57 protein-coding genes and 2 tRNA genes (2 of these 59 running past the window's edge) are annotated in these 56,691 nt (G+C 59.0%); 31 read left to right on the forward strand and 28 right to left on the reverse strand.

Annotated features, from left to right (window positions below):
* On the reverse strand, positions 1 to 664 hold the beginning of the coding sequence (locus K0B93_RS17410; protein WP_219868529.1) for an ATP-binding protein. The gene continues 917 nt to the left of window position 1, outside the view; only the first 664 of its 1,581 coding nucleotides appear in the window; its start codon is at positions 662 to 664; its stop codon lies beyond the left edge, outside the window.
* A gap of 68 nt (positions 665 to 732) precedes the next feature.
* Entirely contained in the window at positions 733 to 1,470 is a 738-nt protein-coding gene (locus K0B93_RS17415) for a response regulator (protein ID WP_219868683.1), read from the reverse strand.
* Positions 1,471 to 1,717: 247 nt separating this feature from the next.
* Between K0B93_RS17415 and K0B93_RS17420 the strand changes: the two genes are divergently transcribed.
* Both K0B93_RS17420 and K0B93_RS17425 read left to right on the forward strand, forming a co-directional pair.
* Positions 1,718 to 2,479, forward strand: coding sequence for a GNAT family N-acetyltransferase (locus tag K0B93_RS17420; protein ID WP_219868530.1), 762 nt, complete (start codon positions 1,718 to 1,720; stop codon positions 2,477 to 2,479).
* Between the two features lie 24 nt (positions 2,480 to 2,503).
* Positions 2,504 to 3,322 (forward strand): lysophospholipid acyltransferase family protein, encoded by an 819-nt coding sequence (locus tag K0B93_RS17425; protein WP_219868531.1) that lies wholly within the window; start codon positions 2,504 to 2,506, stop codon positions 3,320 to 3,322.
* Here the strand turns inward: K0B93_RS17425 and K0B93_RS17430 are convergent.
* The 4 genes from K0B93_RS17430 to K0B93_RS17445 all read right to left on the reverse strand — a co-directional run bounded on the left by K0B93_RS17430 (position 3,282) and on the right by K0B93_RS17445 (position 7,688).
* Positions 3,282 to 3,752 (reverse strand): FKBP-type peptidyl-prolyl cis-trans isomerase, encoded by a 471-nt coding sequence (locus tag K0B93_RS17430; RefSeq protein WP_219868532.1) that lies wholly within the window; start codon positions 3,750 to 3,752, stop codon positions 3,282 to 3,284. The two genes, K0B93_RS17425 and K0B93_RS17430, sit on opposite strands and share 41 nt — an antisense overlap.
* Entirely contained in the window at positions 3,752 to 5,962 is a 2,211-nt protein-coding gene (locus K0B93_RS17435) for an acetyl-CoA hydrolase/transferase C-terminal domain-containing protein (RefSeq protein ID WP_219868533.1), read from the reverse strand. Before K0B93_RS17435 ends, K0B93_RS17430 begins: the two co-directional genes overlap by 1 nt.
* Before the next feature lie 145 nt (positions 5,963 to 6,107).
* Complete coding sequence (locus tag K0B93_RS17440; protein ID WP_219868534.1) at positions 6,108 to 6,431, reverse strand: hypothetical protein; 324 nt, start codon at positions 6,429 to 6,431, stop codon at positions 6,108 to 6,110.
* A gap of 219 nt (positions 6,432 to 6,650) precedes the next feature.
* Positions 6,651 to 7,688 carry an NADP(H)-dependent aldo-keto reductase gene (locus tag K0B93_RS17445; RefSeq protein WP_219868535.1) on the reverse strand — a complete coding sequence of 346 codons (1,038 nt, stop codon included), beginning with the start codon at positions 7,686 to 7,688 and terminating at the stop codon, positions 6,651 to 6,653.
* A 114-nt stretch (positions 7,689 to 7,802) separates the two neighbouring features.
* Between K0B93_RS17445 and K0B93_RS17450 the strand changes: the two genes are divergently transcribed.
* Together K0B93_RS17450 and K0B93_RS17455 are read left to right on the forward strand one after the other, a co-directional pair.
* On the forward strand, positions 7,803 to 9,023 hold the full coding sequence (locus tag K0B93_RS17450; RefSeq protein WP_219868536.1) for a glycosyltransferase family 4 protein: 1,221 nt from the start codon (positions 7,803 to 7,805) through the stop codon (positions 9,021 to 9,023).
* Complete coding sequence (locus tag K0B93_RS17455; RefSeq protein ID WP_219868537.1) at positions 8,989 to 9,561, forward strand: phosphatase PAP2 family protein; 573 nt, start codon at positions 8,989 to 8,991, stop codon at positions 9,559 to 9,561. Before K0B93_RS17450 ends, K0B93_RS17455 begins: the two co-directional genes overlap by 35 nt.
* A gap of 2 nt (positions 9,562 to 9,563) precedes the next feature.
* On the opposite strand, the gene dinB is transcribed toward K0B93_RS17455, so the two are convergent.
* The gene (gene dinB / locus K0B93_RS17460; protein ID WP_219868538.1) at positions 9,564 to 10,628 is read right to left on the reverse strand and encodes a DNA polymerase IV; all 1,065 of its coding nucleotides are present in this window, start codon (positions 10,626 to 10,628) and stop codon (positions 9,564 to 9,566) included.
* A gap of 116 nt (positions 10,629 to 10,744) precedes the next feature.
* Here dinB and K0B93_RS17465 point away from each other — a divergent pair, with 116 nt between their 5' ends.
* From K0B93_RS17465 to minE, 5 genes are all read left to right on the forward strand, one after another.
* The gene (locus tag K0B93_RS17465; RefSeq protein ID WP_219868539.1) at positions 10,745 to 11,023 is read left to right on the forward strand and encodes a DUF1244 domain-containing protein; all 279 of its coding nucleotides are present in this window, start codon (positions 10,745 to 10,747) and stop codon (positions 11,021 to 11,023) included.
* Positions 11,023 to 11,403, forward strand: coding sequence for a HopJ type III effector protein (locus K0B93_RS17470; protein WP_219868540.1), 381 nt, complete (start codon positions 11,023 to 11,025; stop codon positions 11,401 to 11,403). Before K0B93_RS17465 ends, K0B93_RS17470 begins: the two co-directional genes overlap by 1 nt.
* The gene (minC, locus tag K0B93_RS17475) at positions 11,400 to 12,170 is read left to right on the forward strand and encodes a septum site-determining protein MinC (protein WP_219868541.1); all 771 of its coding nucleotides are present in this window, start codon (positions 11,400 to 11,402) and stop codon (positions 12,168 to 12,170) included. Before K0B93_RS17470 ends, minC begins: the two co-directional genes overlap by 4 nt.
* Before the next feature lie 76 nt (positions 12,171 to 12,246).
* Positions 12,247 to 13,059, forward strand: coding sequence for a septum site-determining protein MinD (gene minD, locus K0B93_RS17480; protein WP_219868542.1), 813 nt, complete (start codon positions 12,247 to 12,249; stop codon positions 13,057 to 13,059).
* Positions 13,060 to 13,062: 3 nt separating this feature from the next.
* On the forward strand, positions 13,063 to 13,314 hold the full coding sequence (gene minE, locus K0B93_RS17485; protein ID WP_219868543.1) for a cell division topological specificity factor MinE: 252 nt from the start codon (positions 13,063 to 13,065) through the stop codon (positions 13,312 to 13,314).
* 32 nt (positions 13,315 to 13,346) lie between these two features.
* Here the strand turns inward: minE and K0B93_RS17490 are convergent, their stop codons facing one another.
* On the reverse strand, positions 13,347 to 14,354 hold the full coding sequence (locus K0B93_RS17490) for a DUF2804 domain-containing protein (protein ID WP_219868544.1): 1,008 nt from the start codon (positions 14,352 to 14,354) through the stop codon (positions 13,347 to 13,349).
* A gap of 137 nt (positions 14,355 to 14,491) precedes the next feature.
* Between K0B93_RS17490 and K0B93_RS17495 the strand changes: the two genes are divergently transcribed.
* From K0B93_RS17495 to K0B93_RS17505, 3 genes are all read left to right on the forward strand, one after another.
* Positions 14,492 to 15,229, forward strand: coding sequence for an START domain-containing protein (locus K0B93_RS17495; RefSeq protein WP_219868545.1), 738 nt, complete (start codon positions 14,492 to 14,494; stop codon positions 15,227 to 15,229).
* Between the two features lie 69 nt (positions 15,230 to 15,298).
* A complete protein-coding gene (locus K0B93_RS17500) occupies positions 15,299 to 15,790 on the forward strand; it encodes an HPP family protein (protein WP_219868546.1) in 492 nt (163 codons plus the stop codon).
* 24 nt (positions 15,791 to 15,814) lie between these two features.
* Positions 15,815 to 17,200, forward strand: coding sequence for a PhoH family protein (locus K0B93_RS17505; protein ID WP_416383217.1), 1,386 nt, complete (start codon positions 15,815 to 15,817; stop codon positions 17,198 to 17,200).
* Between the two features lie 48 nt (positions 17,201 to 17,248).
* Here the strand turns inward: K0B93_RS17505 and K0B93_RS17510 are convergent, their stop codons facing one another.
* From K0B93_RS17510 to K0B93_RS17555, 10 genes are all read right to left on the reverse strand, one after another.
* Entirely contained in the window at positions 17,249 to 18,601 is a 1,353-nt protein-coding gene (locus K0B93_RS17510; RefSeq protein ID WP_219868547.1) for a sigma-54-dependent transcriptional regulator, read from the reverse strand.
* A complete protein-coding gene (locus K0B93_RS17515; protein WP_219868548.1) occupies positions 18,598 to 20,412 on the reverse strand; it encodes a sensor histidine kinase in 1,815 nt (604 codons plus the stop codon). Before K0B93_RS17515 ends, K0B93_RS17510 begins: the two co-directional genes overlap by 4 nt.
* Positions 20,413 to 20,508: 96 nt before the next feature.
* Positions 20,509 to 22,704: a TRAP transporter permease gene (locus tag K0B93_RS17520; protein ID WP_228743579.1), complete on the reverse strand. Its 2,196-nt coding sequence runs from the start codon at positions 22,702 to 22,704 to the stop codon at positions 20,509 to 20,511.
* Between the two features lie 92 nt (positions 22,705 to 22,796).
* A complete protein-coding gene (locus tag K0B93_RS17525) occupies positions 22,797 to 23,774 on the reverse strand; it encodes a TAXI family TRAP transporter solute-binding subunit (RefSeq protein ID WP_219868549.1) in 978 nt (325 codons plus the stop codon).
* A gap of 256 nt (positions 23,775 to 24,030) precedes the next feature.
* Positions 24,031 to 24,453 carry a secondary thiamine-phosphate synthase enzyme YjbQ gene (locus tag K0B93_RS17530; RefSeq protein WP_219868550.1) on the reverse strand — a complete coding sequence of 141 codons (423 nt, stop codon included), beginning with the start codon at positions 24,451 to 24,453 and terminating at the stop codon, positions 24,031 to 24,033.
* Between the two features lie 14 nt (positions 24,454 to 24,467).
* Entirely contained in the window at positions 24,468 to 25,532 is a 1,065-nt protein-coding gene (locus K0B93_RS17535; protein ID WP_219868551.1) for a succinylglutamate desuccinylase/aspartoacylase family protein, read from the reverse strand.
* A 3-nt stretch (positions 25,533 to 25,535) separates the two neighbouring features.
* Positions 25,536 to 26,441: a 30S ribosomal protein S6--L-glutamate ligase gene (rimK, locus tag K0B93_RS17540; protein ID WP_219868552.1), complete on the reverse strand. Its 906-nt coding sequence runs from the start codon at positions 26,439 to 26,441 to the stop codon at positions 25,536 to 25,538.
* Positions 26,438 to 26,935, reverse strand: a complete 498-nt coding sequence (locus tag K0B93_RS17545) for an ATP-dependent zinc protease (RefSeq protein ID WP_219868553.1) — start codon at positions 26,933 to 26,935, stop codon at positions 26,438 to 26,440. The genes rimK and K0B93_RS17545 overlap by 4 nt, the downstream gene beginning before the upstream one ends.
* Positions 26,916 to 27,776, reverse strand: a complete 861-nt coding sequence (locus K0B93_RS17550; protein ID WP_219868686.1) for a mechanosensitive ion channel family protein — start codon at positions 27,774 to 27,776, stop codon at positions 26,916 to 26,918. Before K0B93_RS17550 ends, K0B93_RS17545 begins: the two co-directional genes overlap by 20 nt.
* Before the next feature lie 47 nt (positions 27,777 to 27,823).
* Positions 27,824 to 28,633 (reverse strand): hypothetical protein, encoded by an 810-nt coding sequence (locus K0B93_RS17555; RefSeq protein WP_219868554.1) that lies wholly within the window; start codon positions 28,631 to 28,633, stop codon positions 27,824 to 27,826.
* A 155-nt stretch (positions 28,634 to 28,788) separates the two neighbouring features.
* On the opposite strand from K0B93_RS17555, the gene phrB reads away from it, so the two are divergent.
* A complete protein-coding gene (gene phrB, locus K0B93_RS17560) occupies positions 28,789 to 30,189 on the forward strand; it encodes a deoxyribodipyrimidine photo-lyase (protein WP_219868555.1) in 1,401 nt (466 codons plus the stop codon).
* A gap of 132 nt (positions 30,190 to 30,321) precedes the next feature.
* Here the strand turns inward: phrB and K0B93_RS17565 are convergent, their stop codons facing one another.
* Genes K0B93_RS17565 through hemA form a run of 4 tightly spaced genes read right to left on the reverse strand, consistent with a single transcriptional unit; the run spans position 30,322 to position 34,315 of the window.
* Complete coding sequence (locus tag K0B93_RS17565) at positions 30,322 to 31,071, reverse strand: HesA/MoeB/ThiF family protein (protein ID WP_219868556.1); 750 nt, start codon at positions 31,069 to 31,071, stop codon at positions 30,322 to 30,324.
* Positions 31,061 to 31,951 carry a peptide chain release factor N(5)-glutamine methyltransferase gene (gene prmC, locus K0B93_RS17570; RefSeq protein ID WP_219868557.1) on the reverse strand — a complete coding sequence of 297 codons (891 nt, stop codon included), beginning with the start codon at positions 31,949 to 31,951 and terminating at the stop codon, positions 31,061 to 31,063. The genes K0B93_RS17565 and prmC overlap by 11 nt, the downstream gene beginning before the upstream one ends.
* Positions 31,941 to 33,029 (reverse strand): peptide chain release factor 1, encoded by a 1,089-nt coding sequence (prfA, locus tag K0B93_RS17575; RefSeq protein ID WP_219868558.1) that lies wholly within the window; start codon positions 33,027 to 33,029, stop codon positions 31,941 to 31,943. The genes prmC and prfA overlap by 11 nt, the downstream gene beginning before the upstream one ends.
* Positions 33,026 to 34,315, reverse strand: a complete 1,290-nt coding sequence (gene hemA, locus K0B93_RS17580) for a glutamyl-tRNA reductase (protein WP_219868559.1) — start codon at positions 34,313 to 34,315, stop codon at positions 33,026 to 33,028. The genes prfA and hemA overlap by 4 nt, the downstream gene beginning before the upstream one ends.
* A gap of 236 nt (positions 34,316 to 34,551) precedes the next feature.
* Between hemA and K0B93_RS17585 the strand changes: the two genes are divergently transcribed.
* The 10 genes from K0B93_RS17585 (at position 34,552) to K0B93_RS17630 (ending at position 42,653) form a co-directional block, all read left to right on the forward strand.
* The gene (locus K0B93_RS17585; protein WP_219868560.1) at positions 34,552 to 36,297 is read left to right on the forward strand and encodes a tetratricopeptide repeat protein; all 1,746 of its coding nucleotides are present in this window, start codon (positions 34,552 to 34,554) and stop codon (positions 36,295 to 36,297) included.
* Positions 36,297 to 36,938, forward strand: a complete 642-nt coding sequence (lolB, locus tag K0B93_RS17590; RefSeq protein ID WP_219868561.1) for a lipoprotein insertase outer membrane protein LolB — start codon at positions 36,297 to 36,299, stop codon at positions 36,936 to 36,938. The genes K0B93_RS17585 and lolB overlap by 1 nt, the downstream gene beginning before the upstream one ends.
* Positions 36,911 to 37,798 carry a 4-(cytidine 5'-diphospho)-2-C-methyl-D-erythritol kinase gene (gene ispE, locus K0B93_RS17595; RefSeq protein WP_219868562.1) on the forward strand — a complete coding sequence of 296 codons (888 nt, stop codon included), beginning with the start codon at positions 36,911 to 36,913 and terminating at the stop codon, positions 37,796 to 37,798. The genes lolB and ispE overlap by 28 nt, the downstream gene beginning before the upstream one ends.
* A 19-nt stretch (positions 37,799 to 37,817) precedes the next feature.
* Positions 37,818 to 37,892: transfer RNA gene (locus tag K0B93_RS17600), tRNA-Gln, on the forward strand.
* A 52-nt stretch (positions 37,893 to 37,944) separates the two neighbouring features.
* Positions 37,945 to 38,895, forward strand: a complete 951-nt coding sequence (locus K0B93_RS17605; protein WP_219868563.1) for a ribose-phosphate pyrophosphokinase — start codon at positions 37,945 to 37,947, stop codon at positions 38,893 to 38,895.
* A gap of 166 nt (positions 38,896 to 39,061) precedes the next feature.
* Entirely contained in the window at positions 39,062 to 39,712 is a 651-nt protein-coding gene (locus K0B93_RS17610; RefSeq protein ID WP_219868564.1) for a 50S ribosomal protein L25/general stress protein Ctc, read from the forward strand.
* 21 nt (positions 39,713 to 39,733) lie between these two features.
* Positions 39,734 to 40,324, forward strand: a complete 591-nt coding sequence (gene pth, locus K0B93_RS17615) for an aminoacyl-tRNA hydrolase (protein WP_219868565.1) — start codon at positions 39,734 to 39,736, stop codon at positions 40,322 to 40,324.
* A gap of 81 nt (positions 40,325 to 40,405) precedes the next feature.
* A complete protein-coding gene (gene ychF / locus K0B93_RS17620; RefSeq protein WP_219868566.1) occupies positions 40,406 to 41,497 on the forward strand; it encodes a redox-regulated ATPase YchF in 1,092 nt (363 codons plus the stop codon).
* Between the two features lie 92 nt (positions 41,498 to 41,589).
* Positions 41,590 to 41,666, forward strand: a tRNA-Met gene (locus K0B93_RS17625).
* 582 nt (positions 41,667 to 42,248) lie between these two features.
* Positions 42,249 to 42,653 (forward strand): hypothetical protein, encoded by a 405-nt coding sequence (locus K0B93_RS17630; RefSeq protein ID WP_219868567.1) that lies wholly within the window; start codon positions 42,249 to 42,251, stop codon positions 42,651 to 42,653.
* A 12-nt stretch (positions 42,654 to 42,665) separates the two neighbouring features.
* Here the strand turns inward: K0B93_RS17630 and K0B93_RS17635 are convergent, their stop codons facing one another.
* A complete protein-coding gene (locus tag K0B93_RS17635; protein ID WP_219868568.1) occupies positions 42,666 to 42,998 on the reverse strand; it encodes a DMT family transporter in 333 nt (110 codons plus the stop codon).
* 149 nt (positions 42,999 to 43,147) lie between these two features.
* Between K0B93_RS17635 and K0B93_RS17640 the strand changes: the two genes are divergently transcribed.
* The 4 genes from K0B93_RS17640 to K0B93_RS17655 all read left to right on the forward strand — a co-directional run bounded on the left by K0B93_RS17640 (position 43,148) and on the right by K0B93_RS17655 (position 49,504).
* Entirely contained in the window at positions 43,148 to 44,362 is a 1,215-nt protein-coding gene (locus K0B93_RS17640; protein ID WP_219868569.1) for a serine hydrolase domain-containing protein, read from the forward strand.
* An 89-nt stretch (positions 44,363 to 44,451) separates the two neighbouring features.
* A complete protein-coding gene (locus tag K0B93_RS17645; RefSeq protein WP_218636940.1) occupies positions 44,452 to 45,729 on the forward strand; it encodes an O-acetylhomoserine aminocarboxypropyltransferase/cysteine synthase family protein in 1,278 nt (425 codons plus the stop codon).
* Between the two features lie 130 nt (positions 45,730 to 45,859).
* The gene (lipA, locus tag K0B93_RS17650) at positions 45,860 to 46,909 is read left to right on the forward strand and encodes a lipoyl synthase (RefSeq protein WP_218636939.1); all 1,050 of its coding nucleotides are present in this window, start codon (positions 45,860 to 45,862) and stop codon (positions 46,907 to 46,909) included.
* 99 nt (positions 46,910 to 47,008) lie between these two features.
* Positions 47,009 to 49,504 (forward strand): efflux RND transporter permease subunit, encoded by a 2,496-nt coding sequence (locus K0B93_RS17655; protein WP_219868570.1) that lies wholly within the window; start codon positions 47,009 to 47,011, stop codon positions 49,502 to 49,504.
* A 65-nt stretch (positions 49,505 to 49,569) separates the two neighbouring features.
* Here K0B93_RS17655 and K0B93_RS17660 read toward each other — a convergent pair whose 3' ends face one another.
* Entirely contained in the window at positions 49,570 to 50,028 is a 459-nt protein-coding gene (locus tag K0B93_RS17660) for a Spy/CpxP family protein refolding chaperone (RefSeq protein ID WP_219868571.1), read from the reverse strand.
* A gap of 242 nt (positions 50,029 to 50,270) precedes the next feature.
* On the opposite strand from K0B93_RS17660, the gene ylqF reads away from it, so the two are divergent.
* Complete coding sequence (ylqF, locus tag K0B93_RS17665; protein WP_219868572.1) at positions 50,271 to 51,203, forward strand: ribosome biogenesis GTPase YlqF; 933 nt, start codon at positions 50,271 to 50,273, stop codon at positions 51,201 to 51,203.
* Here ylqF and K0B93_RS17670 read toward each other — a convergent pair.
* Together K0B93_RS17670 and K0B93_RS17675 are read right to left on the reverse strand one after the other, a co-directional pair.
* Positions 51,160 to 52,035 (reverse strand): helix-turn-helix domain-containing protein, encoded by an 876-nt coding sequence (locus K0B93_RS17670; protein WP_285368967.1) that lies wholly within the window; start codon positions 52,033 to 52,035, stop codon positions 51,160 to 51,162. The genes ylqF and K0B93_RS17670 overlap by 44 nt on opposite strands.
* A complete protein-coding gene (locus tag K0B93_RS17675) occupies positions 52,013 to 52,546 on the reverse strand; it encodes a DUF962 domain-containing protein (RefSeq protein WP_219868573.1) in 534 nt (177 codons plus the stop codon). Before K0B93_RS17675 ends, K0B93_RS17670 begins: the two co-directional genes overlap by 23 nt.
* A 217-nt stretch (positions 52,547 to 52,763) precedes the next feature.
* Here K0B93_RS17675 and fabB point away from each other — a divergent pair, with 217 nt between their 5' ends.
* A complete protein-coding gene (fabB, locus tag K0B93_RS17680) occupies positions 52,764 to 53,972 on the forward strand; it encodes a beta-ketoacyl-ACP synthase I (RefSeq protein WP_219868574.1) in 1,209 nt (402 codons plus the stop codon).
* A gap of 140 nt (positions 53,973 to 54,112) precedes the next feature.
* Positions 54,113 to 54,865: a fumarate/nitrate reduction transcriptional regulator Fnr gene (fnr, locus tag K0B93_RS17685; RefSeq protein WP_219868575.1), complete on the forward strand. Its 753-nt coding sequence runs from the start codon at positions 54,113 to 54,115 to the stop codon at positions 54,863 to 54,865.
* Positions 54,866 to 54,882: 17 nt separating this feature from the next.
* Here fnr and K0B93_RS17690 read toward each other — a convergent pair whose 3' ends face one another.
* Positions 54,883 to 55,758, reverse strand: coding sequence for an SDR family oxidoreductase (locus K0B93_RS17690; RefSeq protein WP_219868576.1), 876 nt, complete (start codon positions 55,756 to 55,758; stop codon positions 54,883 to 54,885).
* 160 nt (positions 55,759 to 55,918) lie between these two features.
* Here K0B93_RS17690 and K0B93_RS17695 point away from each other — a divergent pair, with 160 nt between their 5' ends.
* Positions 55,919 to 56,275, forward strand: a complete 357-nt coding sequence (locus tag K0B93_RS17695; RefSeq protein WP_219868577.1) for a hypothetical protein — start codon at positions 55,919 to 55,921, stop codon at positions 56,273 to 56,275.
* Positions 56,276 to 56,298: 23 nt separating this feature from the next.
* On the opposite strand, the gene alr is transcribed toward K0B93_RS17695, so the two are convergent.
* On the reverse strand, positions 56,299 to 56,691 hold the end of the coding sequence (gene alr, locus K0B93_RS17700; RefSeq protein WP_219868578.1) for an alanine racemase. The gene runs 684 nt beyond the window's last position; only the last 393 of its 1,077 coding nucleotides appear in the window; the start codon falls outside the window, past its right edge — the gene reads right to left on this strand; its stop codon occupies positions 56,299 to 56,301.

Genomic DNA, 56,691 nt, shown 5'->3' on the forward strand with positions numbered 1-56,691 from the left:
GCCACGCCCAGGGGTCAAAGGGGCCCGCCATATCCATCCGCAACAACTCCCCGTCTTCAAGCCTGATCAACACTTGCCCCTGCCCGGAGGCATCATCACGAAAGAACACCATGCCCTGTCTGGCAACCTGATCAAGCACCTCAGCGGAAGGCAGAAGCGCAACGTCATCAACCGGCCGCACCCGGACATTCAGCTCCTCCGACATCCGCGCTGCCATTTCCGAGCGCTCGTCGGAACCGGATGAATCCAGGTGCCACCGAACGATCAGGGCCACCGCTTCAGCGACCTGCTTATAGGTATCGTCCAGCCGCACCTGCAGGACCCGGCCTTCTTCCGGTGCGCCCACCAGAATTCGGTAACCGGTCGAGCCTTCCACAGCGACGACCTGATGGTAGCCGAGACGTTCAAGGGTGATCGCGGACAAGGATTCGAGCTCTGCCGAACCGAGGACGGAAAAGTTGTAGAGCGATCCAAGCCAGTGATAGCGATCGGAGGCCGCTGGATCGGACTGCAGCCAGCGCATCAGAGGCTCGGGGAAACGCTCATGCCAGAACTGTGATCTGACCGAATTGACACCGACAAACAACGCTACACAGAGCAGCACCACCAGTGCTGTCAGGCCGGCAACTCGGGCATAAAGCTTGAGGAAGAACATCAGGGGCATGTCACAAACCCTGGCACGGAACGCCGGCGTAACCAACGCGGTTCACACCGGCTCCAGAGGCTGAATCGTCAGGCTTCCTTAACGAACAGGTAGCCTTTGCTGCGAACGGTCTTGATTCGCCGTGGGTGGATGGGATCGTCACCAATTTTCGGCCGTATCCGGGAAACCCGGACATCGATGGAGCGATCCTGGCCGTCGTACTCGATGCCACGCAATGCCGTGAAGATTTCTTCCCGGCTGAGCACGCGACCGGCATTGCTGGCGAGCAGCCAGAGCAGATCGAATTCCGCGCTGGTCAGATCGATGCTTTCGTCGCTCAACCAGGCTTCGCGCATAGAGCGGTCGACCACAAGGTCATTGAACTGCAACCGTACCGGTTCCTCCCCGCTCTTTTCTTCACCACCATTCTGGCCGGTCTCGGTAACCCGGCGCAACATAGCCCGGATCCGGGCCAGCAGGACACGGGGCTTGACCGGCTTGCCGACGTAGTCGTCTGCGCCCATTTCCAGACCCAACACCTGATCCAGGTCGTCGGTGCGGGCAGTCAGCATGATGATTGGACCGGAGTAGTAAGGGCGCACCCGACGACAGATAGACAAACCATCCTCGCCCGGCAGCATCAGGTCCAGAACCACCAGATCAGGCTGTTCGTTCCGGATGCGCTCCACAGCCGGGCCCCCATGGGTTTCGAGGGACACCTGTAGCCCGTTACTTTCCAGATACTCACGGGTCAGTTCTGCCAGCCGCTCGTCATCCTCGACAATGAGAATTCGCCAACTTTCGTTTGTCTGTTCCACGCCATCCATCTCTGGTTTTGTTATTTCGGTTGTGAGTAACATTGCTTGCCCGACGATACAGGCAACCTGCCGTAACAGCAATTATACATGCTATTCAGAAATATACATGGAAGGACGCCTCTGTTACACCCCGTGACAATAGGCACAACTGGCCCAGATCCAAGGGCAATGTCACGAAGACGTCACTCCCCGGTCACCCATGTGTCACACCGGCTTCATAACCTTGTCGGCAAATGGACACAGAAGAGACCATGCCATGACCGCACAATCCCTGAGACCCCGCCGCAGTGCCCGTCGGCTGAAAACCGATACCACCCGCACCCCTGACATGATCGAAGAGGCACAGCGTTTACGCTATCGGGTGTTCTCGGAAGAATACGGCAGCGATCTCGGCGCGGAAATTCCAGGCCTCGACGCAGACACTTTCGATACCGTCTGCGACCACCTGGTTGTGACCGATAGCGACAACGGTCAATTGGTGGCCACCACCAGAATCCTGCACCAGGCAGACACCGGCCCTGTCGGCGGCTTCTACTCGGCCGGGGAGTTTGAGCTTTCTGCCCTCAAGAACCTGCCCGGCGCCGTTGCCGAACTAGGACGCACCTGCGTGCATCCCGACTACCGGAATGGCGCGACCATCAGCCTGCTCTGGTCTGCGGTGGCAGAATACCTGGTGTCCCACAACGTCGACTACCTGATCGGCTGCGCGAGCATCAGCATGTCCGATGGCGGACTCAAGGCCTGGCGGATTGCTCGTCACCTGCAACGGGAATACCTGGCGGACGACACCTTCCGAGTCTACCCCCTGCGCGCCCTTCCGCACCTGACCCACACTGCCAACGAGGAGCGCCCGGTAGAGGTACCACCGCTCCTGAAGGCCTATATGCGACTCGGCGCACGAGTCTGCGGCGAGCCGTGCTGGGACCCCGACTTCCGGTGCGCTGACCTGCTCGTGCTCCTTGAGGTCAACAACCTGGCCTCCCGTTACAGCCGGCACTTTCTGGGCAAGGCTTCCTGAAGCAGAAACGGCCAGGAGGCCCCCATGGAATGGCTCAGACTGACCTTCCGGCTCACAAACTTCAGCCTGTTCCTGGCGGCCACCGGCTTGCTGGCGACGTCTCTTCTGATAGCCGAAATCCTGGCGCGGCGGCCCATTGACCGCACGCGCTGGGCCCGGCGCTGTTTCCGCGGTGCATGCTGGTGCCTCGGCCTCGACATTCATGTCCACGGCACGCCCCCCGTTCGAAACGCCCTCGTTGCCAGCAACCATATCAGTTGGTCAGACATTCCGATTCTGGGCAGCCTCACCCCGGTCCTGTTCCTGTCCAAGGCCGAGGTCGGGCAATGGCCGGTGATTGGCTGGCTGGCACGAGAGGCGGGTACACTTTTCATCAAGCGTGGCGGCGGCAAGGCCCGGCGAATCCGGCGAGCAATTGCCGAAAAGCTCGCAGCAGGCGAATCCATTCTCATCTTTCCGGAAGCAACGACCAGTTGCGGCCTGACCGTTCTACCCTTCCACGGCTTGCTCCTAGGCGCTGCCGCAGATTCCGGCGTCCCGATTCAGCCGGTGACCATCAGTTACCGGCGCAACGGGCGCCCGGACCACCTGGCCCCCTTTGTGGGGGAGGACACCTTCCACGGTCACATCGTGACGATGCTGAGACATCGACCCGCTCAGGTCGATGTGCTTTTTCACCGCCCGATCGAAGTGGGCCCGGAGACGGGCACAGCGGGCCTCGCGGAACAGCTCCGGAACATTGTGCGGGCGGGCTTGGCCGGAATCCAGCAGGGAGAACTGGACGTTCAGACTGAGCAGGGGATCAGAACAGCGGGCGACCCTGGGTTATCTCGTCCTCAGTAGCTTCCCGCCGACCGACGATTTCCAGGTCAAAGTAGAGCGTGAAGCCCGCCAGCGGATGATTGGCGTCAACCTTCACCAGGTTTCCGTCAATGCCGACGACCTGGACGATCTTGGCCTCGTCGCCGGTGTTGGTCTGAAACTTCATGCCGATCTGAAGATCTTCCACGCCCTCAAACATGGACCGTGGCACCTTGCGGATCAGCTCCGGATTGTGTTCACCATAAGCCATCGCAGGCGGGACCGTGACTTCCAGGCAATCGCCCACGTTGCGATCTTTCACCGCTTTCTGAATACCCTCAATGATGTCGGGGCTGCCATAGATAAAGTGGAGCGGCTCGCTACCTTCGGAGGTGTCAACGAGTTCGCCAATCTTGTTCTTCAGAACGTAGTGGACGGTGAAAACTTCGGGTTTGGCTTGTGAAACATCCATCAGGCTTCTGGCTTTCCTGTATCGGTTGGTGTGTCAATCAGTTGCAGACCGTGAATAACCAGACGCTGGTCCAGCTTCTCCCGTACCCCGGAGGGGCTACCCAGGCCCATGCGTTCCAGCAATGAACCATAGCGACCCTTATCATCCCGGGCCCGGAAGGCCTGCCACAATGTTGACAGTTTACCACGGCGGGTTGCCGTTGCGGCCTTCAGGGTTTTAAGGGCTTTCCCTAACGTCAGCTCCTCGTCGGTAAAATCTCGGCCGAACGGAAAGGCTGGGAACCAGTCTTGATCGCCACCCACTGAAACCGCGTTGCGAACCGCTTCCGGTGTGTTGTTGCACCAGTCAGCCGGCAGCCGGAAGGCCGAATCCACCTTGCCCGCCTTTTGCGCCTGATTCAGCAGGTCCTGCTGGAAGCGGGAATCGGCAATACGGATGAGCCGCAGATAAACCTGCTCGTCCGATTGACCTCGCAGGTCGGCGATACCGTACTCGGTAACCACGATATCCCGGAGATGGCGGGGAATTGTGCAATGGCCATAATTGAAAACGATGTTGGAGAGCGTCTTACCGGCGGAGTGGCGGGTGGCACGCAAGGTGAGGATGGACCGCGCGCCTGGTAACTCGTGGGCCATGGCCACGAAGTTATACTGACCACCTACACCGCTGACAACCCGACCGTCGTCCAGACCATCAGACACCGCGGCGCCATTGAGCGTGTGCATCATGGTTGAATTGATGAACCGACTGTGAACCCGCTGTGCCGCTTTGAGTCGCTGGTTCCCGAAACGATGATCGTATAGCTGGTTGATGTAATTCACGCTGGTCATGCAGATCTGGTTACGCTGCTCATCGCTCAGTTCCCTCAGCGCCTGGTAGAAGCGCTCTGGCCCGACGTAAAAGCCGCCATGCATGGCAATACCGCCCTTGAGACAATTCCCCAGCGCCAGGGTTTCGATGGCCTCACGGGCCTCCTGGCTGTCGAGATCGCCCTCAACGGACTGCTCACCGATCAGCAGACGCCCACCCTTGAACTCCACCGAGTCCTTCAGGACCCCCAACTGCACCAGCCAGCTGACGTCTCTCGCCCGCATGGGTGAATCAATCAGCCGTTCCCGGCGGAGCACGTCCAGCGACGCCATGGACACGTCCCGGGTCAGTTCCCCCTGGTTGATGAGGGTCTGGAGGTCGGCATGATCAAACACCTCGCGCCGGAGAATGCCCGCCTGCATGAGGTAGAGGAAGCCATCCACCATCATTTCACTGCACCCGTACAGGCCCTTCTCGAACGGCCCGGTGCCGCCGTCGGTTTCGACGACCGGGAAACGCTCCGCGACCTTGAGGTGGTCGAACACAGCCCGCCAGGCGTCGTTATGCTGGTGCCGGAGAATGGCGCTGTGAACCAGGGCGGCGCCCAGGGATCCGATGCCCACCTGCAGAGTCCCTCCGTCCCGGAGCAGAGCACTGGCATAGAAACCGATGAGATGGTCCTCGGGGCTCACCGCCATTTCCGGAGCTGAGAACAGCGGGTGGTCGGTGTCCGGTTGATCGAGGACCACATCGAATTCCGCCTCCTCCACCGCCGCATGATGATCCATCCACGGCAGATTACGATTCATTTCCGCCACCAGCGCTACCGGTGTGCCATTGGCTTCACGCTCACGCATCAGGGGTAACAGATCAAGCGTCAGATCCGGGTTGCAGCTGAGGCTGACCATGCCGGGACGGTCCGAAGCCTCGCCCGGGGAAACCATCTGTGCCACGACATTGATCCCCTGAGCCATCAGGTCGCGCACCGCATGGGTGTAATTACTGCACACGTAATGCCGCTGCTGCGACCGGTTGTTGAGGTAACTGCCCGCTTTGAAGAAGAATTCGGAGACCTGCACGTTCGCCGGCAGACGATTGGCAGAGACCGCCCGCGCGTAGGCCAATTCCGGAATCTGGCCGTAGAGGCGCTCGGCGAAAGGACCCAGAAAGCGCTTCTCCAGGGAAGAGGCGCCTCGAGGAGCCAGAAGCGAGAGGGCCGTGACGATGCGCAGTTGAATCTCGGGATCGTCGACGGCGCGCTGGTACATTGCATTAACGAACCGGACCGGCTTCCCCAGACCCAGCGGCAATCCCAGCGTAATGTTTTTGCCTACCCGACGAATCACTTCATCGACACAGGCGTTCACATCGTTTGCACGACGATCATTTTCGTCCGCCATCTACCAAGCTCCTTGTGGGTCAATCAGGCTGTTGGGCGATGATCACACGACGCAAAGGCACTGGCAATGCGCCAGATCATGATTCAGGAGAAGTTTCGGGAGAGGCTGACTGACAGAACGTTGACGAAATGAGAGGGGAAAGGCGTCAGAAGTTCCACTTCAGGTTAAGGCAGGCGCCCTCGTTGAGCAGGGCGATGCCGTGGTCGGGTCTAGCCGGCTCGGAAGCGTAGCGCTTACCGCTGTTGTCGGACCGGGAAAGCGTCAGGGTCAGGAGGCGGGAACCAAGCTCACTGAAAGCCTCCACCGAGTCCTCTTCGAAATCGCCTGACATCTGCTCCTGAAGCTCATAAACGTCTTCAATGACAACGGCTTCGCCCATCTCATCGAATACGCGCTCGCCTGCTTCGGCGCGCACGACGAAAGCAACCAGATTGAGAACGAGTAATGCGACAAAAATGCGAATAATCATGACACTTCAAAGACCTTTGACAGAGCCGGAATTTTACGGATACGTAAGGCTAAAGTCTAATGATTAAACGCCGGAAAGATGTGAATTTGCACACATATGCGTCGATTATTTGTCAACAAACGACCATCTTTTTGTCAAAATATAATCCAGAATATTTCAGGTTGTAACCGTGGCAGCGGCAGACCCCGGCAACCTTGGCTCCGGGGTCTGCTTGCAAAATTACGGGCAGGGATATGTGAACTCCCCGTGAATTGACTCGATGGCCTCAAGCACCTCCGCATTCAATTCCAGTGTTGCCGAGCCGAGGTTTTCCCGAAGTTGCTCCATGGTCGTGGCACCAATGATATTGCTGGTTACAAAGCTCCGGCTGTTGACGTAGGCCAGTGCCATCTGAACCGGCGACAGGCCGTGTTTGCGGGCCAGCTCCACGTAAGCACGGGTAGCGTCCATACCGCGGCCACTGGTGTAGCGGCTAAATCGCTCGTACAGGGTCAGCCTTCCTTTCTCCGGCCATGCCTCGCCCAGGTATTTGCCGGACAGCATACCGAAGGCAAGCGGTGAATAGGCCAGCAGCCCGACCTGTTCCCGGTGCGCGATTTCCGCCATTCCCACTTCGAACGTACGGTTCAGCAGATTGTAGGGATTCTGGATACTGACCGGGCACGGCCACCCTTTCTCTTTGGCAAGGCGCAGATACTCCATTGTTCCCCAGGGGGTTTCGTTCGACAGCCCGACATGGCGGATCTTGCCTTCACGGACCAACTCGTCCAGGGCACCCAGTGTCTCTTCAATTGGGGTAAAACTCTCGTCCGGATTGTGCTCATACCCGAGCCGGCCAAAGAAATTGGCATTACGATCCGGCCAATGCACCTGGTACAGATCAATGTAGTCCGTTTTCAGGCGCTGCAGACTCGCATCACAGGCCTCCCGGATGTGCGCCCGGGTCAGCCGAGGCCCGTTCCGGAGGTAGGTCAAGCCGTTACCCGGCCCTGCCACTTTGGAGGCGATCACGAGGTCATCCCGACGCCCGCGCTTCGCCAGCCAATTGCCCAGACAGGTCTCAGTCTCCCCCTGGGTCTCGGCACGGGGCGGCACCGGGTACATTTCTGCCGCGTCGATGAAATTCACCCCCTGCGACGTGGCGTAGTCCAGCTGCTCAAAAGCGTCCTGCTCGGTATTCTGCTCACCCCAGGTCATGGTGCCGAGGCAGATCAGGCTGACATCAATGTCCGTATTTCCAAGCTTTCGCGTTTGCATAGTATCTCCGCATCAGTTTGCTCAACGGGTAAAGGGAATGTCACGGGACTGTCGTTTAACTGTCATGCCCGCTTCCCACACTGGGGACATGTCAGAGGAACCACAGGAAACATCGTGACCGAGACCATCCAGGCCAAGCGACGTGAACAACACATTACCATTGTTTCCGAGACCTTTCCGCCGGAAATCAATGGGGTGGCGAATACTCTGAGGCATCTTTGCCAGGGTCTGATGCAACACGGACATCGCGTCACCGTGATACGCCCCCGACAGCGTCACGAAAGCAGGGGCACGGTGGCCGGTGCTGGCCGCGCCCTGTTCAGTCACGAGCATGTGGTTACCGGCGTGCCGCTGCCGGGCTATGCAGATCTCCGGTTCGGCCTGGTTCGCAGTCGCCACCTCAGGAAGCTCTGGCAAAAAGACCGACCAGACGCCATTTACGTCGCGACCCAGGGTCCACTGGGCGTAGCCGCCGTGACGGCCGCGCGGGGATTGGGCGTACCCGTCAGCTCTGGTTTCCACACCAATTTTCACAGTTACAGCCGCTATTATGGCGTCGGCATCCTGGAACGCCTCCTGTGCGCCTATGGCCGCTGGTTTCACAACCGCACCGCGGTCACCCTGGTGCCAACGCGAAAGATGGAGCAGACCACGGCAACCATGGGCATCAGAGCCACCGGACTCTGGAGCCGTGGTGTCGATTGCGGCCGCTTCAGCCCATACAAACGGGACAACGCATTGCGTGCATCCTGGGGCCTGAAGACCAATGACCGCGCGGTGATCTATGTCGGCCGCCTGGCGCCGGAGAAAAACTTGCGCATGGCCGTGGCCTGCTACGAGCGGATCCGAAGCCTGCACCTCCAGACCCGTTTCATACTAGTTGGCGACGGCCCCCTGCGGCGGCAACTGGCGGAACGGCACCCAGATTACATTTTTTGCGGTACCCAGCGCGGAGAAGACCTTGCACGCCACTATGCCTCCGCTGACCTGTTCCTGTTTCCGAGCAAAACCGACACGTTCGGGAACGTCGTCCTGGAAGCCATGGCCAGCGGACTTGCGGTGGTGGCCTTTGACGACGGCGCCGCCAGCGAACACTTGCGACATGAAGGGAATGGTATGAAAGCGGCCCTGGCCCAGGACGAAGACTTTGTCGACAGCGCCCTGCGCCTGGCCGACCAGCCTACCCTGCTCAATCGAATTCGCGCCCAGGCTCGCCTCGACGCCCTCGAACTGGACTGGAACTCGCAGATTGACCAGTTCGAACACCTGGTTTTCAACCAACAAGTCAGGATCGGATACCGTGGCATCAGCAAGCAAAGCATCTCGATTCTTTAACCTGGCAGACCAGCGGGAATACGCCTTCTGCCAGGCCATCAACCGCGTGGCACGATTCCCGGGCGTGCTCGGCTACTTCCAACTGGTCAGCCGACTCGGCGACGGCGGGTTCTGGTATGCACTGATTCTCGCCATCCCGCTGCTGGTCCCGGATCAGGGACCGGCGCTGGCCCTGCTGATGACATTGACCGGGCTGGCCTGCACGCTGACCTATAAGGTGCTGAAACGCAGACTGGTTCGTGAGCGGCCCTTCATTTCTTTTCCATCCATCAACTGCGGCACGCCGCCCCTCGACCGTTACAGCTTCCCGTCCGGCCACACCCTGCACGCCGTCTGCTTCCAGGCCATGCTGCTAAACGCTGCGCCTGCCCTGGCGCTGGCGATCCTGCCGTTTACCATCAGCGTGGCTGCATCCCGTGTGGTATTGGGCCTGCACTACCCCACTGACGTTGCCGCCGGCGCCGTGATTGGGGGTCTGATGGGCTATGCCTCTACCCAGTACGTGCTTTTCGAAATGCGGGTGTTGTTGTCAGCCTGAGGTCAATCGAACAGTCGAAGCTGGGTGACCGGTGCGTCATCGTTCCGGAACCGCACTCCAAGCCCCAGCAGGCGCACCGGCCGGTCCTTGTCACCAACCAGTTCCTTGAAAAGCGGCAGGTAATCCTCGAAAACAGGTTCTTTGACATGCTCACGTACCCGCTCCAGCGTATGGGTTGAAAAATCGCTGTAGCGGATCTTGATGAATAGCTTGTGAATTGGTTTCCGCCGTGCCTTGCGAGTAAGACGGAGGTTCAGGTCTGCCACCAGTGAGGCCATGACAGTCTCACACGCGGATCGGTCCGGAAGGTCCTGGGAAAAGGTACGCTCGACGCTGATCGACTTGGCGATGCGGGAGACGACCACTGGGCGCTCATCACGGCCGTGCGCCATTTCGTGCAGACGGTATCCCTGCTTGCCAAACCGGTCCACCAGCACCTCCGGACCCACGGCCTGGAGATCTCCGCAATTTTCGACACCGAGTGCATGCAATTTCGCCGCCGTAACCTGGCCGACGCCAAACAGCTTTTCCACCGGCAGCCCGCGCACGAAGTCATCGACGTCTTCGGGCCGGATCACGAACAGGCCATCGGGCTTCTCCCAATCGCTGGCAATCTTGGCCAGAAACTTGTTGGGGGCGACGCCTGCCGAGACGGTAATACCGACTTCCCGCCGAATGCGCTCCCTCAGGTAGCGGGCCATCAACGTGGCGCTGCCCTTGTGATCGGTTATTTCGGAAACATCAAGGAAGGCTTCATCCAGCGACAGCGGTTCGACCAGGTCCGTCATCTCCCGGAGAATGGCCATCACCTGTTGCGATGCTGCCCGGTAGCGGGCCATATCGGTCGGAACGGTCACCAGGCCGGGACATAGCCTCCGGGCCTCGCTGCCCGGCATTGCGGAGCGCACCCCGAACGCCCGCGCCCGGTAGTTGCAGGTGGTCACCACACCGCGGCCGCCGTCACCGCCCACCGCCAAGGGTACATCCCGAAGGCTGGGATCATCCCGCATCTCCACCGCCGCATAGAAGCAGTCGCAATCCACATGGATAATCTTGCGCTGGTGCATGGTAAAGGGGCTGCTCGCGTTTACATTCTGTACATTTATACAGCCTTGTATCTTAAGCTATCATGCTGAGAATGTCAGGAACCCCTTATAACGAGTGAGAATCATCGCGAGGCCCCATGAGCAACCCAATTCCAGAGTCCAACCGCACTGAAATCGAGGCAGCCGCCTTCCGGCGCCTGGTAAAGCATCTGCAAAGCAACACCGACGTGCAGAATATTGATCTGATGAACCTGGCCGGTTTCTGCCGAAACTGCCTGTCGAAATGGTATCGCGCCGAAGCGGAAGAGCGCGGGTTCGAGATTTCGGATCCGGACGCCCGGGAAGAAATCTACGGCATGCCGTATGAAGACTGGAAATCCCGCTACCAGACCGGTCCCAAACAGGATCACAAATAATGAACGTCAATGACGCGGTACGCATTCATCTTGCGTCTCTTGCGGCAGGCCATGCCGATTTCGACGATACCCTGGCGCTGATCGACCGTCACTTCGAATACCAGCCGACCGGCTTTCACAACGGCCCGCTTCACAACCCCGCGGGCGAAAATGCCGGTTCGTGCCGGGTGTTTGCCCTGGGCCGCTACTGCACCCTGCCCGAGGCGGAAACCCTGCAACTGTTCGCACAGCACTACCAGCAGGTCATGGGCGATCCCGTCGGTGATAGCCATGGCAACATTCGTCAGTTCATCAGTACCGGTTGGTCCGGCATTCGCTTTGAAGACGAGCCCCTGCGACTGCGCCCAACGCCAAACACCATGGAAGAGACCCGTTCATGACCGATACCGCCACCTCCGGGGTTAACCAGGTTTTTCAACTGAAAAGCGCCAGCGTGTCCATGACGGCACTGGAACTTCATTACTTCGACAACGATGATTTTGAAGCAACATTGCGGGACAAGATCAGCCAGGCACCGGGCTTCTTCAAGGACATTCCGATCATTGTCAGCCTGGACAAATACGAGGGGCTCGACAGCGAGCTGGATTTTTTCAAGATTATCGGCACCTGCCGCCGCCACAACATCCATGTTGTCGGGGTTCGCGGTGGCAATGATGACCAGCGTCGACTGGCCAGAGGCGCGGCACTGGCGTTACTGCCCGGCAACAGTCAGCGCGACCGCGCCCACGAGCAGACTCGTGAACCGGAGTCGACAGCCACCGGAGAGACGCCGGAAGCCACCGAACCCGCGGCTACCAACACCACGGAACCCAGCCCTGCCCGGGTGATCAATCAGCCGGTTCGATCAGGCCAGCAAGTGTACGCCCCTGACGGGGACCTCATCATACTGGCACCGGTTCAGGCCGGCGCCGAAGTACTCGCTGCCGGCAACATTCATGTGTACGGCCCCTTGCGGGGTCGAGCCCTGGCGGGCATTCACGGGGCCGAATCGGCCCGGGTTTTCTGCCAATCTCTTGAGGCGGAGCTTGTGTCCATCGCCGGACACTATAAAATCTCCGAAGATCTTCAGGACAATGGCTGGAAAAGCGCTGTACAGATCCAGCTCAGGGACGACCTGCTGGTGGTAACGCCACTGGACAAGGCCTGATATCAAGAGGACAACAACAACTTGACCGGATAATTCGGCAGACACGACGAATCCACCGCGAAACAGGAATCTAACCTTGGCTAGAATCATTGTCGTTACTTCAGGAAAGGGCGGCGTTGGTAAGACCACCACCAGCGCCTCAATCAGCACCGGCCTTGCTAAACGCGGCCACAAAACCGTCGTCATCGATTTTGACGTGGGACTGCGCAATCTTGACCTGATCATGAATTGCGAACGACGGGTCGTGTACGACTTCGTCAACGTTATTCAGGGTGAAGCCAGCCTGAACCAGGCGCTGATCCGCGACAAGCGCGTCGATACCCTTTACATCCTGCCAGCCTCCCAGACCCGCGAGAAGGAAGCGCTGACCAAGGATGGCGTCGAGAAGGTCATCAACGAGCTGTCAGAAACCTTCGATTACATCGTCTGCGATTCACCGGCCGGGATCGAGCATGGGGCCCTGATGGCCCTGTACTACGCCGATGAAGCAGTTGTGGTCACAAACCCTGAGGTCTCCTCGGTTCGGGATTCCGACCGCATTCTGGGTATTCTGCAAAGCAAATCCCGCCGGGCAGAGATGGGGCAGGATCCTGTCAAGGAACACTTGCTGCTCACCCGCTACAACCCGGACCGGGTCGAGAAAGGCGAAATGCTGTCGGTGGGTGACGTCGAGGAAATCCTTGCGATCCCCCTGCTGGGCCTGATTCCGGAAAGCCAGGTGGTGCTGAACGCCTCCAACCAGGGTCTCCCCGTGATTCTCGAGGAAGAGAGCGACGCCGGCCAGGCCTACGAAGACGCCGTGGCCCGCCTTCTGGGCGAAGACCGGGAACACCGGTTCATGACTGCCCAGAAGAAGGGTTTTTTCTCACGGATGTTCAAGGGAGGCTAACGGATGAGTTTCCTCGATTACTTCAAGGGTAAGAAAACCAACACCGCGCACGTGGCCAAAGAGCGATTGCAGATCATCGTTGCCCACGAACGCGGCCAGCGAGACCTACCGGATTACCTGCCCAAACTGCAGCAGGAGCTGTTGGCGGTGATCCGAAAATACGTCCAGATCAGCGACGACATGGTACAGGTCGAGGTGGATCGCAACGAAAGCTGCTCCGTTCTCGAACTGAACGTGACCCTGCCCGAACGATGATCGATCCCGCCGGAGCCCCGGCATAGCGGGGGCTACCAGCGGGCGAAATGATCTTCCATTAATCCCCGTAGGCCGTCTACGGGGATTTTTGTTCCCGCCTCATCAACAACATGACCTGTGAAAGTGCCAATGAACTGGCGGAAGTTGGACGCCAGTACCAAAGCATTCAGCTTTTCCTTGCGCACCCCTGCCGGCACGAACTTGAGATCCACCCGGCCATCGTCCGTACTCACCCCCCAGTCACTGCCCGGCCGATAACGGTCAAACTCGAACCGGGCAGCGCCCAGCTTGATGCACCGACCATCCAGCCACAGGGCGTTTTCGGTCATCCCGGTTTCATTGACACCGGCTGCGAGGTTGAGGCCAAGGGAGCGACCGTCCGCCAGTTTGCCCGCAAGGCACGCCCAGTTCCAGGCGGTCTCCCGACGCATGAAACCACAACTCCAGTCGATGGAGGCGCGGGTGTCGGCATCACATCGCCAGATGCGATGATCCCAGCGTACCTCCCCTTCCACCGGCAAGCCGGCGGATTTCCGGGTAAACACCCAGCCATTGTAGCCGGCCGGACACACCAGCCTGAGCGGGTCGTGGTCCTCCTGGATCTCAAGGTCGACCCGGATACCCCCCGGGGCAATGACCGTGATGTTGCGACCACCCGGTGCGGCAACGATCCGGAGCGCAACCTCGCCCTTGATGAACGTTGCCATGCCATGCTCGGGATTCGGTTCGATCCGTGCGCCACGGCCGAAGGGCTGGAGAAAGGACTTTTCATACAGGGTGCCGGTTTCAAAGTCGTACAGGTAGAAGAACCCGTTCGCCACCAGCTTCAGATCCACCAGAGCCATTCCGAAGACCCAGCCGGGGCCCATGGCGCTGACAAACTGGAACTGGTTGAAGCGCCACTGGCGGGCAAGGCGGGAGCGCGGCCGGTCCATGACCGTCCGCAGATCATAATCGAGGTAATTGATCTCATCCACCGGACCGTCGAGGATGCCGGCAGTGATTTTCCCGTTTTCATCAATCAGCTTTCGTGTGCTCATGGTCATCGTCACTTCGGGCCATTTGACGGGAGCAGCGGTCCAGGGAGTTACCTGGTTCACAATCCCTTGTTTCCGTGGCCTTATCCATTAAAGCGTCATGCTAGACTCGGGCCACCATCGTTAAGGAAGTTTACCCTATGAGAAAGACCGGAGCCCACCGATTTACGGGCCTGGCCTCAGCCATCAGCGGCGGCCTCTGTGCCCTGCTGGTTACCGCCCTCGCAGCAGCCCATGCCCGGGCGGAACTGCCGGCCGAGGATGCGGATGGCTGGAGCCTGCGCAAGGAAGCCGACAGTATTCGCGTCTACACGATTGACCGGAACGATTCCAGCTTCAAGGCCTTCAAGGCGGAGGCCGTTCTGGACGCGCCCATCGAGAACCTGATGGCCGTGATGATGAACCCGCAGTCCTGTATCGAGTGGGTCCACAACTGCACCGAGTCCTACGCTTTCGGTAAGGGCAACTTTCATGACCGGTACGCCTATTCGGTCAACGACATGCCCTGGCCAGTAACCGACCGGGACTACGTTCTGCGCATACGGACCCGAGGCAACCAGGCGTCCGGCGAGATCATCATGGATCTGAATGCCACCCCGAACCAGCGCGCCGAATTCAACACCCGGGTTCGGGTAGACCGCTCGGACACCCTGTACCGGTTTATCCCGGAAGGTGACAAGACCCGCATGATCTGGTTGCAGCACACCGATCCCAACGGGGCCCTTCCGGGCTGGCTGGTCAATTCCCTGCTGGTGGACATCCCGGTCCGCTCGCTGCAGGCTCTCGAGCAGGTTGCCGGAAAAGATCGTTACCAGGGCTTTGAACTGGTCTATGATGAAACCGGACAGCTTGTGGATGTGCGCCGTTCCGGAAACTGAAGGGATGACGCACACCCACTGAAAGGCTAAGCTTGAGCCAAAGGACATTTCAGAGGCAGGCGCTATTCGATGACCGTTCTCGCTTACGAGATCATGACCCCGAGTATCAAGGCAGTACCCCAATCCTGGACCATGAACCGTCTGGCACGCTTCCTCACCGACAACGAAATTACCGGCAGCCCGGTTACCGACGAGAACGGTGACATTGTCGGCATCGCCACCCTCAAGGACATCACCGAATTCCGGTGGAACGCCAACCGTTCCGATAACGATGCCCGCCTCACGCCCGAGGAAGAGGAAGAAGCCCGTCGCCTGCGGATGGTCATTTTCGAGGAGATGGGCAAGGTTCCGGTCGAAGTCCGGGACATTATGACCCCCAGCGTTTTATCGGTTGACGAGCAGACGCCCGTGCGCGACATTGCGGATATCATGATGCGCGAGCACCTGCACCGGATCTTTGTCACGAGGGACTCAAAAATTACCGGTATCATAACGACTTACGATATGCTGAAGCTGATCTCGGACACGGAACTTACCCAACGCTGTACCCGTAACGACTGAGCCACCAGAGAGGTAGCGCCACCTATGCCCAGAGCACCGCAAGCTCGCAAAAAGATGTACGTCCTCGACACCAACGTCCTGATTCACGATCCCAACGCCCTCCTCAACTTTGAAGAACACGATGTCATCATTCCGATGACCGTCCTCGAAGAACTCGACAGTCTGAAATCCGGCAAGCAGGCGGTGGCTGCGGACTGCCGGCAGGCCATACGGAACATCGACAAGCTGCTTGGCGATGCCAGCCCGAAAGAGATAGAGAAAGGCGTTCCGATCGTACGGGGCAAGAAAGCGGATCCCCTGGGAAAACTGCTCATCCTGATGAGCACCGAGCATGTAGAATCCCACTCCCTGCCGGAACACCTGAACGACAACAAGATCATCAACACCCTGGCGGCCCTGCAGAACAAGCACAAGGCCCGGGACATTATCCTGGTGAGCAAAGACATCAACATGCGCCTGAAAGCGCGTGGCTTTGGTGTTGAAGCCCAAGACTATCATAATGATCAACTGCTCGATGACATCGACCTGTTGCCCAAGGGCTACCGGGAATTCCCCAACTCTTTCTGGGACACCATCGAGAAGGTTGAAACCATCCAGCGGGAAGGAATCACCGAGCACATCCTCAGGCGTGAAGGGGATCTGGCGCGGCTCAACATCAACGAGTTCGTCATTGATCAGCAGGGCTTTGTCGGCAAGGTTTCCGATCTCTCAGACACCCAGATAGTGATCCGGGATCTGCATCAGCACGACCTGATGAATGAAGAGGTGTGGGGACTGGTGCCAAGGGATGTGTATCAGGCCCTGGCCCTGAACCTGTTGCTGGATCCGGACGTTCACCTGGTGAACCTCACCGGTTCCGCCGGCTCGGGTAAAACCATCCTTGCCCTGGCCGCCTGCATCGAAATGACAGTCGCCTCCAAGCTTTACAAACGCATCATCGCCACGCGCTCCACCCAGGGACTGGACGAGGATATCGGTTTCCTGCCCGGCACCGAAGCCGAGAAGATGGAACCCTGGCTGGGCGCCATCGTCGATAACCTTGAGGCCCTGCACGAGGACGATGAGAACATGACCGCCAGTGTGGACTACATCCTCAGCAAGGTTCCGCTGCACTTCAAATCCATGAACTACATCCGTGGTCGCAGCTTCCAGCACAGTCTGATTATCATTGACGAGTCCCAGAACCTGACGCCACATCAGATCAAGACCATCATTACCCGGGCCGGCAACGGGTCCAAGGTGATCTGCCTGGGCAACCTGGCACAGATCGACACGCCTTACCTGAGCGCCCTGAGTTCGGGCCTGACCTACATGACGGAACGTTTCAAGAGCTTCCGACACGGCGCGCACATACACCTGCAGGGGGTGCCCCGCTCCGTGCTCGCGGAATTTGCCGAAGCCAATCTCTGAGGCAGAAACGAAAAACGGGGCCCAGGCCCCGTTTTTTTTGTATCGTTTTCAGTCTTTGAACTCGGCCTTGTCCAGGCCATGTTTTTTCATTTTGTCGTAGAGGGTCTTGCGGGCAATGCCGAGCTGGACCATGGTGTCCTTGATACTGCCATGGCAGGCATTCAGGGCACTGATGATGGCCGAGCGTTCGAAGCCATCCATCATCTCGGTGAGGGTTTGCCGGCCCGCAACATTGGCGGTGCCATCCCCGGCATTGCCATCAAGGGCTGCCGGACCCAGCAATACATAGCGTTCAGCCAGGTTACGCAACTCCCTCACATTACCGGGCCAGGAGTGTTGCATCAGCCGCGCTGCCTGACCGGCGTCCAGAGGCACGCTTTCCCGATCATAGCGTGCGGCGGCGATCAGCACGAAGTGGTGGAATAGCAGCGGAATATCTTCTTTGCGCTCCCGCAGTGGCGGGATATCCACCTTGACCACGTTCAGCCGGTAATAGAGATCCGAGCGGAACTCACCCTGATCGCTGAGCGCCTTCAGGTCGGCCTTCGTGGCGGCGATGATGCGGACGTCCACATCCTGCACCTGATTACTGCCCAGTCGCTCGACTTTTTGCTCCTCCAGTACCCGCAGCAGTTTGACCTGCAACGGCATCGGCATGCTCTCGAGCTCATCCAGGAAAAGGGTACCCTGATGGGCGTGTTCGATCTTTCCAATCCGGCGCTTGTCGGCACCGGTAAAGGCTCCGGCCTCGTGGCCAAAGAGCTCGCTTTCAATCAGGTTTTCCGGCACCGCACCGCAATTAATGGCCACAAAATTGTGGGCACTCCGGCGGCTGTTCTCATGAATGTAGCGGGCCAATGCATCCTTGCCCGCTCCGGTTTCGCCATGGAGCAGGATGTTGGCCGAGATATCCAGAACCGGATCGACCATTGCCATCACCTTCTGCATGGTTGGCGAATCCCCCAATATTCGGGGACCGGGCCGCGCCAGATGGCGTAACTGGGCCTTCAGGCGACGATTTTCCAGTGCCAGGTGGCGCTTCTCCAGGGCATGGCGCAGCAGCTCGATCAGCTCCTCGTGATCAAAGGGCTTCTCGATGAAATCGTAAGCCCCCTGCTGCATGGCGGAAACCGCCGTGCTGATGTCACCCTGCCCCGTAAGGATGATGACCGGAATGGCCTCGTCCACATCCCGAATCCGGTCCAGCATCTCAAGACCGTCCATCCCCGGCATGTTGTAATCACACAGCACCACACCTTCGTACTCCGGGGAAATCAGTTCCAGTGCCGAAGGCGCGTCCTCGAAACAGGCGACGGGCAACTCCTCCAGGGCGAAGGTCTGACTGATGGCCTGACGAATGTGCGGGTCGTCGTCAACAAAAATTACCGAAGGATCTGTCATTCCATGGCCTCCCGTTTTTTCAGGGTTAACACGAATTCCGCGCCCGGCCCGCCGGACCGGTTGTGGCCCGTCAATCGACCGCCGAGGGCGTCGACAATCTGCCGGGAAATGGACAGCCCGAGGCCAAGCCCCTGTTTCACCGATTTTGTGGTGAAGAAAGGCTCGAATATCTGCTCGGTGTTACCCGGCAAGCCAGAGCCATTGTCCCGGACAATGCACTGCCAGCTATCGCCATGATCCCTGATTTGAATGCTGACGCGGGGGTCTTCCCGCCCCTCTACGGCCTGCACCGCGTTGGCCATCAGGTTCACCATGACCTGTTCGATACGGATCAGGTCACCGTGACACATGACCGCCTGGTCCGGACGTTGCCAGTCTATATCAATACCCGTGCTGTTTTTCTGGGCGGTGATGATCTTCAGCGCCGCATCCACCGGCAAGCGCAGATCCACCACCGACGGTGGCCCCTCCGATTTCCGGGCAAACACTTTAAATTGCCGGGTCAGCTCCGCCATCTTGTCGCACAGGGTGACGATTTCCTGCAAGTTGGCATCCACCATCTCCGCGGCGCCCTTCTCAAGGAACTTGCGACTGTTCCGGGCGTAAGTCTGGATCGCAGTAAGCGGCTGGTTCATTTCATGGTTCAGACCCGCCGACATCTGGCCCAGGACCGCCAGCTTGGCTGCCTGAATCAGTTCCTGCTGGGTTTCCCTCAGCTCCGTCTGGGTGCGTTCCCGCTCCCGGATTTCCTCAAGCAACTGCTCGTTGGAACGCTCCAGATCGGCGGTTCGCTCCGCCACGCTGCGCTCCAGCTGCTCCCCCCTGAGTGCCAGCTCCGCTTCCCGACGGTAACGCTCCCGCAGGTAAAGCCAGGTGAGGAAGCCGCCACAGAAAATGGCAAGACCGCCCAGTACGAACCCAAGCCGGGTCCAGACTACCGGGCGGGTGCTCACCATGACCTGAAGGGTCCAGTCCAAGCGAGGCAGAGCGGTGCGAACACTGAGGTAGTCCCCGCCCCGGATCTCTTCCTGGATGCGGATTTTTTCAGACTGTTCGGAAAGACCCCAGGGCCGGCCAAGCAGCTCAATCTGAATCGGCGCAAGGTCGCGGTCGGGGTAGCGTTGTCGGGCTTCCTCATTCGCCTCCGGGCCGGTTTGAGGTTCGAAGTCCCGATACAGCCAGTTGGGTTTACTGGCCAGGAAGCTGACCCCTGACGGGTCCAGAACCACCATTTCCGCTTCGCTCAGGGAGGCGGGGCGGTGCCATTGGGATTCCAGTTCATGGACCAGTACCTTGACCGCAATGACGCCCAGTGTCGCTCCACGCGCATCCCGGATCGGGTGCGAAAAATACAGCCCCCGCACCCCCGACATCATGCCGAGCGCAAAATAGATTGCCGAATCACCTGAGTTCACCGCCTCAAAGAAATAGGGCCTGAAGGCATAGTTACTGCCCACAAAGCTGTCTTTCTGCTGGTAGTTGCTCGATGCGATCGTCAGGCCGGTTATGTCCATCAGGTAAACGTCAGAGCTACCAACGATGGTGGCCATGCGTTGCATTTCTTCGTTGGCCTGAAGAATGACCGTTCTGTCGTCCGGGTTTTCAAGCGCTTCGCCCAGCAACGGGTGCTCGGCCATCAGTTCTGGAATAGGCAGATAACGATTCAGCTCGTTGGCCACAAGCTGGCGGTAGCGGAAGGATTCCTCGAGGCTTTCCTGTTCAACCTGGCGATAGCCAACCCAGCCGCCCAACGTCCAGGACGCGACCAGGGTGATGACAAACAGTGCCAAAGCGCCAATCCGGTAGGGCATGGAAACCGGTTCCTGCAAAAGCCGCTAGAGTAGCGCCCGGAACCGGGCGGGACAACCACAAGGGATGCGATTGCCCCGCCCGACCCAGGCTCGGGGTCAGGCTATCGCCATTCCCAGCGCCCGCTGACGCTGCATGAAGAATGCGAGGACCGCCAGCCCGATGCCACCGAGATCGGTCCATCCACCCCCCTCGATCATCATCAGGGCGGCGACGATCAGCAGGATGCGGGTGGACCAGGGCGCCGAAACCCGGGCAAACCAGCCCAGGACTCCGCCAGACAGGATGTACACCCCGAAGGTGGCGGTAACCAGCGCCCGCGCAATCTCCAGCCACTCGGCTTCCATCAGCAGCGCCCCATTGTAGAAAAACATGAAGGGCACGATGAAGGCAGCGATGCCGATGCGGAAAGAGGCGACCGACGTCTCCATGGCGTTGGCGCCGGAAATGCCCGCGGCTGCATAGGAGGCCAGGGCTACCGGTGGGGTAATGGCGGACACAACCGCGAAGTAGAACACGAAGAAATGCGCCGTCAGTGGCTCAATGCCCAACTGGACGAGGCCCGGCGCAACGACGGATGCAGCCACCGCGTACGCGGCAGTGGTTGGCATGCCCATGCCCAGCAGAATGGAAATGAACATGGCGAACACCAGCGCCAGCAGGTTACTGGCGGCGGCGACATCCAGAAGCAGAACCGAGAAGCGCGCGCCAACGCCAGTCAGGGAAATCACCCCGACAATCACCCCGGCGGCGGCACAGACCACGATGATCTGAATGGCCATGTAGGAAGCAATTTCCAGGGCCCTCAAAATGGAAGCGATGCCCATCTTGTGCGGTGAAATCCAGCTCACGACCGCCGCAGACACGGTGGCCAGGGTACCTGCCCGGATCACGGAATAACCCTGGAACAGGGCCACGATCAGGATGACGATCGGCACAAACAGGTACGCCTGTTTCGCCAGCCGCTTCAGGTTCGGCAGCTCGTCTTCGCGCATGCCACGCATGCCTAGCTTCTTGGCTTCGAAATCCACCATGAAGTACACCGACGCGAAGTACAGGATGGCCGGGATAATCGCGGCAATGGCAATTTCGGTATACGGAATGCCAGTGATCTCGGCCATGATGAACGCGCCGGCGCCCATGATCGGTGGCATGATCTGGCCACCAGTCGAGGCTGCAGCTTCCACTGCACCTGCGGATTTCTTGCTGTAGCCAACCTTCTTCATCAGCGGGATGGTCAGGGAGCCGGTGGAGACCACGTTGCCGGCACTGGTGCCGTTGATCATGCCCATCAGGCCGGAAGCAAAGATCGCCACCTTGGCGGGCCCGCCCCGGGACCGTCCCGCCGCCGCAAATGCGAAGTTTACAAAGTAATCGCCTACCTTGGAGGCCTGCAGGAAGGCGGCAAAGATGATGAACAGGATAATGTAGGTGGAAGACACAGCCGTGGTCGGACCGAGGATGCCCGCGTCAGTATAGACCTGACTGAAGAAGCGCTGGACCGACAGCCCCGGATAGCCGAGAAAGCCCGGCAAGTAGGGACCGGCAAAGACGTAGATCAGGAAAACCAGCCCGATCACCACCAGCGCCATACCGGCCACGCGGCGGGTCAGCTCCATGATGAGTGCGGTACCCGCGATGGCCGCAAAGGAAATGCCGATCGGTGCAAACGATGTCCCCGTGGACATCCGCATACTGGTGTTATAGACCACGAGAAAATACGCTGCGACCGCCACGGAACACACAATCAGCACTAGGTCCGGAACACTGAACCGGGCCCTGTCGCGCTGATGGAACCAGCTCATGATGATACCGGTAGCCGTCGCCGCCAGTAGAGGCCAGCCAAACTGCCAGGTTTCGAGTTCGACAGGAATCCGCACGGTGCCGCCCTGCACCATCTGATAGAACGAATAGGTCTGGTACAACGCATAGAGCGCCGGCAGCAGGGCAACCGCACCAATCCAGGTGGTCCAGCGATGACGGGCCGGGCCTTCCTCAGCAGACACAAAACGGGCACCGGCATAGAGTATAAAACCGAGCACCAGGGCGCCGGCTATGTGCACGATGCGGAAAGACCAGGTCTCCAGCGGCGCGATGTTCAGGGTGTAAAGGTGGAATGCTGAATAGGCGATGGCCAGCAGCGTCACGAATTTCAGGAGCCCACCCTCAAACACTCGGCGATTGGCTTCAACCGGCTCTTCATCCACGTCGTGGGCGAGTATATGATCGTCATCGGGCATGGCATTCTCTGACGATTGGGTAGAACCGTCTTTGGGATATTGTTCTGTGGTCATGATAAACCCTGCTTACAGAAAAACCGGAATCGGCAGGTGGCCGACGGCACCGAGGCGGGCCGCAGGGGCGACCCTCCTCGATGCGATGGTTACTACTTGATCATGCTGTCTTCGATCGGGTAACCGTTCTCGTTGAACCAGCGAGCTGCACCGGGATGCCAGGGCAGGACATTGTTCTTGGTGTAATTCTCGGGAACGGAGTTCTGCGCTGCCTTGTGGATGGAGACCATCTTGTCGTTGTTCTCCATGGTCAGCTTGGTGATTTCATACACAAAGCTTTCCGGCATGTCGCAGTTCACCATGGCGAAGTTCCACATAGACACCACGCGGGACGGCTCGTTCAGGGACTGATAGGTGCTGGCCGGGATCACGAACTCGGAAACCGGAAAGTTGTTGATAACTTTCTTGGCCTCGGCATCGTTCATGCTGATGATATTCACATCGGTCTGGACCTCCAGCTGGCTGACCGCCGGAATCGGAATCCCCGCAGCAAACGCTACCACGTCAATCAGGCCGTCCTGCAGCTGACCGCCCAGATCGGACCAACTGCCATTGCGACGCTCAAAATCCACACCCAGGGTTTCCATCATGCGCGGGAAATAGGTGTCGGATGTGGAGCCCGCCGGACCGAAACCGATGGTGGCACCGTCAGGAATGTCGTCGATGGAGGTAATACCGGAACTGGACAGCGCGGTCACCGAGAACGGGGTTTCGTACATCGGGAACATGGCGCAGACGTTGTCCATTTTCATGCCGGGAGCCAGCGGGCTGTTGCCCTCCATAGATTCCCGGGCCGGGCCCATGGTGGTCAGGCCGAATTTCAGGTCGCCGGTGTGAACCAGTGCCATGTTCTGCATCGGACCGCCGGTGATTTCGGCACCGCCAGAAACATTCAGGTTTTCGGCAACGAAGTTGGCCCACCCTGAGCCATAGGCGAAGTAGGTTCCCCCCTGACTTGCGGTGCCAACGGTGAAGTTATCCGGCCATTCAGAACGGTCCTGGGCAACTGCAGGGTTTGCAACAACGAGAGTGGAGGCGAACGCCGCCGCCATTACAGCTTGGGTTTTCATAGAGAGTGCTCCCCGTTTCATTTTGTTTGTTGGGTGCTTGACGGAGCCTTGGGAACTCCGGTGGTACACAAGGGAGCAAAGAGCAGACCACATCCGAAAAATTCATTTAAAACAAGGGATTCCAGAAAATCATGGACCGTTTCTGGCGAAAAATGGGTGTAATCTCACCCATCTTTCAGGAGCAATGGGTGGAAATACACACCTGGTCGACTCGGGGAATGGGAACTGCGAGGGAGGACTGCATTAATCGGGCGGATTAACGACCCTGCAGGGTCGCCACCAGTCGACGCCCACCGGCACGATCCCGATGTTCACAGAGATAGATGCCCTGCCAGGTACCGAGCGCCAGCCGGCCGTGGTTGACCGGCAGCGTCAGGGAAGGGCCGATCAGAATGTTCTTGATGTGGGCCGGCATATCGTCCGGCCCTTCCATCACATGCTCGTAGTGTGGGGCGTTCTCGGGCACCATCACGTTGAAGTGCCGCTCAAGATCGCCGCGCACGTCGGGATCGGCGTTCTCGTTAACCGCCAGCGACGCGGACGTGTGCTGGATAAACAGATGCAACAGACCCACTTCGCAGGTGCTGAGGTCCGGCGACCGGGCAATGATCTGGTCCGTTACCAGGTGAAAGCCCCTCGGAAGCGGCGCCAAGTCAATAAATGTCTGCTCCCAGATCATAGCCGTCCTCGTGTTTATCTCTGCCGATCATCCCACGGGTGAACCGGAACCACATCGTCGCCAACATCACTCTCATAGCTACTCCGGAAATAATCCATGGCTTTTTCCGCCTCGCCGAGCTCGTCGAACCGGGCCACGTGATAAATCGCCTCGCCCTCGTTGACCAGCGGCAGGTTGTTCACGCAGATAACGATACCGGAGCAGGGTGACACCACGGCGGTTTCAGATTCTCCGAAGGGATCGGCGACCATCGCCAGCCGCTGCCCTTTTCGGACCTTCTGCCCCAGGCGGGCGACGGGCCTCATGATGCCGTCGATATCCGCCCTCACCCACAGGGAGTTGGCGGCGGTTTCCGACCGTTTTTTCGGTGCCTTCGGCCCCTTCTTGGCGGGCACCATTTCCAGTTCGCGCATCACCCGGATCACGCCCTTCACACCGCTGCCAATCACCACATCATCGAAACGCAGCGCCTCGCCTCCCTCAAAGGTAATCACCGGAATATCCTGTGAATCGGCATAGGCCCGAAGACTGCCCTCGCGCAGCCCGGCATTTATGATAATTGGGGCACCGAATGCTTCTGCCATTCGGACCGTTTCCGGATTTTTCAGTTCGGCCCGTATTTGCGGAAGGTTGAAACGGTGAATTGCTCCGGTGTGCAGGTCGATAATGTGCGTCACCTTCTCCATGATCTGGGTGCGCAACAGGTAGGCAATGCGCCCACCCAGCGAACCCGACTCACTACCCGGGAAACACCGGTTCAGGTCCCGCCGGTCCGGCAAATATCGGGTGCGCTGTACGAATCCGAAGATATTGACAATGGGTACCGCCACCAGCGTTCCTCGCAGGTGGCGCAGGGCGGAATTGGTCAGCACCCGCCGGACAATCTCGACGCCGTTGATTTCATCGCCATGAATGGCGCCGCAGACCATGAGCACGGGCCCGTCCCGGCGACCGTGGACCACTTCCACCGGGATATGCAGGGGGGTGTGGGTGTAGAGTTTGGCAACGGGGACTTCGACGGTTTCCCGGGTCCCGGCTTTGATCTGGTTTCCGGCTATCTCAAAGGGCGCACGGGCCATACATCAGCCCCTTCCCTTCGTTCTGGTTTTCCACGGCTGCTGATTCTTTTCAGTCCAGTTGATGATCATGCCGGCAACGTTTTTGCCGGTGGCGTTCTCAATCCCCTCAAGGCCCGGAGAAGAGTTCACCTCCATCACCAGGGGACCACGACTGGAACGCAGCAGATCCACACCCGCCACATTCAGGCCCATGGACTTAGCGGCCGTGATCGCGGTTCGACGCTCTTCGGGGGTAATACGCACCAGCGACGCGCTGCCGCCTCGGTGCAGGTTGGAACGGAACTCGCCCTCCGCTCCCTGTCGCTTCATCGCGGCGATCACCTTGTCACCAATGACGAAACACCGAATGTCGGCGCCACCGGCTTCCTTGATGAATTCCTGAACCAGAATGTCGGCCTTCAGGCCCATAAAGGCTTCGATGACGCTCTCGGCAGCTTTGCGGGTCTCGGCCAGCACCACACCAATGCCCTGGGTACCCTGCAGCAGCTTGATCACCACCGGTGCCCCTCCCACCATTTTCAGCAGCTCCGGCACGTTATCGGGCTTGTTGGCGAACCCCGTCACCGGCATCCCCACGCCTTTGCGGGCCAACAGCTGCAGGGAACGCAACTTGTCCCTCGAACGGGTAATGGCCACGGATTCGTTCACCGGGAATACACCCATCATCTCGAATTGGCGCAACACCGCCGTTCCGTAGAAAGTAACGGAGGCACCGATACGCGGGATAACGACATCGTAGTTCTCCAGCACTTCCTCGTGGTAGTGGATCTGGGGTTTGGCCGAGGTAATGTTCATGGAACAGTGCAGACAGTCAATCACCCGCACCTCATGTCCCCGATTGATGCCCTCTTCCACCAGACGACGGGTGGAATACAGGTTCTTGTTGCGCGACAAAACCGCAATTCTCATTTTTCAGTCCTTAGGGCCGGTTCACCGGCAAGATAAGAAGCTTCGGGGTAAACCACAGAGCGACCGGACATGGCGGTGCGCCCCAGCAGCATCCGGAAGCGCATGGAGTCCCGGTTGGTCAGTGTCATTTCAATGGGCCAGCTCTGATCACCCACCACCAGAGTGGTCTCAATCACCAGGCGGATTTCTTTGTGCCCGCCCGAGTCCGACACGTTGCGTTCATCCAGCACCTTGGCATCGCACTCCACAACATTGTGCATGTCATTCTGCACCGGGTGGACCCAGAACCGGACCCGGCGCTCGCCATTCTCGGTGTAGGGTTCCGTGCGGAAGGTATGCAGACACGAGGTGCGTGCGCCGGTATCCACCTTGGCCTTGATACGGCTGATATCCAGATCCGGGAGGGCGACCCACTCCCGCCAGCCAAGGCCTACCTTGTTTTCGTTGGGTTTAGGAGGGATCGGTTTGATCACTTCAACGGTCTTCGTCGACATCCAGTGGTTCCTTGTTAACAAGTGTCTCCGGCCCCAGCAGCTGCACACGGAAGGGCTCGGAATGGCTACCCGCATAGACACTGGTGTGCGGAAAAGGTATCTCGATGTTTTCCCGATCCAGCGCTTTCTTGATCGCCACCATGATACTGCTGCGCCCATCCAGCACTTTGTCCTTGGGTACCCAGAAGGAAAACTGCAGATCCACAGACGACGGTCCGAACGCGGTCACCAGCACAAATGGCTTGGGCTCCTCCAGGCAAACAGGGTTCTTTTCCGCCAGCCTTAACAACAGAGCTTCGACTCGTTCCACATCTTCAGCGTAGGCAATCCCCACCGTCAGGTCGAGCCTACGAATGGGAAACCGGGATCGGTTCACCACTCGCGTCTTGATCAGGGTCTCATTGGGAATACGCACGTACAGATTGTCCGGTGTGCGCAACTTCACGCTCAGCATGTCGATACCGACCACTTCGCCGAGGGTTGCGTCGACCTCGATCAAATCGCCAATTTCAAAGGGCTTCTCCACCAGCAGAAACAGGCCACTGATCATGTTGGACGCGGAGGTCTGGGAGGCAAAGCCGATGGCAACCGTCAGAATCCCTGCCGCGCCAAGTACCACATCGAGCGAGAATCCGGCTTCCCGGAGCGCGGCAAAGGCAAACAGCAAGACAATGAGATAGAACACCAGGCGGCGAACCATGACGGTATGGTGCCGGGTGCTCCTCTGGGACATGAAACGGGTGATGCTTCGGGCCGCCAGTGACGCCAGCACCAACCCGAGCAGCATCAGAAAAATCGAATTGACCCACGTTCCCCAGGCAACACCGTTGAGTACCGACATGGCGCCGGTTTGAATCTGCTCCAACAAGACTTCGACTCCCTAGGGGATTAACCAAACATTCGATCAAAGGCCCGGACAAGTCTGCCCCGGGCCATGTTTTCACGGGCCGGCCCGACTTGCCGACACGGACCGGCTTCCGCCAGCAGCGTGTGCTCCACGCGCAGGCTCGCCGAGTTCATTTCGGTTTCGCACTCCACCGTCACGCCGGGGGTCCATAACTGGCCCCGCTCATTCAGGTGCAGGGATAGCAACGGCGTCGGCAGGCTGAAACGCTCCAGCAGCAACGGTTCCTCGCGCCGGTTGACGATGGTCACGGGTGTAACTGCGCGCCAGGGCCGTTTAGGCACGGCTTCAAGGACCAGACGGGCATAGCTGGACGAGGAATAACACAGTTCCCCCTCCATGGTATTGCGCCCAACCCACGTCAATGACGGGACACCGAGGGGAACCTCGGTCAGCACGGTTTGCTCTTTGCCGACGCAGACTTTCATCCAGAGCACTGTACCAACGTAGATGACGCAGCTCCCGTCGGCTGGAATCGTGAGTGACTGATAGGGACGAATCACGGTAGGCAGGGCGGCAACAGCGGGGATGAATGTAACCGTTTCGGCTTCACCCGAGCGAATAAAACGCTGGAGCGGCACATCGGATGATGGCAGCGTATGACCAACGGTTTCAGTCCAGGTCACCGGATCGGTGTCCGGCTCCATCGTCTGGGCGCGAACCTGCCATTCCTGATCCAGCAGGGTCACCCAGAGGCGTACCTGCCCTAACTGGTGGTACTGGGTCTGCCCGGAAGCCAAGTGATAGGGCTGGGCCCATACGCCATCACGCCGCCCTTCGGTTTCGGATTCCATCTGCGCCACGTTTCTCCTTACAGTCTTGCGGGCAATTTCAACTTACTATAATCCAATCATGGCACCTCAGCGAATATCCAAGTCTGTGATTTTATTGAAACACTGGCATGTATTTACCCTTATGCCCGGATGCACAACGCGACACAGGACTTCCCATGAAACATCTGGTCTGGTTCCGGAACGACCTCCGGATTGCTGACAACCCTGCTCTCACTGCCGCCTGCAAGGAAGCATCCGAGTTACGCGCCTGTTTTCTAGTGACCCCAGAGCAATGGTTGGAGCACGACTGGTCGCCCGCGCGAGCGCAGTTTGTCATCGCTCACGCCAACGCGCTGTCCGAGGAACTCGCCAAACTGGGCATTCCGCTGACATTCATCATGGCCAAGCGATTCGAGGACAGCGTGGACCGGCTCGAGCAGTTCTGTCGCGACAACGACATTTCCCGGGTGCACCTCAACGAGGAGTACGGCGTCAACGAACGGCGACGGGACAAGGCTCTGAAACACCGGCTGGACAATCTGGACATCGGGGTCAGCAAGTATCGCGATCAGACCGTGGCACCGGTGGGCGAAATACTCACCCAGCAGCAGGAGCCCTATTCCGTTTTCACTCCCTTTTCGCGACGCTGGCGCAGTTGGGTCGAGGAAACCCAACCGGTTGCATTCCCGATCCCGCCGGCCCAGGGTACTCCAATCAACCCTGAACGGATGGACGACATCCCGGAGCCGTTCCGGGATGCACCACCGGCACTGGTGGAAACCGGTGAGGATGCGGCCCACAGCCAACTGGAGTCGTTCCTGGGCGAACGGGCCGGAGCTTACAAGAACGATCGCGACTTCCCCGCCATTGACGGCACCAGCCAGCTCTCCCCCTACCTGGCCAACGGCGTCCTTTCCGGCCGCCAGTGCCTCCTGGCCGCGCGTCAGGCCCAGGGCATGGGCGGCAACCAGGAAGGACTGATGACCTGGATCAACGAGATCGCCTGGCGGGATTTCTACATCAACATCCTGTACCACTATCCCCGGGTCAGTATGCATCGGGCGTTCAAGCCGGAAACCGAAGCCCTGGTGTGGAATACCCCGGGCGAGAAGTTTGAAGCCTGGAAGGCGGGGAATACCGGCATTCCCATCGTCGATGCAGCCATGCGCCAGTTGAATGAAACCGGCTGGATGCATAACCGCCTGCGCATGGTCACCGCCATGTTCCTGACCAAGAACCTGTTCATCGACTGGCGCCTGGGCGAAGCCTATTTCATGTCCAGGCTCGTGGACGGCTTCCTGGCGTCAAACAACGGTGGCTGGCAATGGAGCGCGTCAACGGGAACGGACGCCGCGCCCTATTTCCGGGTCTTCAATCCGGTGACCCAGAGCGAGCGCTTTGATCCGAAGGGCGATTTTATCCGCCAGTGGGTGCCCGAGCTGGCAAAGCTTGACGCCAAACGCATTCACGATCCCGGCAAAGGCGGCGTGATTCCCGGCGGTTATCCGAAACCGATCGTAGACCTGAAGGAAAGCCGGAAGGAGGCTATTGCGAAGTTTCAGGCATTAAAGGAGTGAATTCGGGACTGGTGCAACAGCGAACCGAAAGACCTCTCCAAAACACGCTGTGAATACCTCCCTGTCCGCTCGGCTCCGCCATCCATGGCTCCGCACGGTTTTGGAGAGGCCTTCCAGTCCGATGCTATCCGATTACGAAGGTCTGCATACAGGACATTCCGGATCCCGGGCCAGCTTCATCTCGCGCCACTGCATGTCCCAGGCATCCAGAATCAGAAGCCGGCCAATCAGCGGCCGGCCAACTCCGGAGATCACCTTGATTGCTTCCATCGCCTGGGCTGCTCCGATCATGCCCACAAGGGGCGCGATCACACCAGCCTCCGAGCAGGTCAGGTCCTCGTTGCCCTGCTCAGGGTAGAGGCAGTGGTAACAGGGGCTGCTTTCATCCCGGGAATCGTAAACTGATAACTGCCCCTCACCTCGAATAGCCGCACCGGATACCAGCGGCACGCCGGCGGCAACACAGGCGCGATTAAGGGCAAAACGGGTGGCAAAATTGTCACTGCAGTCCACCACCAGGCTGGCCTCTTCCACGGCCCGGTCCAGGGCATCGCCGTCCAGGCGCTGGTTCAGTGCGGTGACAGAAACCAGGGGGTTGATCCGGCGTACGCGGGCCGCCAGCGCCTCCGCCTTGGAGTCGCCCAGCTCCGACTGCTCGAAACCAATCTGGCGCTGGAGGTTTGCCAGCTCAATGTCATCATCATCCACGAGCGTCATCTGTCCGACGCCCGCAGCGCCCAGGTAAAGTGCTACCGGGCAGCCCAGGCCGCCGGCACCAAGAACCAGCACCCGGCCGGATTTCAGTTTTTCCTGGCCGGCCACGTCGAATCGGGGCATCAGTATTTGTCGGCTGTAGCGAAGCAGCTCGTCATCACTGAGCATCTTGGTCTCCTGTTTCCTGATCCGGCAAGGCAGCGCCCTGTGGCCACTGCCCCAGTGTCATTCGCTCTTGATTACCGTAGTCCTTCCGGCTTTCAACCGCCACGAATCCCCGGGCTTCGAACAGCGCACGAACCGCTGCGGCCTGGTCGAAACCGTGTTCCACCAGTAACCAGCCTCCTGCCTCGAGCCAGTCCGGGGATTCATTGATGATCACTCGCAGATCGTCCAGACCATCGGCACCGGACACGAGCGCCGAAGCCGGCTCAAAGCGGACATCGCCCTGTTCAAGGTGGTGGTCCTCGGCGGCAATATAAGGCGGGTTAGAGACGACCAGATCGAACGGCCCGCCGCTCAGCCCCCGAAACCAGGAACTCTGCGTCACACTGACCGGAAGGCCCAGTTCCCGGGCATTCCGCTGCGCCAGCTCCACCGCCTCTGGCACACAGTCGCAGGCGCTCACCTGCCATTCCCGGTGTTCGCTGGCCAGCGCCAGGGCAATGGCACCGGTGCCAGTCCCCAGATCCAGCACCCGGGCACTGACCGGAAGTGGCAGGCTGAGCGCTGCCTCTACCAGGCATTCGGTGTCGGGCCGGGGAATCAGCGTGGATGAACTGACGTGTAAAGGAAGGGACCAGAATTCCTGGTTTCCAAGCAGGTAGGCAACGGGTGTTCCGTTCACCCGTTTGGACACCAGTTCCTCGAATCGGGCCGCATGGGTGGCGGAAATCTCCTGCTCCGGCCAGGCCCGGAAACTGGTCCGGCCAAGCCGGGTTACGTGGCTCAGCAGCAGTTCCGCGTCCAGTCTCGGGGTTTCACCGGCAATACGTCGTGCCGCCTCCTGCAACAGGCTCTCACAGGTCAGTGAAGGTTTACTGGTCATCGGCAAGGGAGGCCAGGAGCTCAGTCTGATGTTCCTGCTGCAGAGGAACAATAACCGCATCCAGATCCCCGGACACGACCTCATCCAGCTTATACAGGGTAAGATTGATGCGGTGGTCGGTGACCCGGCCCTGGGGGAAGTTATAGGTACGGATACGCTCGGAACGGTCGCCACTGCCCACCAGGCTCTTGCGAGTCTCAGCCACCGATTTCTGCTGACGCTCTATCTCCGCATTCTGCAGCCGGGACGCCAGAAAACTCAGGGCCTTGGCGCGGTTCTTGTGCTGGGAACGCTCTTCCTGGCACTCCACCACGATACCCGTGGGCAGGTGTGTAATCCGGATGGCCGAGTCGGTCTTGTTGACGTGCTGACCACCGGCTCCCGATGCCCGGAAAGTGTCGACCCGGAGGTCGCCCTTGTTGATTTCCACGGCCTCGGCTTCATCTGCTTCCGGCATCACCGCCACCGTGCAGGCCGAGGTATGAATACGGCCCTGGGATTCGGTTTCCGGCACCCGCTGCACCCGATGGGCACCGGATTCGAACTTCATGGCACCGTAGACCCCTTCGCCGGCTACCCGGGCGATAATCTCCTTGTAGCCACCGTGCTCACCCTCACTCTCACTCAGGACCTCCACCTGCCAACGGCGGCGCTCGGCATACCGACTGTACATCCGGAACAGGTCGCCGGCGAAAATAGCGGCTTCGTCGCCGCCGGTACCGGCACGGATCTCCAGAAAGATACTCTTGCTGTCGTTGGGGTCCTTGGGCAGCATCAGGCGCTGCAATTCTTCGTCCAGCTCTTCGCTCTTATGCTGGGCCGCGTCCAATTCATCGGCGGCCATCTCACGCATGTCTGCGTCGCTGTCTTTCGCCAGCTCCCTGGCTTCCTCGATGTCATCGAGAGAACGGCGCCATGCCTCAAAGCAATGCACGATCGGTTCAATCTCCGAGAACTCCCGGGAAAGATCACGGAACTGGTTCTGATTGGAAATAACGGAGGGATCGCTGAGCAACGCGCTGACCTCCTCGAACCTGTCAGTGAGCTGTTCGAGGCGGGATTGGATCGATGGTTTCATAGTTTTTCCGGGGTGGTCGGCTCGTCTGCCTCAAGAACATCCAGCTGGTGCAATTCACGCAGCCATTCGGTCACCTCGGGACGCCCTTCGGTGGTCGCCTTGCGGACCTGAACCGACGGTTCATGCAGAAGTTTGTTGGTAAGGCCTCGAGCCAGACTGCGCAGTACCGTTTCCGGATCGCCGCCGTTGCGAAGCGTGCGCAGAGCTTTTTCAGTTTCGGTGTCGCGCAGGATTTCGGCGCGCTGACGGAACTGCTTGAGGGTAGATACGGCGTCCAGGGCACGTAGCTGGTTCAGGAAATCCTGCACGCCAGCGGCCACCAGGTTTTCGGCCTCCCGGGCGGCTCCCTCGCGAGACCGGATATTTTCTTCAATAACCAGGCGCAAATCGTCCACGGTATAAAGATAGACATCTGCCAAGGAGGCCACTTCCGGTTCAATGTCCCGGGGCACAGCGATATCCACCATGAAATAAGGCCTGTGCTTGCGCTTCTTCAACGCGCGCTCGACCGCCCCCTTGCCCAGAATCGGCAGGGGGCTGGCGGTCGAGGAGATGATGATGTCGACGTCAGTCAGGTGGTCGGGGATTTCCGAGAGCAGGATGCCCTTGCCGCCGTAGGACTGCGCCAGCTCCTGGGCCCGCTCCAGCGTGCGATTGGCAACCAGAAAGTCTTTCACCCCGGCGTCGGAAAGGTGTCGCGCCACCAGCTCAATGGTCTTGCCGGCACCGATCAGCAACGCCTTGTTGCGGGCCAAGTCCGCAAAGATGTGGTGTGCCATGCTGACGGCAGCGTAGGCCACCGACACCGGGTTTTCGCCGATCGCGGTCTGGGTGCGCACGCGTTTGGCCACCGAAAAGGTCTGCTCGAACAACCGGGACAGAAACGATCCGCTGGCGTCGTTTTCCCTGGCCAGGGCGTAGGCGTCTTTCAATTGGCCAAGAATCTGTGGCTCTCCCAGAACCATCGAATCCAGCCCCGCCGCTACCCGCATGACGTGCCGGACTGCGTCGGCATCGCGGTGCACATAAAGAGACTGTTCCAGCTCGGCGGCATCCAGATCATGGAATCCAGCGAGCCAGCGCAACACCGATGGGGCACAGTCGTCGTCGCCGGCGAGGTAGAGCTCGGTGCGGTTGCAGGTTGAGAGGATGGCCGCTTCAGACGCACCCGACGCAGCCCGCAACTCGGCAAACGCCTCGGCCATGCGCTCGGGCGTGAACGCAACGCGTTCGCGCAACTCGACCGGAGCGGTGCGATGATTGATTCCGAGCGTTACAAGTGCCATCTCGTAGGTGAACAACCTTATGCGAACAGGGGGTATTTGCCGACATTTTAACGGTCAGCGCCCTCCACTGCCACCCAAATGCCTGAGCGCTTCGGCAAGTGCGGACAGGTTGGGCAAGATCAGACGCTTATGCCATTATAGGGAACCGGCCGAGGCCACGAGCCGATCCAGCTCAAAAAAAGTAGCAGATTGGCAATTATTTCTGATGCGTTGTCGACAGATTCACGGGAAGTTGCATGCACAAATCCGCACCGTTTTTGGTTAGCTGCCTGATTGGCCTCTCTCTCGCAGGCTGTGCCGGCCTCACGGGCCCCAAGGAAGCACCGGACACAGAAGAGCCCGCCACTTCCAAGGCAGAAGCTCCCAGTGAAGACAGCATCCAGTACGCTGACTTCGAGCCGGAAGTTCTCTACCTTCTATTATCCGGAGAGATTGCCGCCCAGCGAGGCCGCTTCGACGTCACCCTAGTCAACTACCTGAAGGCGGCCCAGAAATCCCGGGACCCTGGCGTCATCGAACGCGCCATGCGGATTGCCCAGTCCCTGAACGGGGATAACGCCCAGAAGCAGCTTGCGGACCTCTGGCTCGAAGTCGATCCGGACAACCCGAAGGCGCTTCGGGTCTCCGCCATCCAGGCCGTGAAACGAAAAGAGCTGGACGTTGCCCTCGGCCACATGGAAAAAATCATGGATCAGGGTGGCGACGCGGATTTCGATAGTCTGGCCGCCTTGGCCGGCAACCTGCCCCCAGAAGAACAGCAGGAATTGCTCGTCCTCTATAAGGAACTGGCGGAACGTCATCCGTATTCGCCGGAACTGGAATACAGCATCGCCCTGCTTCTGAAAGCGATTGGCGATCCCGGGCAGGCACTCGACCGGCTCGACCCGTTGCTCGAGGCTCACCCCAACTTCCAGCCGGCAATCATCCTCAAAGGCGACCTATTGTACCAGGCGAATGCAAAACAACAGGCACTCGACTACCTGATGGTCAACACCCGCCGCTTCCCGGCCAATCGCCAGATGGGCACCCTGTATGGCCGGATGTTGATAGGCGAGGGCGAGTTACAGGCAGCCCAGGACGAATTCAACCGCCTGACCAAACAATACCCGAACAACCCGAGCCTGCTGCTCTCCCACGCACTGGTAGCCCTGGAGAACGGCCAGACCGATCTGGCAAAGAGAGAGCTGAAGAGCCTGGTCCAGCAAGGCCATCACACCAACGAGGCCAACTACTATCTGGGGCGCATCGAGGACGAAGCCGGCAATACCCAGCAGGCGATCGGCTACTATTCGGGTGTGACCCAGGGTAACTACTATTTCCCGGCGCTGGCCCGGACCAGCGCCCTGCTGGCTGCTGACGACCGACTCGATGAAGCGGTCGCCAACATTCGCAACCTCAAGGGAGCCAACCCCCAGCAGGCTGAGAACTTCTGGCTCCTGGAAGTGAACCTGCTGCTCGACCAGAATCAGCAACAGGATGCACTGGCAACCGCCACCGAAGCCCTGGAAGAACATCCCGACAACATCCAGATCCGTTACGCCCGCGCCATGCTGCTGGACACCCTCAATCAGCCAGGCCGCGCAGAGGATGACCTCAAACGGATCATTGACGAGGATCCCGGCAACGCGGTGGCACTGAACGCCCTGGGTTATATCCTGACCACCCGAACTGACCGACTCTCCGAAGCCCGCAATTACATTGAGCGCGCGCTGGCCCTGGACCCGGAGAACCCGGCCATTCTCGACAGCATGGGCTGGGTCCTTTTCCAGGAAGGGCAGCTCAAGCCGGCCCTGGATTATCTGGCCCGAGCCTGGTCGGCTTACCCGGACCCGGAAGTGGCCGCCCACTATGGCGAGGCACTGTGGACGAGCGGAGCCGAGGAACAGGCCCGCATCGTCTGGAAAGAAGGACTGAAGCAGGATGCCGATCACGATATCCTTCGGGAGACCATCCAGCGGCTGACCGATAACGGTGATCTTTGATGGTTCAATCGTTCCGCCTCTGGCTGATACTGTCACTGCTGGCTGTGCTGGGGGCCTGCACCACCATCCAGCTGGAACCGCTACCCGAGGGCATGACTGACCAGCCACCCGCAAACTGGGCTGAACGGAGCCAGCAGCTCAGCCGTTTCGATCACTGGCGCCTGATGGGTAAGCTGGCCGTGCGCCAGCCTTCGGACAGCGGCACGGCCCTGATCAACTATTGGATCCAGAACGGTGAAGCCTACGACCTGGCACTGTCTTCCTCCTTCCTCGGAATGGGCAGCACCACCCTCAAAGGCGTACCCGGCTTCATCGAGCTGACACTACCCAGCGGCGACACCTACCGCTCCGGAGACCCTGAAGCACTGGTGGCAGCCGCCACCGGATGGCAACTGCCCCTGAACCACCTGGTCTGGTGGATTCGCGGCCTACCTGCACCAGGTGACGATTTCCGACTGCTGTTTGATGAAAGCAGCCAGCTTGCCATGATTCGTCAGGCCGGCTGGGAAATCCGCTATGACCGGTGGCAGCAGTTCCTGCCCGACCACCCCACCCTGCCCGCGAAAATCACCGCCCTGAAGGACGACAAGCGTGTTCGCCTGGTTGTCAGTGAATGGAACCGGCACGAGGCGGAACAGTGACCGCCAGCCTTACCCTGCCGTCACCGGCCAAACTGAACCTGTTTCTCCACATCGTCGGCCGCCGGCCTGACGGCTACCACGAACTGCAGACCCTGTTTCAGTTTCTCGACTTTGGCGACGACATCACCTTCACCCTGACACCAGAGCAGCCCGGAATTCGCCTGACCGACTCGGTGTCCGGCGTACCGGACGACGAAAACCTGATCGTCCGGGCAGCCAAGGCGTTGGCAGCAAGCGTGTCCGGGCCGTTGCCCGGAGTCAATATCGGGGTCGCCAAACGCCTGCCCATGGGAGGCGGCCTAGGCGGAGGCAGCTCCAACGCCGCCACCACGCTGCTGGGCCTGAACCATCTCTGGCAATTGAACCTGCCCATTGATGAACTGGCCGAACTCGGGCTCGCCCTCGGCGCAGACGTTCCGGTATTCGTGCGGGGCCGCGCCGCGTTTGGCGAAAGCGTTGGCGAGAAGCTGACGCCCGCCAACCCGCCGGAGGACTGGTTCGTGATTCTGAAGCCCGCCTGCAACATCAATACTGGCAAGATTTTTTCCGAGGAAGGGTTGACAAGGAACACCCCGAGAATCAAAATAGCGCCCGCTTTTGAGGGAGACGCCTCGAGGTACCGAAACGACTGTGAGGATGTGGTTCGAAAACTGTATCCTGAGGTTAACCGAAGCCTGGAATGGCTTGCACAATTCGGACCTGCAAGATTAACCGGAACCGGGGCTTGCATATTTGGACGTTTCCCGACAGAATCCGCAGCCCGGATTATCTGGGAAAGCAAACCCTCCGGCGTCACGGGGTTCGTAGCTAAAGGGGTGAACAGTTCACCTCTACACAAAAAGCTAACAGAGCTGAAATGATGCCTAAAAAGCACGATACTGGGGTGTCGCCAAGTGGTAAGGCAACGGGTTTTGATCCCGTCATGCGCAGGTTCGAATCCTGCCACCCCAGCCACCTTTCTCCCGCTTCTTCTGAATCAAACGCCGATACTGAGAAGGATGCCGTCGTGTCCAAACTGATGATTTTCGCTGGCAATGCCAACCCCGAGCTTGCCAAAGCCATCGCGCAGAAACTCCACATTCCCATGGGTCAGGCCACTGTAGGTCGCTTCAGCGACGGCGAGACCACCGTTGAGATCAATGAGAATGTTCGCGGCCATGATGTTTTCATCATCCAGCCGACCTGCTACCCCACTAACGATAACCTGATGGAATTGATCGTGATGGCCGACGCACTTCGCCGTGCCTCCGCGACACGAGTCACTGCCGTTATCCCCTATTATGGATACGCGCGCCAGGATCGCCGGGTACGCTCAACACGGGTAGCTATCAGCGCCAAGGTCGTTGCAGACATGATCTCCAGCATCGGCGTGGATCGGGTCCTGACCGTCGACCTGCACGCTGACCAGATCCAGGGTTTCTTCGACATCCCGGTGGATAACATCTACGCCACCCCGGTCATGCTCGAAGACATCGAGAAGCAGCGCTTTGAGAACTTCGTTGTGGTGTCCCCCGATGTCGGTGGCGTTGTTCGCGCCCGCGCTGTGGCCAAGAAGCTGGACGATGCAGACCTCGCCATCATCGACAAGCGTCGGCCGAAGGCCAACGTGTCGCAGGTCATGCACATCATCGGTGACGTGAAAGACAAGACCTGCATCCTGGTCGACGACATCATTGATACCGCCGGCACCCTGTGTAAGGCAGCCAAAGCTCTGAAGGAGCATGGTGCGGCACGCGTAGTGGCCTATATCACCCACCCGGTTCTTTCTGGTCCGGCGATCGACAACATCAACGCCTCCGAGCTTGATGAGCTGGTAGTCTGCGATACCATTCCGGTGAGTGACAAAGCGAAGAATTGTGATAGAATCCGCGTCCTCGGAATGGCCGGTCTGCTCGCGGAGTCCATTCGCCGCGTCAGCAACGAAGAATCGATCAGCGCCATGTTCGACAATGCCTGAGCGAATTTAACGCTTTAGTTTTCAGGCAAAACAAGCAGTTATCGGGTCGGGAGCCTAATCAGGCTCCCGACTCTTTTAGTCAGTCGGAAAAATCCGGCTTTTCAGAAACATCACCTGATCCAACGCCTGGTCGCGGGCAGTTCAGGTGACGATTGAGGTTATTACCATGTCTCAGGAATTTGTTATCGAAGCATTTCCTCGTGACGATCAGGGGAGAGGTGCGAGCCGCCGCCTGCGTCGTGAGGAACGGAAAATCCCGGCCATCATCTACGGTGGCAAAAAGGATGCGACTCCGGTTGCCATCTGGCACAACGAGCTGAAGAAGGCTCTGGAGAACGAAGCATTCTTCTCTCACGTTCTGACCATTGAGCTGAACGGCAAGAAAGAAAGCGTGATCCTGAAGGATCTGCAGCGTCACCCGTACAAGCCTATCCTGACCCACGCTGACTTCCTGCGCGTAGACAAGGATCACGAGATCCACGTCAACGTACCGCTGCACTTCATCAACGAAGAAACAGCACCGGCCATCAAGCTTCAGGGCGGCGTTGCCAACCACCAGATCAACGAAGTGGAAGTGATCTGTCTGCCGCAGAACCTGCCCGAGTTCATCGAAGTCGACATGAGTTCCGTTGACATGGACCAGGTAGTTCACCTGAGCGACCTGAAACTGCCGGAAGGCGTTCGTGTTGCAGCCCTGCTGCAGGGCGAAGATCACGACCTGCCGGTTGTCGCCATTCACAAGCCGCGCGGCGCCAAAGCTGACGAAGAAGCGGAAGAAGGTGAAGAAGGCGAAGAAGGCGGCGAAGAGAAGGAGTAAACACTCCGGGGGCAACGGCGAATGGCACAGGATATTGTCATGGTGGTCGGTCTGGGAAACCCCGGCCCTGACTACGAGAATACCCGCCACAATGCCGGCGCCCTGTTCGTCGAAGCGCTGGCCCGCCATGCGGGCCAGACGCTCCGCCCCGAAAAGAAATACCACGGGCTCTACGCCCGCATCCAGTTGCAAGGTCTTGACCTGCACCTGCTTAATCCCTCGACGTTTATGAACCGCAGCGGCCTGTCCATCAAGGCACTGGCGGACTTCTTCAAGATTGCTCCCGAACAGATCCTGGTTGCCCACGACGAACTCGACCTGCCTCCCGGTACCGCCAAGCTCAAGAAAGGCGGCGGCCACGGTGGCCACAACGGTCTGCGGGATACCATTGCCCATCTCGGCACCAGGGATTTCCAGCGTCTGCGCCTGGGTATCGGCCATCCCGGCGACAGCCGCAAGGTGACCGGCTTTGTACTGGGCCGGCTCGGCAAACGGGAAACCGAAGAGCTCAACGCGGTGTTCGACGAAGTCATGCGGGTGCTGCCGGATGCCGCCAGCGGCAAACTGGCCGCGGCCATGAACCGGCTGCACAGCTTCAAGCCCGCGCCCTGAGGGGGCATTTCCCCTTACTCGCACCCACCGGCAGACACCGGTATAATCCGCCCAAATTTTCCGTACCAGCAGAGGCATTCCATGGGATTTAACTGCGGCATCGTCGGCCTTCCCAACGTCGGCAAATCCACCCTGTTCAACGCACTGACCAAATCCGGCATCGGCGCGGAAAACTTCCCGTTCTGCACCATCGAGCCGAACGCCGGTGTGGTGGCCATGCCCGACCCTCGCCTGACCAAGCTGGCCGAGATCGTGAAGCCCGAGCGCGTGGTGCCCACCACCATGGAATTCGTCGACATCGCCGGTCTGGTGGCGGGCGCTTCCAAGGGCGAAGGCCTGGGCAACCAGTTCCTCGCCAACATCCGCCAGACCGACGCCATCGCCCACGTCGTGCGCTGCTTTGAAGACGGCAATGTAATCCATGTGGCCAACAAGGTGGATCCCGCCTCCGATATCGACGTCATTAACACCGAGCTGGCCCTGGCCGATCTCGACACCGTGGAAAAGGCGATCAAGCGTGTCCAGCGGGTTGCCAAGAGTGGTGACAAGGAAGCCAAGGCCCAGCTGGAAATGTTCGAGAAGCTGCTGCCGGTTCTGAACGAAGGCAAGCCGGTGCGCAGCATGAACCTGGATAAAGACCAGATGGCCCTGGTGCGGGAACTGTGCCTGCTGACCGTCAAGCCGACCATGTACATCGCGAACGTGAACGAGGACGGTTTCGAGAATAACCCGCACCTGGACACCGTGCGAAAAATCGCCGAATCCGAAAACGCCGTGGTGGTGCCGATCTGCAACAAGCTGGAAGCAGAGATCTCGGAACTGGAAGACGACGAGAAGGCCATGTTCCTGGATGAAATGGGCATGGAAGAGCCCGGCCTGGACCGGGTCATTCGCGCCGGCTACGGCCTCCTGGGCCTTCAGACCTACTTTACCGCCGGGGTGAAGGAAGTACGCGCCTGGACCGTAAAAATCGGCGCCACGGCGCCTCAGGCGGCAGGTGTGATCCACACCGACTTCGAGCGCGGCTTCATTCGGGCGGAAGTGGTCAGCTACGACGACTACGTCCAGTACAACGGCGAAGCCGGCGCCAAGGATGCGGGGAAATGGCGCCTGGAAGGCAAGGACTACATCGTCAAGGACGGCGACGTTATCCACTTCCGCTTCAACGTCTAACTTTTCAGGAAAAAATGGGCCCGAAGCCTTGACAGCATGGGCCCAAATACTGAAAATACGCGCCTCGTTTGGGGCGAAGCCCAAAGCGAAATGGCAAGGTAGCTCAGTTGGTTAGAGCACAGCACTCATAATGCTGGGGTCGGCGGTTCGACTCCGCCCCTTGCTACCAGTATTCGAGAAGGGTCACGATTCACGTCGTGGCCCTTTTTTGTTGATTCTGCCACTTTCCCCGGCCGGTCCCTGGCACGCCACAACTTCGCTATTTAGCCAGACTGCATTCTTTTACAGCCTTCTTTAGCTTATCGGTGAGACCGGTCTTTTCATGCTTCTTAGCAATGTAAAAAGACACCCCGAACCGACCGGCGTATTGCTGGTAATAAGTGCCTTCATAATCCTTCATTTATCCGGCGACAAGCAATTTGGGGATCAGGACAGCGCCTGCCCTGCCCCTCTTGAGCACCTCCGGAGCCTGTTCCCAAGTCCTCCGCCTGAACGTGTTGCGCACAGAACATAGCGCCGAGAAAGCAATATCTGATCACGACATTAAAGCTTCTCATCTTCCGATGGAGTCCTAATAATCACTGTCCGTTGATTCTATACTAGCTATGGTGGACCTACTCCGGGTTTATTCCCGGTGTCACTTCGGCGAAAACTGCGACAACCGGGGAAAGCCTGGAGTTGATGTGTATCAAGACTGATACCGAGCGAACGGCCCAGAATTCTCTGACGGTAGTTTGGGGTGGGCAGTGAAATGTTCCGGGACACTGAAGATATCATTGTTACTCTCCCACTGGACCTGGCCGCCATTCTCCTCATAGGCATCGCCATGATCGCCTTCCATGACACCAGTGCCAACCAGGCGTTTCTGTTCGCGGTTTCGGTTGTCCCACTTTCCAGGGTCTGGACTATGGTGTACGAACGGCGATGGGGAGATGAGCAGCCCGCCCAGGAGGAACATGGCAGCCGCAACAGGGGGCTGCTCCAGAAAACAATGAGTTACGTCGGCTTTGAACTCGTCCTGTTTTTTGCCTTCACGTCTTGCAGCATCTGGATTCTCAATATCGACACTATCAACGCCATTCTGACGGGCATCGTTCTCGTGCCTGCACATACCACCTATTGGGCCATGGCAAAGTCAATTACCGAAGAGCGCTGACGTTGACTGTGTTCAGTGGGCACCGGCCTTGGACAGTACATTCAGCACGAAAACGCCGGACACGATCAGTGCCATGCCAGCGACTCCCCACGCGTCCAGCTTCTGGCCAAACACCAGCCAGCCGGCAGCGGCGACCAGCACGATTCCAAGGCCAGCCCAGATTGCGTACGCGGTGCCCACCGGGATGGTTCGCAATGCCAGTCCAAGAAGGTAGAACGCGACCCCGTAGCCCAGGATCACGATCACCGACGGCATCAGACGGGTGAAACCCTCACTCGCCTTCAGTGAGGACGTCGCGACCACTTCCGCGATAATAGCCAAGGCCAGAAAAACCCAGTTCGTCATAGCACAACCTCCTGAATCAAGGCGGGCCATTGTGCTTGGGGCCGGCCGGAAAATGAACCGTAAAAACCGATAGCACTCCAGTCGAAGTCTGCCCCTTCACCCGATTGAAAGAATGGCATAAGCTCCTGTTTTACCCGGAGGACCTGTTCATGCCCCAAACCACCACCGTCGCCGGCCTGTCGCTCGACCGACTGGAGCGCATTTCCCGCCACCTTGACGAAAACTACATCCAGCCCGGCAAGCTTCCCGGAGCCGTGACACTGGTGGCCCGGCACGGTGAAGTGGCCTGGACGCGGGCCCAGGGACTCATGGACATTGAACGCAACAAACCGGCCCGGCGGGATACCATCTTCCGGATTTATTCCATGACCAAACCGGTCACTTCCATTGCCATGATGCAGTTGTACGAACAGGGCCGTTTCCTGCTGGACGATCCGGTCCACAAGTACATACCCGCGTGGAAAAACCTGTCCGTGTACAAGGCGGGTTCCTGGCCGGACTTCCAGACCGAACCGGCCGCGGCCACCATGACCATTCGTGACCTGCTCACCCATATGTCGGGCCTGACCTACGGGTTTCTGGAGCGAACCAATGTCGATGCCGCGTATCGACACCTGAAGCTTGACGGCAGCGGCAGCCTTACTCTGGACAAACTGATCGACCGGCTGACAGAACTGCCCCTTGAATTTTCGCCGGGAACGGCCTGGAATTACTCGGTGTCTACCGATGTGGTCGGCTACCTGGTGCAACTGCTTTCCGGCCAGCCCCTGGATGACTATTTCCGCGAGCACATCTTCTCGCCCCTGGGCATGACGGACACGGGTTTTCAGGTACCCGAGGAAAAACGGGAGCGCTTCGCGGCCTGCTACCTGCACCAGCCAGGCGACACCATGAGACTGCAGGATGACCCGGAGCGTTCCCGCTACCTTCGGACCCCGGCATTCCTGTCAGGCGGTGGTGGTCTGGTGTCCACGGTGGACGACTACCACCGTTTCGCGCAGGCACTGTGCCAGGGCGGTGAATACCGGGGCCAGCGCATCATCGGGCGAAAAACCCTCGAGTTCATGCGCAGCAATCATCTGCCCGGCAACCAGGACCTGCCGACTCTCTCCATCGGGGCATTCAGCGAAACCCCTTACGAGGGTAATGGATTCGGGCTGGGCTTCTCGGTCAAAACCGACGTTGCCAAATCCCATACCAACGGTTCGGTGGGAGAGTATGGCTGGGGTGGTCTGGCCAGCACCAATTTCTTTATCGATCCGGAGGAGGACATGGTCGTCATTTTCATGACCCAGCTGATACCCTCGTCCTCGTACCCGGTGCGACAGGAATTGCGGGCCATGGTGCACGGCGCGCTGGTCTGATCCGGGCACGGATCCTACCTTATCGAACTCTGTGGCATACTGATTTTCGACACCAACAACACCAATGATTACACAGCAAGGAAGTTGCGATGAAACTCGAGACACTGGCTTTACACGCGGGCTTCAGCGGAGACCCGACCACCCATGCGGCGACTACGCCCATCTACCAGACCACCTCCTATACCTTCGATGACACGCAGCACGGTGCGGATCTGTTTGATTTGAAGGTGCAGGGCAACATCTATACGCGCATCATGAACCCGACCAACGGGGTGCTTGAGGAGCGCATGGCGCAACTCGAAGGTGGTGTTGGGGCACTGGCGCTGGCCTCGGGAATGGCCGCCATCACCTATGCCCTGCAAACCATCTGCAAGGTCGGCAACAATATCGTCAGCACCAGCCAGCTTTATGGCGGCACTTATAACCTGTTCGCCCATTCGCTGCCGAACCAGGGTATCGACTGCCGGATGGTGCCCCACGATGATTTCGATGCGGTCGAAAAAGCCATTGATGACAACACCCGCGCCCTGTTTTGCGAATCCATCGGCAACCCGGCGGGCAATGTGGTGGATATCGAGCGCTGGGCCGACATTGCCCACAAGCATGGCATACCGCTGATCGTCGACAATACGGTGGCAACACCCTTCCTGTGTCGACCGTTCGAGCATGGGGCCGACATCGTCGTCCACTCCCTCACCAAGTACATCGGCGGCCACGGCACCACCGTGGCGGGCATCGTGGTGGATTCAGGCAAATTCGACTGGAAAGCCAGTGCCGACAAGTTCCCCATGCTGAACGAGCCAGACCCGTCCTATCACGGCGTGGTGTATACCGAGGCTCTCGGGCCCGCGGCCTTTATCGGTCGCTGCAGGGTGGTTCCCCTGCGAAACACCGGAGCCGCCCTGGCCCCCTTCAATGCTTTCCTGATCATGCAGGGACTGGAGACCCTCGCCCTTCGCATGGAACGTCACTGCGAGAACGCGGAAAAAGTTGCCAACTTCCTGCAGGACCATCCCTCCGTCGAATGGGTGAACTACGCCACCCTCGATGGCAGCCCCTACAAGGCGACCTGTGAGAAAATCTGTGGCGGCAAGGCGTCGGGCATCCTGAGTTTCGGGATCAAGGGCGGCCTTGAGGCCGGAGCACGGTTCATCGATGCCCTGCAACTGATCTACCGGTTGGTCAATATTGGTGACGCCAAGTCCCTGGCCTGCCACCCGGCTTCTACCACCCACCGGCAACTGAATCCGGAGGAGCTGAAAAGCGCCGGTGTGAGTGCGGATCTGGTGCGCTTGTCCATCGGCATCGAGCATGTGGACGACCTGATCGCCGACATCACCCAGGCGCTGGACGCTGCAACCGCCTGATTGCTCCCTGCCGGGTACGACCAATGTCGTGCCCGGCACATCCCCGTGATTGCCCGTACCTGCCTTGTATCTCCGAGTCCCGGCCATTACTCTTGAAGGCTGACCAAGCCTTCATGAGAGTCCCGTTGCAATGAGCGACAGCGCAAAACCCCGCATTACCAGTGGTTCCAAATTCCGTAATGAGCACGGCTTTTCCGCCATCAAGGATGGTATCAAGCGCAGCTCGGGCGAGAATCGGGATTCCAGGCCGGTGGAGCGCAAGCCAAAATGGCTGAGGGCTCGCATGCCAGGGGGCGAGCGCTACGAAGCAGTGCGTAAGAATGTCAGCGAACACCGCCTGAGTACGGTCTGCCAGGAGTCCCATTGCCCCAATATTGGTGAGTGCTGGACGGCCGGCACGGCCACCATCATGGTGATGGGTTCAGTCTGCACCCGGGCCTGCAAATTCTGCGCGGTAGATACCGGCAACCCCAAAGGCTGGCTGGATCACGAGGAACCCGAGAACACCGCCAAGTCCGTCGAGCTGATGGGCCTGCGTTACATCGTTCTGACCTCAGTAGACCGCGACGATCTGGACGATGGCGGCGCCGCCCACTACGCCGCCTGCGTATCGGCGATCAAACAGCGCACGCCGGAAGTGGCCGTCGAGGCCCTGACACCGGATTTCGATGCCGTCATGCCGCATGTGGAGAAAGTAGTGGATTCCGGGCTGGACGTGTTCGCCCAGAACGTTGAAACCGTGAAACGCCTCACCAGCCGGGTGCGGGATCCCCGCGCCGGATACGAGAAGACCCTGAGCGTTCTGGCACACGCCAAGCAATACCGCCCCGACGTGCTCACCAAAACCAGCCTGATGCTGGGACTGGGTGAAACCGAAGAGGAAATCCTCCAGACCATGGACGACCTGCGCGCCATCGGTGTGGATATCCTGACCCTGGGCCAATACCTGCGGCCCACGCCGAACCACCTGCCGGTGGAACGGTACGTCACCCCGGAAGAGTTCAATCGCTACCGGGAAATTGGTCTGGAGAAGGGTTTCATGGAGGTGCCCTCCGGGCCGATGGTTCGCTCCAGCTACCGTGCGGACAAGGTGTTCGACCAGAACAACCTCGGTCTTGCCGTACCGGAAGTACCCCAGGCCACCAACGCCATGCAGATTCCGGTCAAAGCGGTCGACTGACGCGGCAAGCCGCTTTTCCCCGGCGACATCGCCAAAGGTCACAGTCACCGAAAGTTTGTGGCACACTCTGCACTCGTTTTCCAGCAGAGTTGTTGCTTCATGAACCGGTTACGCGCCCTGTACGATCGCCTGATCCTTCCCCACCCCGTTGTTGTCCTAACCGTTTTCGGCCTGTTACTGGGTCTGGCCGCAGTGAAATTTGGCGAGTTCCGGCTGGACGCCTCGGCCGAATCCCTGGTCCTGGAAGACGACCGGTCGCTGGAACAGTATCGGAAGGTCCATCGCCGGTTCACCACCTCCGACGACTTTCTCATTGTTACCTACACCCCGAAACGCGAACTGTTCTCCGAACAGGGGCTCGACCACCTTCGCGCGCTGAGGGATGAGCTGCAGGCGCTCGACGCGGTCGGTTCCACCAACAGCATTCTGAACGTACCTCTGCTGCACAGCCCCGACCTGACCCTGGATACCGTCGACAGCGAGATCAAAACGATCGATGCCGACAATGTCCCCCCGGAAACAGCCCGGGAAGCGCTCCTGAACAACCCGCTCTACCCCAACCTGCTGATCAGCGAGGATGCGAAAACGACGGCCATCCAGGTTAATCTGCCTACGCCGGAGCGCTACTTCGAGCTGCTTCAGCAGCGTAACGAGCTGCGCGACAAGGTTGCAGGCGGCAAGGCGTCTGATGCTGAACGGGCCCAGCTGGAAACGGTCCGGCAGACATTCATAGACTACACCGGAAAGCTCGGCCAGGAGCGTGACGCCACCATTGCCACCGTGCGCACCATTCTGGACAGGTACCGGGACCAGGCGGAGATTCATCTTGGTGGCGTGCCTATGATCGTCTCGGACATGATTCGCTTTATCCAGAACGACCTTTCGACCTTCGGGTTCGGGGTACTGGCCTTTCTGTTGCTCACCCTGGCGATCATCTTCCGCCAGTGGCGCTGGGTGCTGATACCCACTCTGTGCTGTGGCTTTACGGTGTGGTTGATGGTTGGCTTCCTGGGCTGGGCTCAGTGGCCGGTAACGGTGATCTCCGCGAACTTCATTGCGCTGTTGCTGATCATGACTTTGTCTCTCACCATTCACCTGATTGTCCGCTACCGGGAATTTCAGCACGACGAACCGGAGGCCGACCCGAAAGACTCGCTACGCAAGACCGTAATGGCCATGATCAAACCCTGTTTCTACATGGCCGTTACCACCATCGTCGCGTTTGGCTCGCTCACGTTCAGTGGCATCCGCCCGGTAATCGACTTTGGCTGGATGATGACACTCGGACTGACCGTGGCTTTTCTGATCACCTTTATTATCTTCCCGGCCCTGCTCCGGATCCTGCCACCGCCACTGGACAAAAGTGTGCTGTCCAACCGGATTCCGTTCACCGACGTCTTTGCGAGCTTCACAGAGCGCTTTGGAAAGACCGTTCTGGTGGGGTCAGCGGCAATCGCCATACTGTGTGCAGTCGGCGTGAGCAAGCTAACCGTGGAAAACAGCTTTATTGACTACTTCAAGTCATCGACCGAAATTCACCAGGGCATGATCACCATCGACAACCGCCTGGGTGGAACCACACCACTGGACATCGTCATTACCGATGAAAAACCGCCGGAAAATGCCACAACCGACAGCGATCCGTTTGCCAGTGGCTGCGATCCCTTCGCCGAGGATTGCGGCGGTGAGGAGGAATACCGGGACACCTGGTATACCTACCAAAAAATGCAGAAACTGGAGAAGGTGCACAACTACCTCGACAGCCTGCCGGAAACCGGCAAGGTCCTGTCCATCACCTCCACCCTCGACATCCTGGCACTGATCAACCAGGGCGAGCGACTGGATGCCCTGGAGCTGGCGTTTGTGCCGGCGGCAGTTCCGGATGATTTGCAGGACGTTCTGCTGACCCCCTATATCTCCGAGGAACACGACCAGGCCCGTTTCAGTGTCCGGATTCTGGAGACCATGCCCGAACTCCGGCGCCAGGCCCTGCTTGACCGCATCCACTCACACCTGACTAACGAACTCGACTACGACGAGGACCAGGTCCTGTTCGCGGGCATGACCGTCATGTACAACAACATGCTCCAGAGCCTGTTCGATTCCCAGATCAAGACCATCGGCGCGGTGTTCCTGGCCATCATGGCCATGTTCCTGTTGCTGTTCCGCTCGTTCAAAATGGCCCTGATCGGCATTGCACCTAACCTGATTGCCGCGGGCTCCGTTCTGGGCCTGATGGGGTGGCTTGGCATCCCACTGGACATGATGACCATCACCGTGGCGGCGATTACGGTCGGCATCGCCGTGGATGACACCATTCACTACCTGCACAGGTTCAAAACCGAGTTCGCAAAAGATGGCGACTACCTGGCGACAATGCACCGGTGCCACCGGAGCATTGGCCGGGCGATGTTCTACACCTCTCTGACCATCATTGCCGGCTTCTCGATTCTTGTGCTCTCCAACTTCATCCCGACCATCTACTTCGGCCTGTTTACCGGGTTTGCCATGTTCATGGCCTTGCTCGGAGCTCTGACCCTGCTGCCCCGGTTGATTGTCATGGTCAAACCCTTTGGCCCGGGCGCCAGCGCCTGAACCAAAAAAAGGGCCGCATCCGAAGAAGCGGCCCTTATTCCAAGGCAGTGGGACCGGGTGCGAGGTTACTGACCCTGGCCCTGGCCTTGCTGCTGCATCATCTGGCGCTGTTGCTGCATTTGCTGCTGCATCTGCTGCATGCGCTTGTCGAGAGTCTCACGCTGCTCTTCGGTAAACACGCTGTCGACTTTCGCCTGCATGAGGGTCGAGAGCGCAGCGATCTCACCAGTCAGGTCGCCCAGTTCCTCGGCATTTTCGCGGATGGAGTCTTCGTCGTATTCCGGCTTGATCTCGGCCTGCATCTGCTGCTGAAGCGCGCGCGCCTCCTGACGGAGTTCAGCGATCTTGCCCTGCATCTCGTCGATGATGCCCCGGATCTCGGTTTGTTGGTCGTCAGAAAGACCCACCATCTGCGCCAATTGATCAACCTGATCCGGCTGACCGCCAGCGGCCTGTTGGGCCAGCGCCGGAGCGGAAAGGCTCACGGCGACAAGGGCAGTACCAAACAATTTTGCGAGCTTCATAAGGTTCTCCGTTTACAGGGTGGCCACGTCTGAAATACCACCGATTTGCGTTGGTTTCGTCATTCAGGTTGTACACCCTAAAACATCATGGCGACGTTTTTCACCCCGATGCCCCTCCTTTTTGTACACACTTCTCACCCGGTTCCCCCTCAACCCGCCACACAGGCGGCTCCAAACAAATGTGAAAATTTGGTCATTCCCCTTCATAATGGCGCCGTTCACCGACCGGCGGAGTATACGAGATGGCGATTAACTGGTTTCCAGGGCACATGCACAAGGCCCGCAAGGAGATCAAACAGGTAATGCCCCAGATGGACCTCATTATCGAGGTACTGGATGCGCGCATCCCGTTCAGCAGCGAAAATCCGCTGGTGCCCGCCCTGCGTGGCGACAAGCCTCTGATCAAGGTGCTCAATAAACGCGACCTCGCCGATCCGGAGATTACCGGGCAATGGCAGGCGTGGCTTGAACAGGAACGCGGCGTGCGCACCATAACGCTGACCCACAACCAGCGCAGCGAAGCGCTGGGCATCCTGAAGCTGGCCGAGGAAATGACCCCGGACCATGACCGCCAGAAAAGCGCCCTGCGGGTGATGATCCTTGGCATTCCGAACGTCGGAAAATCCACCATCATCAATACCCTGGCCGGACGGCCGGCCGCGAAAACCGGTAACGAGCCGGCGGTGACCCGTGCCCAGCAGGCCATCAAACTGCCCGACAACATCCTGTTGTACGACACGCCCGGCTTCTTATGGCCCAAACTGTCACCGGAAGCCTGCGGCTATCGTCTGGCAGTCACCGGAGCCATTCGCAGCTCTGTCCTCGATTTCGAGGATGTCGCCCTGTTCGAGGCGGATTACCTGAGACAGGCTTACCCGGAGCTGGTTAAGGCCCGCTACGGCCTGGAGCAGCTACCCGCCGATGGCCTCGGTCTGATGGATACAATCGCCGCGAAACGCCGGTTCTTTGGCCGTGGTGGTATCCCGGATCTGCACAAAGTGTCCGAGGTCCTGCTCAACGAATTCCGTGCCGGCACCTTGGGACGCATATCCCTGGAAACCCCGGAAATGGTGGAAAGGGAAGCAGAGGAAGCCGCTCAGGCCGCCGCCGACAAGGCCGCCCGGGAAGAGGTCAAGGCGAAGGGGAAGAAGAAAGGCCGCACCGGCAAACCCTGAACCACCCGGTGGTGACATACTCTGACGGCAGGGCGTCAAACATCCCCCGTGCGGTGCGAACAAAATGCGGCTGATCGTAGAACCCGGCTTCCATTGCCAATACGGACATGGACTTGCCCTGCTCCCAATGGGCCAGGACACGGTTCATCTTCAGGTGCAGCAGAAACCGTCGCAGCGGTACCCCAATCTCCTGCCGGAACAGGTGGCTGAGTCGCGACGACGATAGCCCCACCGATTCTCCCAGCCACGGCACGTCCACTTTTTCGGGCAACTCAGCACGAAGGAAGTCACAGACCTTCCGAACGCGGGGGTCCAGCGGCTCCGGCGAGTCGCCAAGGCATTCAACCGCTGTCGACAGAGCCTGCCAGACCGCGTCACAGCCTCCGGTCTCCAGGGCTGGAATACTGTCGTGCGGCAGCACCACATCCACCGATTGCCCGCCCTTCAGGATCGGCTGGAGAGCCCGCCAAAAGGCGCTGTCTGGGTCCAGTTGCGCGCACCACATGCGGGTGTCGCCGGGTTCCAGCGCCTGCACGGCGTCGGGAGCCACCAGCGCTGCCGATGTCGAACGCCACTGGCCCGCCACCTGAAGTCGAAACGGCCCATCAAGGCCAACGAGCCACGAAGCGCTGATGTGACGGTGAGGACGGTTGGGCATGAGATGCCCGACCACATGCCAGTGGTCGGGCCAGAGGAACAGGGTGCCATTCGGCGGATGCTGCATAGTCGGGCCGGTCAGTGAGTTTTCCTGTGGCCAAAGCATACCCCAGGTCAGCGGTTTCGCCAGCGCATCACCGGCCTGCGTGACATCATTGGCCCTGGATTGACCCACCGTGCTGGTCCTTGCCGTGGCTGCTCAGGGCAGAAGGCACAGGAATTCCAATCTTGGCGGCAAACTCGATGCTGACAAAAATGGGCCCGATCAACAGAAACACCAGATCTTCCACAAACGATGGCTTTTTCCCTTCGACCTTGTGGCCATAGACCTGCAAGGCCCAGGCCGCGACCCAGACCACGAGACTGCTCCAGAACAGTGACCAGCCGGCAGCGATAACACTCTGGATGAGCCAGGCCGAGACGGCAAACCACCCTGCCATCAACACGAATACCCACAGCGACAGACGCAGGTATACAACACCTGACAGCACCGCCAGCACGGTGGCACCATTGACCCACTCACCCGCCATGCCCGTCAGGCCCAGCCAGCTTCCAACCGGTATTAGCCAGAGCAGGCCGAGAGTGGAAAACACAATGGCCGGCACGCACACAATGTGGACCCACTGGTTGAAGGAATTCTGGTGGCTCTCACCGTAGTCGCTCAAAAACTGCGGCAACGATCGCATGGACATCTCCCATTGTTGTTGTCTTTGATAATTGTCACTATATCAAGCTCCCTTTCCCGGTCCTTGTACGTAACAGCTATTGCCCGGTCATTGCCGATCGACTCAATCGCCCCTTACCAAGGTCAAATATCACCGCCACGGCAAAAAGCCTAAACTGTTCATAACGTCACTGATCACATGATTTCGCCATGCCTGGCGGGTCGTAAAGGAGGAAAGTATGAGACGCGTTGTCGTCACCGGTATGGGCATTGTTTCCTGCCTCGGTAACTCACTGGACGAGGTAACGGAAAGCCTGAAAAACGGAAAATCCGGCATTCGATTCAATGAAACCTACAAGGAGATGGGGTTTCGCAGCCAGGTTTCCGGTTCACCGGACGTGGACACCTCGGTCATTGATCGCAAGATCCGTCGGTTTATGGGCCCCTCGGCCATGTACAGCTACCTGTCCATGGAACAGGCCATCGCCCAGGCCGGCCTGACCGAAGACCTGATCTCCAATGACCGCACCGGCCTGATTGCCGGCTCCGGCGGGGCCTCCTGCTCCAGCCAGGTGGAGGCAACCGACATCATGCGGGAGAAAGGCGTCAAACGTATCGGGCCGTACATGGTGCCACGCATCATGACCAGCACGGTGTCGGCGTGCCTGGCCACCGCCTACAAGATCCGGGGCGTGAACTATTCCATGTCCTCGGCCTGTGCCACCAGTGCGCATTGCATCGGTCACGCCATGGAGCAGATCCAGGCCGGCAAGCAGGACATTGTCTTCGCCGGCGGCGGTGAAGAAGAGGACTGGAGCCTGACCATGATGTTTGATGCCATGGGCGCCCTCTCCACCAAGTACAACAATGCACCTGAGACCGCATCGCGCCCGTTCGACAGTGGCCGCGACGGATTTGTCATTGCCGGCGGCGGCGGCATGGTCGTACTGGAGGAACTGGAGCACGCCAGGAAACGCGGTGCCAACATCATTGCGGAACTGACCGGCTACGGCGCAACCTCGGACGGTTATGACATGGTCGCGCCCTCCGGCGAAGGCGCACAGCGATGCATGAACCAGGCCATGGCGACTATTCGCGGCAAGGTTCAATACATCAACGCGCACGGCACCAGCACGCCTGTGGGCGATGTGGCGGAAATGGGGGCTGTACGGAATACCTTTGGCGATAACATTCCCGCCATTTCCTCAACCAAATCCCTGTCCGGCCACTCTCTCGGGGCAGCCGGCGTGCACGAGGCGATCTACTCACTCCTGATGCTGCAAAACGGTTTCATCGCCGGCACTGCGAACCTCAAGGATCTGGATGAGAAAATCAGCAACATGCCACTGGTTGGCCCGGCATCGCAGGAGGCCGACCTGTCTACGGTGATGTCCAACAGTTTTGGCTTTGGTGGCACCAACGCATCGCTGGTGTTCGAGAAGCTATAAGTTGCACGGATTTGCGGGTCCCTCGGGCCCGCTCTTTATTGGCGGTATATACTCTTAGTTCTGAACTTGCTCATTGGCAACATCGTTGTTCCGTATTAAAGTACGCGTTGACATGAATCAATTCGGACGGTTCACCTAATATGGCACAAGCAATCCGACTCCGTCAGGCTTCTTCTCCTCTCAAAGCCTCATGCCACCAGTGCAGCCTGAGCAATCTGTGCCTGCCTCTTGCGATCGAAGAAAATGATCTCGACAGTCTGGAGGATATCGTCCAGCAGGGTCGTATTTTCAATCGTGGCGAGCACATTTTTGATCAGAGCACGCCCTTTCGCTCCTGCTTTGCAGTGCGGAGCGGCTCGGTAAAAACCTCGATTATTACCGAGGGCGGAGAAGAACAGGTCACCGGCTTTTTCATGCCCGGAGAACTGATCGGCCTCGACAGCATGAGCAGTGACAGCTACGCCTGCACCGCCAAGGCTCTGGAGCGAACCAGCGTATGTGAATTCCCGGTTGAGAAACTGGAGGAACTGACTGGAAAGCTGCCGGACCTGCAGCATCACATGTACCATCTCATGAGCCAGGAGATCCAGAACAGCCACCAGCTCGCAATGCTGTTGAGCAAGAATACCGCCGAGGAACGCATTGCAGCGCTGCTACTGTCACTTTCCAGCCGGTTCCAGCGCAGGCGTATGTCCGGCACCAACTTCAGCCTGCCAATGGCGCGTAACGATATCGCCAACTTTCTGGGCCTGGCTGTGGAGACCGTCAGTCGGGTCTTCACCCGGTTCCAGAATCAGGGCATTATCAAGGCCCGTGGGCGCGAGGTTGAGCTTCTGGATGTGGAAGCATTGCAGATGGTCACCCGGGAATTCTCCCGCCAGGGCAGCCAATAAGACATCCGATCCGCCGGCTATTCAGCCGGCGCTTTCACCTCTTGCGGACTGGAAGTCTTCAGCATAGCCAGCTCATCCATCAGCCCTGAGCGCCACGGAAGCTGTTTGATACCAAAGGTATTGCGGATCTTGGTGCAGATAAGCGTGGTATTGAGAGGCTCCAGGTGGCCCCAGTTGGGCACCTCGTCCACCACGCGAATCCCTTCAGGAATGCCCGGAAGACCGGCGATCGCCAGACCGAGTTCGTACAGATTGATTTCTTCTGCGCCCGCATATTGATAGGTGCCCCAGACCTCGGCACCACAATCAATCTGCTGGATCACGGCAGTCATCACCCTCGCCAGATCACGGGCCGCCACAGGCTGACCGCGGCACCGTCCCGGCAATGAGAGCGTCTCCCCTGCCGCAGTGCTCGCCTGAACTTTTCGTATGAACCGTGAGAGACTCCAGCCGGTGCGCAGAATGATGTGCCGGGGCAGGAGTGTTCGCAGCGCCTGTTCACACTCCCACTGCCAGTTGCCGAGCTCATTGAACGGCTGACCGGGATTCGAGGTTATGTACCCGCTTTGTTTGCGGCCATCGAAAACGTAACAGGACGACAGCTGCAGCAACGCCATGCCACGCTCCGAGGCATATTCCGCCATGGCCAGTGGCAGGGAGAAAGCCGCCTTGTGAGTATCTTCCGGGTCATTCTGGGCAACTTCCGGATCCGAAAGCCAGAGGGCATTGACGATCAGGTCGGTATCTTCCGGAATCCAGTTCTCAAGGGCGTTGAGATCAGCACTGGCGGGATCACTGACCAGCAACGGACTAACCTGCAGCGACGTTTCACGCAAGCGCTCCAGCAACAGTTTTCCCAGCGGGCCATAATCATGAACAACGAGCACGTGCACGGGGGCTCAATACCTCCAGAATATCACTGATATGACGGGCCTCACGGACCGGTCAGGCCAATGGCTTAGAATCATCGGCCCCTACAATAACAGCCAATATTAAACGCAAACAGTTTAAAGTTTGCCTTCTCTTTACGGCATAAAAACAAGAGGAACCGACATGCTGAAACAACAGAGCCACATCGTGGCGCCGATTCCGGACGAACTTCGCACCAGGGCACTTTACACAGTAAACGAGCTCCGGGAGCGCGGCAAAGCCGATAAGGAGGCCATAGACAAGCTGTTTGAACTTATTGTGGAGCTCACCGAGTCGGGGCTGGACTTCTTTTTCCTCGAGCCTCTACGTCGCCTTAACGCCAGCAGCATGATGTTGGGAATGGCCCGGATGGGCATCAGCAGCATGCTCAAAGGCAGCAAAATGGTGGTTCACAAAGTCCTGAAAAAACTGGACGACAAGAGCCTGGCAGCCATTCTCGACTTCATAGACGAAATCATACACGAGCCGGAACAGGGCTGAACCGTCTTCGCACCCTGACCAGCTTACCGGTACTCTCTTGGCACCCGTGCGGTGATGCCGGTAAGCAGCTCGTAGGAAATCGTTCCGGCACATGTCGCCACTTCGTCAACGCCCACCGTTGGCCCCCAAAGCTCCACCGGATCACCTTCCCTCGCATCCGGCGCGTTACTCAGATCGACTGCGAGCATGTCCATTGAGACCCGGCCGATCAACCGGATCCGCTGGCCATTCACGGCGGCAGGCGTGCCAGTGCCTGCATGACGGGGGTACCCGTCACCGTAACCGATAGCAACCATGCCCATGCGGGTATCCCGGTCCGCCACGAAACCGCCGCCATACCCCACCGTCTCGCCGGCCCGCACGGTTCGGGTGGTGATCAGTGGAGCTTCAAGTGACATCACGGGCTTCAGCCCCAA

Source organism: Marinobacter sp. F4218 (assembly GCF_019443085.1).
GTDB classification, from domain to species: domain Bacteria; phylum Pseudomonadota; class Gammaproteobacteria; order Pseudomonadales; family Oleiphilaceae; genus Marinobacter; species Marinobacter albus.

Coding starts and splice junctions, on each gene's coding strand:
- K0B93_RS17415 (WP_219868683.1), bottom strand. CDS start 1,470: ATGGATGGCGTGGAACAGACAAACGAAAGTTGGCGAATTCTCATTGTC.
- K0B93_RS17420 (WP_219868530.1), top strand. CDS start 1,718: ATGACCGCACAATCCCTGAGACCCCGCCGCAGTGCCCGTCGGCTGAAA.
- K0B93_RS17425 (WP_219868531.1), top strand. CDS start 2,504: ATGGAATGGCTCAGACTGACCTTCCGGCTCACAAACTTCAGCCTGTTC.
- K0B93_RS17430 (WP_219868532.1), bottom strand. CDS start 3,752: ATGGATGTTTCACAAGCCAAACCCGAAGTTTTCACCGTCCACTACGTT.
- K0B93_RS17435 (WP_219868533.1), bottom strand. CDS start 5,962: ATGGCGGACGAAAATGATCGTCGTGCAAACGATGTGAACGCCTGTGTC.
- K0B93_RS17440 (WP_219868534.1), bottom strand. CDS start 6,431: ATGATTATTCGCATTTTTGTCGCATTACTCGTTCTCAATCTGGTTGCT.
- K0B93_RS17445 (WP_219868535.1), bottom strand. CDS start 7,688: ATGCAAACGCGAAAGCTTGGAAATACGGACATTGATGTCAGCCTGATC.
- dinB (WP_219868538.1), bottom strand. CDS start 10,628: ATGCACCAGCGCAAGATTATCCATGTGGATTGCGACTGCTTCTATGCG.
- K0B93_RS17465 (WP_219868539.1), top strand. CDS start 10,745: ATGAGCAACCCAATTCCAGAGTCCAACCGCACTGAAATCGAGGCAGCC.
- K0B93_RS17470 (WP_219868540.1), top strand. CDS start 11,023: ATGAACGTCAATGACGCGGTACGCATTCATCTTGCGTCTCTTGCGGCA.
- minC (WP_219868541.1), top strand. CDS start 11,400: ATGACCGATACCGCCACCTCCGGGGTTAACCAGGTTTTTCAACTGAAA.
- minE (WP_219868543.1), top strand. CDS start 13,063: ATGAGTTTCCTCGATTACTTCAAGGGTAAGAAAACCAACACCGCGCAC.
- K0B93_RS17490 (WP_219868544.1), bottom strand. CDS start 14,354: ATGAGCACACGAAAGCTGATTGATGAAAACGGGAAAATCACTGCCGGC.
- K0B93_RS17495 (WP_219868545.1), top strand. CDS start 14,492: ATGAGAAAGACCGGAGCCCACCGATTTACGGGCCTGGCCTCAGCCATC.
- K0B93_RS17500 (WP_219868546.1), top strand. CDS start 15,299: ATGACCGTTCTCGCTTACGAGATCATGACCCCGAGTATCAAGGCAGTA.
- K0B93_RS17505 (WP_416383217.1), top strand. CDS start 15,815: ATGCCCAGAGCACCGCAAGCTCGCAAAAAGATGTACGTCCTCGACACC.
- K0B93_RS17510 (WP_219868547.1), bottom strand. CDS start 18,601: ATGACAGATCCTTCGGTAATTTTTGTTGACGACGACCCGCACATTCGT.
- K0B93_RS17515 (WP_219868548.1), bottom strand. CDS start 20,412: ATGCCCTACCGGATTGGCGCTTTGGCACTGTTTGTCATCACCCTGGTC.
- K0B93_RS17520 (WP_228743579.1), bottom strand. CDS start 22,704: ATGACCACAGAACAATATCCCAAAGACGGTTCTACCCAATCGTCAGAG.
- K0B93_RS17525 (WP_219868549.1), bottom strand. CDS start 23,774: ATGAAAACCCAAGCTGTAATGGCGGCGGCGTTCGCCTCCACTCTCGTT.
- K0B93_RS17530 (WP_219868550.1), bottom strand. CDS start 24,453: ATGATCTGGGAGCAGACATTTATTGACTTGGCGCCGCTTCCGAGGGGC.
- K0B93_RS17535 (WP_219868551.1), bottom strand. CDS start 25,532: ATGGCCCGTGCGCCCTTTGAGATAGCCGGAAACCAGATCAAAGCCGGG.
- rimK (WP_219868552.1), bottom strand. CDS start 26,441: ATGAGAATTGCGGTTTTGTCGCGCAACAAGAACCTGTATTCCACCCGT.
- K0B93_RS17545 (WP_219868553.1), bottom strand. CDS start 26,935: ATGTCGACGAAGACCGTTGAAGTGATCAAACCGATCCCTCCTAAACCC.
- K0B93_RS17550 (WP_219868686.1), bottom strand. CDS start 27,776: ATGTCGGTACTCAACGGTGTTGCCTGGGGAACGTGGGTCAATTCGATT.
- K0B93_RS17555 (WP_219868554.1), bottom strand. CDS start 28,633: ATGGAATCCGAAACCGAAGGGCGGCGTGATGGCGTATGGGCCCAGCCC.
- phrB (WP_219868555.1), top strand. CDS start 28,789: ATGAAACATCTGGTCTGGTTCCGGAACGACCTCCGGATTGCTGACAAC.
- K0B93_RS17565 (WP_219868556.1), bottom strand. CDS start 31,071: ATGCTCAGTGATGACGAGCTGCTTCGCTACAGCCGACAAATACTGATG.
- prmC (WP_219868557.1), bottom strand. CDS start 31,951: ATGACCAGTAAACCTTCACTGACCTGTGAGAGCCTGTTGCAGGAGGCG.
- prfA (WP_219868558.1), bottom strand. CDS start 33,029: ATGAAACCATCGATCCAATCCCGCCTCGAACAGCTCACTGACAGGTTC.
- hemA (WP_219868559.1), bottom strand. CDS start 34,315: ATGGCACTTGTAACGCTCGGAATCAATCATCGCACCGCTCCGGTCGAG.
- K0B93_RS17585 (WP_219868560.1), top strand. CDS start 34,552: ATGCACAAATCCGCACCGTTTTTGGTTAGCTGCCTGATTGGCCTCTCT.
- lolB (WP_219868561.1), top strand. CDS start 36,297: ATGGTTCAATCGTTCCGCCTCTGGCTGATACTGTCACTGCTGGCTGTG.
- ispE (WP_219868562.1), top strand. CDS start 36,911: ATGGAACCGGCACGAGGCGGAACAGTGACCGCCAGCCTTACCCTGCCG.
- K0B93_RS17610 (WP_219868564.1), top strand. CDS start 39,062: ATGTCTCAGGAATTTGTTATCGAAGCATTTCCTCGTGACGATCAGGGG.
- pth (WP_219868565.1), top strand. CDS start 39,734: ATGGCACAGGATATTGTCATGGTGGTCGGTCTGGGAAACCCCGGCCCT.
- ychF (WP_219868566.1), top strand. CDS start 40,406: ATGGGATTTAACTGCGGCATCGTCGGCCTTCCCAACGTCGGCAAATCC.
- K0B93_RS17630 (WP_219868567.1), top strand. CDS start 42,249: ATGTTCCGGGACACTGAAGATATCATTGTTACTCTCCCACTGGACCTG.
- K0B93_RS17635 (WP_219868568.1), bottom strand. CDS start 42,998: ATGACGAACTGGGTTTTTCTGGCCTTGGCTATTATCGCGGAAGTGGTC.
- K0B93_RS17640 (WP_219868569.1), top strand. CDS start 43,148: ATGCCCCAAACCACCACCGTCGCCGGCCTGTCGCTCGACCGACTGGAG.
- K0B93_RS17645 (WP_218636940.1), top strand. CDS start 44,452: ATGAAACTCGAGACACTGGCTTTACACGCGGGCTTCAGCGGAGACCCG.
- lipA (WP_218636939.1), top strand. CDS start 45,860: ATGAGCGACAGCGCAAAACCCCGCATTACCAGTGGTTCCAAATTCCGT.
- K0B93_RS17655 (WP_219868570.1), top strand. CDS start 47,009: ATGAACCGGTTACGCGCCCTGTACGATCGCCTGATCCTTCCCCACCCC.
- K0B93_RS17660 (WP_219868571.1), bottom strand. CDS start 50,028: ATGAAGCTCGCAAAATTGTTTGGTACTGCCCTTGTCGCCGTGAGCCTT.
- ylqF (WP_219868572.1), top strand. CDS start 50,271: ATGGCGATTAACTGGTTTCCAGGGCACATGCACAAGGCCCGCAAGGAG.
- K0B93_RS17675 (WP_219868573.1), bottom strand. CDS start 52,546: ATGCGATCGTTGCCGCAGTTTTTGAGCGACTACGGTGAGAGCCACCAG.
- fabB (WP_219868574.1), top strand. CDS start 52,764: ATGAGACGCGTTGTCGTCACCGGTATGGGCATTGTTTCCTGCCTCGGT.
- fnr (WP_219868575.1), top strand. CDS start 54,113: ATGGCACAAGCAATCCGACTCCGTCAGGCTTCTTCTCCTCTCAAAGCC.
- K0B93_RS17695 (WP_219868577.1), top strand. CDS start 55,919: ATGCTGAAACAACAGAGCCACATCGTGGCGCCGATTCCGGACGAACTT.